Source organism: Agromyces excoecariae (genome assembly GCF_051715505.1).
Taxonomy (GTDB): domain Bacteria; phylum Actinomycetota; class Actinomycetes; order Actinomycetales; family Microbacteriaceae; genus Agromyces.
This window is the reverse complement of the sequence record NZ_JBPSLA010000019.1, coordinates 1-57,286: the sequence shown is the minus strand read 5'-3', so window position 1 is coordinate 57,286 and position 57,286 is coordinate 1. Positions and strand designations below refer to the sequence as shown.

Genomic DNA, 57,286 nt, shown 5'->3' with positions numbered 1-57,286 from the left:
CGCGCGTCGAGGAGTTCGGCCTGAAGAAGATGTGGCGCTCGCCCAACGGCACCATCCGCAACATCCTCGGCGGCGTCATCTTCCGCGAGCCGATCATCATCTCGAACATCCCGCGGCTCGTCCCCGGTTGGAACAAGCCGATCATCGTCGGCCGCCACGCGTTCGGCGACCAGTACCGTGCCACCGACTTCAAGTTCGAGGGCCCCGGCACGCTCACGATGACCTTCACCCCGCAGGACGGCTCCGAGCCGCAGCAGTTCGAGGTCTTCCAGGCGCCGGGCTCGGGCATCGCGATGGGCATGTACAACCTCGACGCGTCGATCCGCGACTTCGCGCGCGCCTCGCTGAACTACGGCCTCGACCGCAACTACCCGGTCTACCTCTCCACGAAGAACACGATCCTGAAGGCCTACGACGGCCGCTTCAAGGACATCTTCCAGGAGGTCTTCGACACCGAGTTCAAGGAGAAGTTCGACGCCGCCGGCATCACCTACGAGCACCGCCTCATCGACGACATGGTCGCGGCCTCGCTCAAGTGGGAGGGCGGCTACGTCTGGGCCTGCAAGAACTACGACGGCGACGTGCAGTCCGACACCGTCGCGCAGGGATTCGGCTCGCTCGGCCTCATGACCTCCGTGCTCACCACGCCCGACGGCAGCATCGTCGAGGCCGAGGCGGCGCACGGCACGGTCACGCGCCACTACCGCCAGCACCAGCAGGGCAAGCCCACCTCGACCAACCCGATCGCCTCGATCTTCGCCTGGACGCGCGGCCTCGCGCACCGCGGAAAGCTCGACGGCAACCAGGAGCTGATCGACTTCTCGCACACCCTCGAGGACGTCATCATCAAGACGGTCGAGTCCGGCGCCATGACGAAGGACCTCGCGCTCCTGGTCGGCCCCGAGCAGGAGTTCCAGACGACCGAGCAGTTCCTCGACACGATCGACGCGAACCTCAAGGCGCGCCTGGCCGCCTGAGCCTCGCGCTCGCACCTCGAAGGGCCGGATGCCTCGGGCATCCGGCCCTTCGCCGTGTCCGGGACCCCTCGTTCGCCCTCGCGCGCATCCGAGTGCCGTTCCTGCGGTGGAGTACGGGATCGACCGGCACTCCACCGCGCGAACGGACCTTCGTCGCGGTCGGGTCGAGGGAGTGGGCGAGGATGGGGGAATGGCCCGCGGCATCCGTCTCATCCGGCGTTATCCGGTCGTCTCGCTCACGCTCGCGATCGGACTCGTCGGCATCGTGCTGGCGCTCTCCGGGCAGGGCTGGCTCGTCGCGTGGATCTTCAGCGGGTACGCGCTCGCGATCGCCGCGTGGCAGGCGGTCGGCATGGTGCGCGACATCCTGCGCGGCCACTGGGGGCTCGACATCCTGGCGGTCACCGCCATCGTCGCGACGGTCGTCGTGGGGGAATACGTCGCCGCTCTCATCGTCGTCCTCATGCTCACCGGCGGGGAGGCGCTCGAGGACTACGCGAACCGTCGCGCCAAGCGCGAGCTCGACGCACTGCTGACGCGTGCGCCGCAGCGCGCGCACCGGGTCGTCGACGACCACTTCGTGGACGTGCCCGTCGACGAAGTACGGCCAGGAGACGTCCTGCTCGTGCGCCCGAGCGAGATCGTGCCCGTCGACGGCACGCTGCGCTCCGACGAGGCGTCGGTCGACGAGTCGTCGATCACGGGTGAGAGCATCCCCGTCGAGAAGCACGCCGGCGACGAACTGCTCTCCGGGTCGGTGAACGGCCCGGCCGCCATCGAGATCGTCGCGACCGCCCGCGCCGCCGACAGCCAGTACCAGCAGATCGTGGCGCTCGTCGCCGAGGCCGCGGCCAGCAAGGCGCCCGTCGTGCGATTGGCCGACCGGTACGCCGTGCCGTTCACGGCGTTCTCGCTGCTGCTCGCCGGCGCCGCGTGGTGGATCTCGGGCGACCCGGTGCGGTTCGCCGAGGTGCTCGTGCTGGCGACGCCCTGCCCGCTGCTCATCGCGGCGCCCGTCGCCTTCATCGGCGGCATGAGCCGGGCCGCGCGCAACGGCGTGATCGTGAAGGGCGGCGGCGTCCTCGAGCAGCTCTCCCGCGCCCGTACGGCGGTCTTCGACAAGACCGGGACGCTGACGCACGGCTCGCCCGAGCTGGTCGCCGTCAGGCCCGAGCCGCCGTACGGCGAGGACGAGCTGCTGGGGCTCGTGGCATCCGCCGAGCAGTACTCCTCGCACGTGCTCGCGGCATCGATGATCGACGCCGCGACCGGGCGCGGCATCCCGCTCGCGGAGGCGGCGGCCGCGCGCGAGGCGGCGACGAACGGCGTGGTCGCCCGCATCGACGGGCACGAGGTCGTCGTCGGCAAGTTCGCGTTCGTCGCCGAGCACGCCCCGTCTTCGCGGCGCACCGACATCGCCCCCGGCGAGCTGGCGATCTACGTGGCGGTCGATGGCAGGTACGCGGGGGCGCTGCTCGCCCGCGACCGCCTGCGGGGCAACGCGGCCGCCACGCTCGAACGACTGGACGAGCTCGGCGTGCACCACACCATGATGCTCACGGGCGACGCGCAGGCGACCGCCGACCACATCGCCGCCGAGCTCGGCATCGAGCGCGTGCGGGCCGAGTGCCTGCCCGCCGACAAGGTCCACGAGGTGGCCGGGATCGCCGAGCGGCCGGTGATCATGGTCGGCGACGGCGTCAACGACGCGCCCGTGCTCGCGGCCGCCGACGTCGGCATCGCGATGGGGGCGCGCGGCGCGACGGCGGCGAGCGAGTCCGCGGGCGCCGTGATCCTCGTCGACGACGTCTCCCGCACTGCGAAGGCCGTCGAGATCGGCCGCGACACCGTGCGCATCGCCCTGCAGTCCATCTGGCTCGGCATCATCGTGAGCGTCGCGCTCATGCTGGTGGCCGCGTTCGGGCTCATCCCGGCGACCGCCGGCGCGCTGCTGCAGGAGCTCGTGGACCTCGCGACGATCCTGGCCGCCCTGCGGGCCATCGGCGGCCGGCGCGACGCCCGGGCTGCGGTGGACACCGGCCGTGCCGACGTCGGGTCCGGGTCGGCGCGGCCGGACGCCGCGCGGCGCTGACGGCCGGCGAGGCGGCCGCCCGCCCGCGCGGCGGGACCTCGACGGCCCGGCGTCAGCCCGCGAGCCCCGACGTGTGCGCCACGACCACGGCCTGCACGCGGTCGCGCACCCCGAGCTTCAGGAGCACGCGCGCGACGTGCGTCTTCACCGTCGTCTCCGCGAGGAAGAGCTCGGCGCCGATCTCCGCGTTCGAGAGCCCGCGCGCCATGGCGCGGAGCACCTCGCGCTCGCGCGGTGTCATCTCGGCGGCTCCGGCCGGGGCCGCCTCCGCCGTCGGGCGCTCGACGTAGCTCTGCACGAGCCGGGCCACGACGCTCGGCCCGAAGGTCGACTCGCCGGCCGCGCAGGCCTTCACCGCGGCGATCAGTTCGCGCGGCGGCGTGGTCTTGATGAGGAACCCCGACGCGCCGGCCCGCAGGGCACCCGCGACGTAGTCGTCGAGGTCGAACATGGTGAGCACCATGACCCGGGCGGACGGGGCCGCGGCGAGGACGGGCCCGATCGCCGTGATGCCGTCGCCTCCGGGCATCTCGACGTCCATGAGCACGAGGTCGGGTTGCAGGCGGGCCGCCTCGCCCACGGCCGACGGCCCGTCGTCGCAGACGGCGACCACCTCGAGGTCGGGGTCGCTCTCCAGGATCGAGACGAGCCCGCTCCTGAGCAGCTCGTGGTCGTCGACGAGGATCAGGCGGGTCACCCGCGCGCTCCGTCCACGTGCACGAGCGGCAGCCGCGCCATCACCCGGAATCCCCGGTCGGCTCGCGGACCGGCGGCGAACTCGCCGCCGACGTCGGCCACGCGCTCGGCGAGCCCGGTGAGCCCGTACCCGCCGCGCGATCGCGGTGCGGCCCGCGCGCCGTCGTCGACCACCGAGACCTCCACCGCGTCGCCCACCACGGCCAGGCGGAGCGCGATGCGGGACCCCGGTGCGTGCCGCGCCGCGTTCGCGACGCCCTCCTGCGCGATCCGATAGGCGGTCTCGGCGAGGTCGCGGGGGAGGTCGGGCGGCGGGTCCTGGAGCATCGCGTCGACGTGCACGCCGGCGCGGCGCATCCGCTCGACCAGCGACGGCAGGTCGGCCGGGCCGCGGTCGGCCGAGCCGCCGAGCGTCGCGCCCGCCAGCCGCGGCATGAGGTCGTCGAGCTCATCGACGGCCTGGTCGGCGGCCGCGACGACCACGTCGATCGCCCGGATGGCCGCGTCTCGGTCGGAGGCCCACCGGAGCTCCGCCGCGCCGGCCTGCATGATGATGACCCCGATCGAGGCGGAGACCGCGTCGTGGAGCTCACGCGCGGTCGCGATCCGGTCGCGCTGCACGGCAGCGCCGGCCTCGCGATCGAGGATCGCCTCGTGCCGGGCGGCGCGGGCGGCGCTCCGCCGACGGCGGGCATCGAGCACCCGGCTCGCGGACCCCGTGAGCGCGGCCGCGGCGAGCATGACGACGAGGATGCCGACGTTCTCGGGCGACCACACCATCTGCGACCAGACGCCGACGGCGGCCAGGGCGACCGGACCGAGGACCGCGAGCGGCCCACGTCGCGGGCGCGCGACGGCCGCCCACATCGGGAGACCGAACGCGAGCACGGTCCACGTCCCGAACCGGACCGGCGTCCCGAGGGCGGCGCCGACCGCCACCGCGGCCGCCTGGACGGCGAGCGCGGCCCCGGGGTCCACCCGCCAGGCCAGGGTCGCTGCAGCGGCGGCGACGCCCAGGAGGACGGCGAGGACGGACGGGCCGCGGAGGTCGAGTGCCGGACCGGCCAGCGATTCGAGCAGGCACACCGCGACCGCGAGAGCGGCGAGGACGAGGTCGAGCGCTCCCGGGCGCGGGCGCGGCGGTGCGATGGGTTCCGCCTCCGCGGGCACGGGGCCGCCGTCGCCGCCGGGCGCCCGCAGCAGCTCGAGCAGGCGTCGGAGCTCGGCCGTCGCGGCGCGGCCGTCGTGCTGGATCGCGCGGAGGAGGTCGGGCACGTCGGCAGGGGAGGCGGGGGTCGTCGCGCCGGCGGTCGCGGGGTCGCCCGGGGCGGCCGCGGCGAGGTCGTGCCCGGAGTTCGCGCGGTCGTCGTCCTCCGAGTCCGCGGCCGCGGGGCGGAGGGTCGACGGAAGGGCGGCGGCGTGCGCCCGGATGCCGAGTACGGCGCGACGCACGACCGCTTCGATGTCCGCGGACATCCTGGCCCGTTCCTCGTCGACCGCGGCCCGGGCGGCCTCCTCCGGCGAGCGCCCGATGGTCGCCGACGCGAGCGAGGCGGCGCGGTGCGCGGACCGCCACGCGAGGACCGCCGCGCGCACCCCGAGGCCGAGGAAGGCGAAGAGGATCGACACGAACACGACGTCGAGCGGCGGCAGCGCGCCGCCGTTCAGGGCGGCGACGGCGGCGACCGCCGCGGTGATCGCGACGAACGCCACGACGGCGAACGACCGGATGCGCGGGCCCATGCGACGAACGCTAGTGCGCCGCCGAGGCCGTGCGCATCCTCCGTGGGGACGACCCCGATGACGTGCCCGCGGAGGAGGGCGATCGGTCCCGACCGAGGACGGCCGCGGTCCCCCTCGGCGGATGCGGCCGCGCACGTGCGACGGGAGCCTGCTCCCGGTGGTCGTCGACCACCGCATCCCGTCGAACCGGAGGTACCAGCCATGTCCCGCATCCGCCTCGCCGCACTCATCTGCGCGATCGCCACGTCCGCGATCGCCCTCTCCGACGCGCTCACGCGCATCCTCACCGGTTCCGACTCGGTCTTCGCCGACGGGAGCCCGCTGCCGTTCGTCTCCGCGGTGGGGGGCGCCGTCCACGTCGCCTGCTATGCGCTGATCGTGGTCGTGCTGTTCACGGTCGCGGCGCCGGTGTTCCGGGGACGCCCGTGGCGTTCGGTCGTGCGCTGGGCCCTCGCGGCCGTGTACGGCACCATGGCGATCGGGCTGACGGTGCACCTCTTCGGCATCGAGCCCGAGGGCGTGCTCGGCATCGCCGTCAACGTCGGGTTCTTCGGAATGCTGCTCCTGCCCGCGGTGCTCGGCATCACGCTGCTCGTGCAGAGCGACCGCTCGCCGTCGGCCTGGCTCCTGATGCTGACGCTGCCCGCCACGGCGCTCCTCTTCGTCCTGCCCGGGTCCGCGGCGCACCCGGGGTATGCGGAGACGCTCGCGAACCTGGGCCTCGTCCTGCTCGGCGTCGGCGTCGCGGCCACGCGTCCGGCAGCGGACCGGGTGCGTCCCGTCGGGTCGGTCGCGGCCTGAGGCAGCGGATCCGACCACGGAGCGCGACCCCGGTGCCGGAACGGCGCTCACCGCCCGTTCCGGCACCGGCCGGCGTCGCGGTCGTGCCGTGCGTGCATGGATCGACAGGTCACGGGTTTGTAAAGAACATGAACGAATTTGGCCCGAGGGGTTGCGCGGGGGTTTGTTCGTAAGGTGTACTAACAAACGTGACGGCAACGGAAGCAGCACCCGGGCAGGCGCCCGCAGGCATCACACTCGGCGGCGCGCGCACGGCAGGGCCGGCGACGGCGGCCGGCCAGCTCTTCGCGGGCCGCGCCCTCCGCACCTCCGGCAAGGTGCTCCCCGAGCACGCCCGCAGCCACAACCGCTCGCTGGTCCTGCAGACGCTCTACTCGTCGGGCGCGCAGAGCCGGGCGGATGTCTCGCGCGAGACCGGGCTCACGCGCGTCACCGTCTCCGACCTGGTCGCCGAGCTCATCGGCGAGGGCCTCGTCGTCGAGCTCGGCCACCGCGAGGACGCGCGTCCCGGCAAGCCGGCGACGCTCATCGACATCGACCGCGCCGGCCACCACGTGGTCGCCCTCGACCTCTCCGAGCACACCCGCTTCCGCGGAGCGGTGCTCGACCTCGACGGCACGATCGTCGCCAGGGCCGAGGTGGCGCTCGACGGTGCGACCGGCGAGCGTGCGGTCGAACTCGTGACCGAGCTCCTCGACGGGCTCCTCGCGCTCACGACGGCGCCGGTGCTCGGCATCGGCGTCGGATCGCCGGGTGTCGTCGAGCCCAACGGCGTCGTCCACTCCGCCCCCAACCTCGGCTGGACCGACCTCCCGCTCCAGGAGCGGCTCCGGGCCGCGTTCCACCTGCCCGTCCACGTCGCCAACGACGCCAACGTCGCCGTGCTCGCCGAGCACGCGGGCGCCCCGGGCGACCTCCTGCTGGTCAAGGTCGGCCACGGCGTCGGCGCCGGCCTCGTCGTCGGCGGGCGCCCCGTGCTCGGCGCCGGCAGCGCCGCGGGCGAGATCGGCCACGTCGTCGTCGGCACCGACGGCGGCCCGCGCTGCGCGTGCGGCAAGCACGGCTGCCTCGAGGCCTGGCTCGCCGTGCCCAGGCTCACCGCCGAGCTCGAACGGCTCGGCGACGCGGATGCCGCGGCATCCGCTCGCGAAGAGACCCTGCGGGAAGCGGGCCGACGCCTCGGCATCGTGCTCGCCCCCGTCGTCGGTGCGCTGAACCTCTCCGAGGTCGTGCTCAGCGGACCGACGGAACTGCTTGACGGCCCGCTGCTCGAGGCGGCCGCCGAGACGGTCCGGAACCGGACGATGACGGAGCACCACCGGGAACTGAGGCTCCGGATGACCGCGCACGGGCAGGACATCGTCCTGCGCGGGGCGGCCGTCATGGTCCTCTCCGGCCAACTCGGGGTCTCCTAGGCCCCAACCCCCTGCACCACGGGTGGCAGCAGCCCCGCTCCCACCTTCCCCCTACGAAAGGAAACCACGCAATGAGGAACCTCGGCATCGTGGCGCTCGGCGCCGCGGCTGCGCTGACCCTCGCCGGGTGCGCCACCACCGGAGGCGACGCGGCCTCCGAGGAGGGCGCGGAGATCCGCGTCTGGCTCGTCGGCACCGACACCCCCGACGCGGCGCGCGAGCTGCTCGTCGACACCTTCGAGGAGGAGCACCCCGGCTCCACGCTGGTCATCGAGGAGCAGTCGTGGGACGGCCTCGTCGACCGCCTGACCACGAGCCTGTCCGGCTCGGACAGCCCCGACATCGTCGAGGTCGGCAACACCCAGGCGTCGGCGTTCACCTCCGCGGGCGCGTTCATGGACCTCACCGACCACTACGACGAGCTCGGCGGCGACGACCTGCTGCCCGGCTTCGTCGAGGCGGGTTCCTACGACGAGAAGTTCTACGCGGCCCCGCTGTACTCGGGCGCTCGCCTCGTCTTCTACAAGAAGGACGCCCTCGCGGCCGCCGGCCTCGAAGCCCCGACCACGCTCGACCAGTACGTCGACCAGGGCATCCAGCTGGCGACCGACAACCCGGGGAAGTCGGGCATCTGGTGGCCCGGCCAGGACTGGTACAACGCCCTGCCCTACATCTGGGAGAACGGCGGCGAGATCGCGGTTCCGGACGGCGACCAGTGGGACGCGCAGCTCTCGAGCGACGAGTCGATCGCGGGCCTCGAGCAGGTGCAGAAGGTCATGACCGAAGCGTCGCTCGCGCCCAAGGACGGCAACGAGACCAACCCGCAGGTCGGATTCTGCGACGGCACCACGCTGCAGCTCTCGGCCCCGAGCTGGGTCAAGTGGTCGATCCTCGCCCCGGAGGACGCGGAGACCCCCGGCTGCCCCGACCAGGAGGAGAACCTCGGCGTCTACGCGCTCCCGGGCGCCGACGGCGACGCCGCACAGGTCTTCGCGGGCGGCTCGAACATCGGCATCTCGGCCAAGACCCAGCACCCCGAGCTCGCGCTCGACGCGCTGAAGATCATCCTCTCGGACGAGTTCCAGACGATCTACGGCGAGAACGGCCTGGTCCCGGCGAAGCTCTCGCTCGCCGACACGCTCGGCACCGACGAGGTCGCGCAGGCGATCGCCGCCGCGGCCGGCAACGCCAAGCTCACCCCGGCCTCGCCGAAGTGGGCCGACGTCGAGGCCGCGGGCATCCTGCAGGACCTCTTCGTCAACATCGCGCAGGGCGGCGACGTCGCCCAGCTCGCCGAGGAGGCGGACCAGCAGATCGAGGACATCCTCAACGGCTAGTCCTTGCCACGCGGTGCGGCCGCGCGCACACTCGACGTGCGGCCGCACCGACTCCACCGGGCCCCGGGCCGGCAGTGCCCCACACACGCTGCCGGCCCGGAACCATGAGCGGGCACCGCCCGCGGCATCCCACCTCGCCGTCTGACGCAGGAGCCCCACATGACCACCACCGACACCGGCCTCCCCCCGGCCGTGAGCGCGGTCGACGGCGAGCGCATCGTCACGCCGCAGCCCGTCGAGCCGCCGAAGCGACGTCGCTTCAGCCGCCGTGCCGGGGGCCTCACGCCCTACGCCCTCCTCGTCCCCGCCTCGCTCGTGCTCGCCGCGATCGTCGGCTGGCCCCTGATCCAGCTCCTGGTCACCTCGATGCAGGAGTTCGGCCGCGCGCAGGTGTTCGGCGCTCCGCCGACCTGGGTGTGGTTCGAGAACTACGTCTCCGTGCTCACCGACGTCACCTTCTACGAGGTGCTCGGTCGCAGCCTCGTGTTCGCCGCGGTGTGCGTGGTGACCACGATGATCCTCGGCACGCTCATGGCCCTCCTGCTCCAACGCCTGCCGAAGGGCTTCCGCCTGCTGCTCTCGCTCGGCATGCTGCTCGCGTGGGCGATGCCGCCCCTCTCCGCGACCATCGTCTGGGGCTGGATGTTCGACACCGACTACGGCGTCGTCAACTCGGTCCTCGTGAACGGGTTCGGCCTCGAGCAGTTCCGGCAGCACTCGTGGCTCATCGATCCGCTGAGCTTCTTCCTCGTCGCGGGCATCATCATCGTCTGGGGCGCCGTGCCGTTCGTCGCGTTCACGATCTACGCCGGCCTCACCCAGGTGCCCGACGAGGTGCTCGAGGCGGCACAGCTCGACGGCGCCGGGGCGTTCGATCGCTTCCGGCTGATCACCTTCCCGTACCTCAAGCCGATCTTCCTCATCACGACGATCCTGCAGATCATCTGGGACCTCAAGGTGTTCACGCAGATCTTCGCGCTGCAGGACATCGGCGGCATCCGCGCCCTCACCAACACGCTCGGCGTGTACATCTACCAGGTCTCGATCGCGGGCGGCGACTTCGGCACGGGCGGTGCGATCGCGGTGATCACCGCGATCATCCTCATGGTCGTCTCGCTCTACTACGTCCGCCAGACCATCAAGGAGGAGGAGCTGTGAGCGCCACCACCGCCATCGTGACGGGCTCGAGCACGCGCCCGGCTCCCGGCCGCGGGCGCGGCCGAAACCGCCTCTCGACCGCGCTCTGGAGCGCGCTGTCGGTCGTGCTCTTCGCCCTGTTCGCCTTCCCCGTCTACTGGATGGTGAACACCTCGTTCCAGCCGAACAACGAGATCCGCGGCTCCGAGATCCACTTCTGGCCCGACAACTTCACGCTGCGCAACTACGCCACCGTGCTCTTCGACCCGGGTCGCACGCCGTTCGCGCCGGCGGCGGTGAACTCGCTCGTCGTGACGCTCACGACGGTGCTCGTGGCGCTCGTCTTCGCGTTCCTCGCGGCGGTCGCGGTCACGCGGTTCCGGTTCCGGAGCCGTCGCGGGTTCATCGTGATGATCCTCGTGATCCAGATGATCCCCGGCGAGGCGATGATCGTCTCGATCTTCCGCGTGATCGACGGATGGCACCTGCTGAACACCCTCATCGGCCTCACGATCGTCTACGTCGCCACGGTGCTGCCGTTCACGATCTGGACCCTCCGCGGGTTCGTCAACGGGGTCCCGGCCGACCTCGAGGAGGCGGCGATGATCGACGGATGCTCCCGGGCCGGCGCCTTCTGGCGGGTCACCTTCCCGCTGCTCGCCCCCGGGCTCGTCGCCACCGGCGTCTTCGGCTTCATCCAGGCGTGGAACGAGTTCGTGATCGCGCTCGTGCTGAACGCCCGGCCCGAGATGATGACGCTGCCCGTGTGGCTGCGCACGTTCCTCGTGGCCAACGGCACGACCAACTGGGCCGCCATCATGGCAGGCTCGACCCTGATGGCGATCCCGGTCATCGTCTTCTTCCTGATCGTCCAGGGCCGGATGACGAGCGGACTCGTGAGCGGAGCGGTCAAGGGATGAGCGAGACGATCCGGAGCGGCGCGGGCCAGGACCTGCGCCGCGACATCCTCACGACCCTGCTGCCCGGCTTCGCCGGCCCCGAGGCGCCCGAGTGGTTGCTCGACCTCCTCGGCGAGGGCCTCGGCGGCGTGTGCGTCTTCGCTTCGAACGTGGTCTCGCCCGTCCAGCTGGCGAGCCTGACCGCCGAGCTCCGCGACGCGAACCCCCTCGCGGTCGTCGCCATCGACGAGGAGGGCGGCGACGTCACGCGCCTGTTCTCCGACCGCGGCGCGCCGTACCCCGGCAACGCCGTGCTCGGCCGCATCGACGACCTCGCGCTCACGCGCGCCGTCGGGCGCGCGGTGGGCGAGGCCCTGGTCGCGGTCGGCTGCACCATGACGTTCGCGCCCGACGCCGACATCAACTCGAACGCCGCGAACCCGGTCATCGGCGTGCGCAGCTTCGGTGCCGAGCCCGGCCTCGTGGCCCGGCACACTGCGGCGTGGGTCGAGGGCGTGCAGTCCGCGGGAATCGACGCGAGCGCGAAGCACTTCCCCGGCCACGGCGACACCGCGACGGACTCGCACCTCGCCCTGCCGGTCGTCGACCTGCCCCTCGAGGCGCTGGACGAGCGCGAGCTCGCGCCGTTCCGCGCCGCGATCGCGGCCGGGACCCGGTCGATCATGACCTCCCACATCCTGCTCCCGCAGCTCGACCCGGAGCACCCCGCCACCCTGTCTTCCCGCATCCTGCACGGCCTGCTCCGCGGGGAGCTGGGGTTCGAGGGCGTCATCGTCTCCGATGCGCTCGACATGGCCGGGGCGAGCGCCGGGCGCGGCATCCCCGAGGCTGCCGTGCTCGCGCTCGCCGCCGGCTGCGACCTGCTCTGCATCGGCACCGACAACACGGGCGAGCAGATGGAGGAGATCGCCCTGGCGATCGCCGACGCCGTCGCGTCGGGCCGGCTCGCCGCCGAGCGCGTCGCGGACGCCGCGGCCCGGGTGCGGGCCCTCGCCGCCGTGCACCGCCAGGCCCCCGAGCCCGACGCACCCGCCGTCCCGGCGGGGATGCTGCCGCTCGACCTGCCCGCCGGCCTCGCCGACCGCGTCGCCGCGTCGTTCCACGTCGCGCCCGGTGCGCTCGACCGGCTGTGCGCGACCGGTTCGGTCGGCACGATCGTGCGGGTCGAGACGGTCGCGAACATCGCCGTCGGCGGCGTGCCGTGGGGGCCGTTCGCGCTCGCCGCGGTGCCCGACGCCGATCATCCGGCTCCGGCCTGGCTGACGGATGCCGCGGAGGTCGTGCTCGACGCCGCGAACCCGCTGCCGGAGCCGGCCGCGCTCGCGGGTCCGGTCGTCGTCATCGGAAAGGACCTGCACCGGCACGCGTTCGCGGTCGACGCGATCGATCGTCTGCGCGCGTCGCGCGCCGACGTGGTGACGGTCGACATGGGCTGGCCGAGCGAGGACCTCGCGACCGCCGACCTCGCGACCTTCGGCGCCTCGCGCGGCGTCGCCGCGACGTTCGCGGAGCTCGTGCAGGACGCGCTGACCGCCGCGGCGGAGGTGTCGTGAGGCTCGGGATCGACATCGGCGGCACCAAGACCGCGGCCGTCGCGATCGGCGAGGACGGCGAGCTCAGCGACCAGGTCCGCATGCCGACGGGCTTCGGCGCCGAGGAGGTCGTCGCGACGGCGCTGCGCACCGTGGAGCGGATGTCCGAGCTCGCCGGCGTCGACGCGCGCGCGTTCCACTCGATCGGCATCGGCATCCCCGGTTCGGTCGACTCCGGGACCGGACGCGTGACGCATGCGGTCAACCTCGGCCTCGAGGGCCTCGACCTCGGCCCGCGCCTCGCAGATCGGCTCGGCATCGACGTGCGGGTCGAGAACGACGTGAAGGCGGCCGCGCTCGGCGCGCACCACCTGCTCGGCGTGGCCGACGGCATCCGTGCGCATTCGATGGCCTACCTGAACCTCGGCACCGGACTCGCCGCCGGCATCGTGCTCGACGGGCACCTGCTGCGCGGCGGTCGCGGCGTCGCGGGCGAGATCGGCCACATCCCGGTGGACCCGGCGGGCGACCGCTGCGCCTGCGGACAGCGCGGGTGCCTCGAGACGCTCGCGTCGGGATCGGCGCTCGCGACGCTGTGGCCGAGCGCCCATCGGTATCCGGCGATCGACCTGTTCGACCGGGCGGATGCCGGTGAGCACGACGCCGTCGCGGTGCGCGAGCGCTTCCTCGTCGGCGTGGCCTCGGCGGTGCGCCTCCTCGCGCTCACGACCGACGTCGACGACATCGTCATCGGCGGCGGGCTCGCCGCGCTCGGCGACCGACTGCTCGCGGGCACGCGCCGCGTGCTCGGCGGCTGGGCCGAGGATTCCGCATTCCTCGCCTCGCTCGACCTGCCCCGCAGGGTCCAGGTGATCCCGCGCGGCTTCCCGGCGGCGGCCGTCGGTGCCGCCCTGATCGGAGAGGAACTGGAGGCGCCGGCATGGCAGAGGTCGTGATCGTCCGCGACGAGGAGGCGGCCGGCGAGCTCGCGGCATCCGCCGTCGTCGACCTCCTGCGTGCGCGCGCCGACGCCGTGCTCGGCCTCGCGACGGGGTCCACCCCGCTCAGCACCTACCGTGCGCTCGCGCGTCGCATCGCGGCCGAGGGCATCGCGACGGCCGGCGTGCGTGGCTTCGCGCTCGACGAGTACGTCGGACTGCCGCCGGGGCATCCCGAGGGGTACCGCCAGGTCATCGCGCGGGAGGTGGTCGATCCGCTCGGCCTGACGCCCGAGCTCATCCGCGTGCCGAACGGCGATCCGGCGAGCATCCGGACCGCCGCCGAGGACTACGAAGCGGCGATCGACGCCGCGGGCGGGGTCGACCTGCAGATCCTCGGCATCGGGCGCACCGGGCACATCGGATTCAACGAGCCGGGGTCGTCCCTCGCATCGCGCACGCGCGTGAAGACGCTGACCGAGCAGACGCGCATCGACAACGCGCGCTTCTTCGATTCGATCGACGACGTGCCGATGCACTGCATCACCCAGGGCATCGGCACGATCCTCCGTGCCCGGCACCTCGTGCTCCTCGCCTTCGGCGAGGCGAAGGCCGACGCCGTCGCGGCAGCGGTCGAGGGGCCCGTGTCCGCGAGCCAGCCGGGCTCGGCGATCCAGTTGCACCCGCATGCGACGGTCATCGTGGACGAGGCGGCCGCGTCGCGGCTCGCATACGCCGCCTACTACCGTCACGCCTGGGCGAACAAGCCCGACTGGCAGGGCATCTGAGCCGACCGGAGTCGCCGCGCCGGCGACCGGCGCGGTGGATCAGTGCATGGCGGATCAGTGCACGGCGGATCAGTGCACGGCGGCTCAGTGCACGAGCGCCTCGCCGAGCGCGGCGAGGTAGGCCTCCTCGTCGAAGTCGTCGAGCAGGGCCCGCTGGAGGATGAACCCGGGAGCGGCCGACAGGATCACCGGCGTGACGCGCTCGGCCCAAGCGCCCGGATCGCCCTCGACGCGGTCGGGGTTCGCCCGCGCCCACTCGGCGAGCTGGGCGCCGATCGCGCCGCGCAGGCGCAGGAACACGACCTGCACGAGGTCGCGGATCTCGCGGTCGACGATCGCCTCGGACCACAGCTGGGGGAGGACCTCGCTGAACGGCTCGCTGCGGATGCCGCCGACGAGCGTCGCGATGATCTCGCCGGGGGCGAGCGGACCGCCGTCGCGTCGGCGTTCGGCGAGCTCGACGCGGCGAGACTCGAGCAGCCGTGCCGCCGCGGCGGCGAAGAGCTCCTGCTTGCCGTCGGGGAAGTTGCCGTAGATCGCGCCCGCCGAGAGGCCGGACGCCTCGACGAGGTCGGCGATCGACGTCTTCGCGTAGCCGCGCTCGGCGAAGCAGCGGAGGGCGACGGCGAGGATCTCCTCGCGTCGCGCGGCCCGGTACTCATCGCTCACCTTCGGCATCGGCTTCCTCCCGTCGCTTGACGATCCTACGTCTCGGGTCCATTATAAAGAACGAGCATTCGTTTTTTATGAAGGAGCCGCTCATGTCCTCCCACTCCACGCATCGGACGCCGATCGGCCGGGCCGTCGGCATCGGCGCCGTCCTGTCCCTCGTCGTCGGCGTCATCCTGCTCGCCTTCGCCTGGCCGTCGGTCACGGCCGAACCGAAGGACCTTCCCGTCGGCATCGTCGGGCCCGACGCGTCCGTCACACAGGTCGAGGAGCGCGTCGCCGACGAGGCCGAGGGCGCCGTGGCGCTCGAGCGGTACGACGACCGAGACGCGGCCGTCGCCGCGATCGAGCAGCGCGAGGTCTACGGCGCGATCGTCCTCGGCGACCAGCCGACCGACGCGCCCGAGGTGCTCACCGCGACCGCCGCGAGCCCCGTGGTCGCGCAACTCCTGAACGGTCTCGCGACCCAGCTGCAGGCCGGCATCGACGCCCAGGTGCAGGCGGCGCTGCCCGCGCAGCTCCAGCAGGTCGTCCAGGCCGCCGTTCAAGCGGCGATGCAGGCGGCCGCGACCGGCCAGCCGGTCGACGGATCGGCCGCAACGTCGCTTCCGGAGCTCCCGCAGGTCACGGTGACGGTCACTGACATCGTGCCGCTCGCCGACTCCGACCCGCGCGGCACCGGTCTCGCCGCAGCGATGTTCCCGCTCGTGATCGGCGGCATGCTCGGCGGCATCGCGATCTCGCTCACCGTGATCGGCGCGATGCGGCGCGTCGTCGCGGTCGTCGCGTACTCGGTCGCCGGCGGGCTCGTGCTCACCGGCATCCTGCAGGGCTGGTTCGGCGCCCTCCAGGGCGAATACTGGCTGAACGCCTCGGCCATCGCGCTCGCCATGGCGGCGATCGCGGCCCCGATCACCGGGCTCGTGGCACTCATCGGCCGTGCGGGCATCGCCGTCGGCGCAGTGCTCTTCGTGCTCGTCGGCAACCCGCTCTCGGCCGCCGCCGTCCCGGTCGAGTTTCTGCTCGCACCGTGGGGCGCGATCGGTCAGTGGATGCCGCCGGGGGCCGCCGGCACGCTGCTGCGCGACCTCAGCTACTTCCCCGACGCGCCGACGGCCTTCCCGTGGCTCGTGCTCGCGACGTGGGCCGCGGTGGGCATCCTCCTCTCGCTCATCGGCCACTTCCGCACCGCCGGCGGCGCCGAGCCCGACGACGAGGCGGCGCACGCCGACGAGGAGCTCGCCGAGGACCGGGCACGCACTGCGGCGACGGACGACGCCTCGAGCGAGACCGAGACCGGCGTGCCCGCCGGCCGCGACGCGACACCCGTGGGCTGAGGCTCGAGGCGCCTCAGGTCGGCCTGACGCCGTGGCATCCCCCTTCGTGGATGCCGCGGCGTCGGCGCTCGGCGGGCGCGGTTAGGCTTGAACCTCGTGAACGATGCCACCCCCGAGCCGACCCCGAAGGTCGGCGCCAACGACCTGCTGCGCTTCCTGCTCGAGATCTTCGCGATCGTGACGCTCGGCATCTTCGGGTTCGCCGCGTTCCCGCTGCCCTGGCCCGGCGTGCTCCTCGGCATCGGACTGCCGCTTCTCGCGATCCTGCTCTGGGGGCTCTTCCGCTCGCCGAAGGCGGTCTTCCAGGTCGACCCGTTCGTCAAGGCGCTCGTCGAGATCGCCGTGTTCTCGACGGCCGCGATCGCGTGGTGGATCATGGGCCAGCCCGTCGTGGCCGTCGTGTTCGCCGTCGTCGCCGCGGTCAGCGGCGTCATCAACGGCCGCCGCGAGCTCCGCGACTGACGCCTCGGCGGCCGGGCGGCGCGAGGCGGCGGCGCGTCTCGAGGACCCCGCCCGGCCCGCGCTCAGCGGAAGATGACCGTGCGCTGCCCGTCGAGCAGCACCCGGCGCTCGGCGAACCACTTCACCGCCTGCGAGAGCGTGCGGCTCTCCTCGTCCTGGCCGATCGCCACGAGCTCCGCGACCGAGCGCGAGTGCTCCACGCGCACGACGTTCTGCTCGATGATCGGGCCCTCGTCGAGGTCGCTCGTCACGAAGTGCGCCGTGGCGCCGATGAGCTTCACGCCGCGGGCGTGCGCCTGACGGTACGGGTTCGCGCCCTTGAAGCCCGGCAGGAACGAGTGGTGGATGTTGATGCATCGCCCGGCGAGCGCGTCGCAGAGCTCGGGGGAGAGGATCTGCATGTAGCGCGCGAGCACGACGAGCTCGATGTCGTGCTCGTCGACCGCCTCGAGTATGCGGCGCTCGAACTCCGCCTTGGCCTCGGGCGAGGTCACGGGCGCGGACTCGAACGGCACGCCGTAGAAGTCGACGAGATCCCGGAGCGTGCCGTGGTTGGAGAGGACGAGCGGGATCTCGACCGGCAGCTGCCCGCCGCGCTGCCGGAAGAGCAGGTCGTTGACGCAGTGGCCCGCGGTCGAGGCGAGCACGAGCGTGCGGAGCGGGCGACCGACCTCGTCGAGGTGCAGGTCCATGTTCCAGCGTTCGATCACGGGTGCGAGCGCGGCCTCGAACTCGGTGCGGTCGGCGGGCGACTCGACCTGCACGCGCATGAAGAAGCGCCCGGTGTCGTGGCTCGCGAACTGCTGGCTCTCGGTGATGTTGCCGCGCGCCGCGACGATCGCACCGCTCACCGCATGCACGATCCCGGGCCCGTCGGTGCAGCTCAGCGTGACGACCCAATGGGACAGGTGCGGGCTGTGCGGCTCGGCCTCCGTGCTCATCGGGACAGCGTACCGCCCGGCGAATACGCAGGTGCGCCCCGCTACACTGGGTGGCGGTCGTGCGGACACCGTCGGCCCCGGGCGCGCACGTGAGCGCGTAGTCGACCCGCAGCAGGCTATGCCGCTCTCGCGGGGAACGCCGTCGGATGACTTCCTCATGCCGATCACCTCTTCGTCGCGCGCCGTCGCGACCGCCATGCCCTGGCGCGCGCTCGTCGCACTCGCCGCGGCCGTCTTCCTGTCCATCACCATCGAGATGCTGCCCACCGGGTTGCTCCCCGAGATGAGCGCCGAGCTGGGCGTCGGTGCGCCCCTCGTGGGCCTGCTCGTCTCGGTCTTCGCCTTCACGGTCGTCGTGACCTCGACTCCGCTCACCGCACTGCTGAAGCGGGTACCCCGGCGCACGCTCATCACGATCGTGCTCGTCGTGCTCGGCCTCTCGACCGCGGCCTCCGCGCTCGTACCCGACTACGGCCAGCTGGTCGCCGTCCGCGTCGTCGGCGGCGTCGCGCACGGCCTGTTCTGGGCGCTCGTCGGCGCCTACCCCGCTCGACTCGTCGCGGAGCAGCATCTCGGGCGAGCCGTCTCCGTCGTGCTCGGCGGCGGCACCCTCGCGCTCATCGCGGGCGTGCCGCTCGCGACCGCGCTCGGCCAGGCGGTGGGTTGGCGCTGGGCGTTCGGCGTGGTCGCCGTGCTCACGCTCGCGGGCGCCGTCGTCGTGCGCGCGGTGCTGCCGGGGGATGCCCCGACCCGGCGATCGGCGACGGGCGAGGCAGGTTCCGCCGACGCGGCGGCGAGCCGGACCGTCACGGGCGCGATCGAGGCCGTGAGCTCAACCAACGGTCGGCGCGGCATGCGGGGCGTCGTCGCCGTCGGCGTCGTCACCGCGATCGTCATGATCGGCCAGTACGCCGCCCTCACCTACGTCGCCCCGCTGCTCACCGACGTCGTCGGCGCCTCGTCGGCGGCCGTCGCGCCGCTGCTGTTCGCGTCGGGTCTCGCCGGCGCGGTCGGCCTCCTCGTCGCCGGCAGTCCGATCGCGCGCGACAGCGTCCGCGCGCTCGTCGGGGCCATGCTGCTGCTGGCCGTGGCACTGCTCGTGATCGCCGCCGAGCCCGGGCTGTGGCCCGCGATCGTCGCCTACACCGTGTGGGGCTTCGCCTTCGGCGCGATCCCTCCGCTGCTGCAGACCCGGCTGCTGCAGGCCGCGCCGGCCGATCGGCGGGACGCCGCGAGCGCGCTCTACACGACCGCGTTCAACGTCGGCATCGGCGGTGGCGCGCTCGTCGGCGCGGTGCTGTTCGATGCGGTGGGCATCGGCGCGGTGCCGGTGGCCTACGCGGTGCTGCTCGTCGTCGCCATGCTCGTCGTGGTGCGCTCCACGCGTGCGGAGCGCGCTCGCGCGCGCGTCGTCGAGGCGTAGCTCCACCCGAACGGTCACCGCGCCTCGACCGGCGTCGGGCGGGGCGGGGCTCAGGCGTACTGCGCGCTCGCGGTCCACTTGTGGTTGGCCGGCGCGAGGAGCTCCAGGACCGCGCCTCCGGCGTCGTCGAGCACGACGGTCGCGAACGGCAGTCCGTCCGCGAGCAGCTCGACCTCGGCCCCCGGCTCGCCCGTGAGCGCCAGCGTCAGGCTCGAGCCGTGCGCGGCGACGACGAGGTCGAGTCCTGCGCGGGCCTGCGGTTCGGGCTCGGGCTCGGGCTCGACGACCGGCTGGGGTTCGACGACGGCGGAGGGTGCCGGTGCGGCCGCGGGCGCGGCCGGGGGCGCGGCCTCGACGGGCGGCTCGGCGGGCTCGATCGCCGCCGGTTCGTCGGCCGGAGGCGCCGGCGGGGGCTCCGGCACCGCGACGGCGGGCCCGGGATCGGCCGGCGCCTCGGCGGCGACCGCCGTCGATCCGCGGTCGGTGGAGGCGTCCGTCGGCGCGGCCTGCGGCAGCACGAGCAGGGTGACCGCCGTGGCGGCGACGAGCATCGCGCCGCCGACCCCGGCGCCGACGGAGACCGCCGCACCCGTCCCAGAGGCCCCGGCGGCTCCGGCCGCGCCGGTGCCGGACCCCGCCGTCGCGGTGCCGGTGGTGCCGACCGCACCCGCCGCGGTGCCGGCGGCGCCCGCCGCCGAGGTCGCGACCGGTGCGGCCGTACCGAGCCATGCCGAGTACGCCGTGGCCGCGGCCGACCCGGCGGCGAGGGGAAGCAGCACGAACGCGAGCCGCATGCCGACCTCGCGGGCCTCGGCGGCCACGACCGGGCAGGTCGCGCAGCCGTCGAGATGCGCCTCGACCTTCACCGTGTCGCGTCGACGCAGTCGCCCGCGCATGTACGCACCGAGCCGGTCGACCGTCCAGCCGCACTCGGGTTCGAGGTGGGCGTCGGCGAGGTGCGCGCGGATCCACTGCTGCCGGAGGCCCTCGCGCGCGCGATACGCGAGCGCGGCGGTCGCGTTCGCGCTCATCCCGAGCAGGGGCGCGATCTGCTGCGGCGACATCCGCTCGACCTCGGAGTACCAGAGCACCTCCTGCCAGCGCTCCGGCAGCGCGCGGAACGCCTTCGCGGTCGTGGATCGATCGAGCGCCTCGATCGCGGCGACATCGCCGGTCGTCGGATCCTCCACCGACTCGAGGTCGTCGAGGGCCGCCTCGCGGTTGGCTCGGCCCCAACTCGCGGCGGTGTTCCGGATCGTGGCGAACAGGTACGGACGGAAGGCCCCGTGCGGGCCCTTGCCCGACCGGATCGCGTCGAAGGTCCGGGTGAACGCCTCGGCAACGAGGTCGTCGGCGTCGAGCGACGTGTGCGACCGCGCGAGGGTGCGAGCGGATGCCTCGTGGCGCCGCCAGAGCTCGGCATACGCGTCGCGATCTCCCCGGCGGGTCGCCGCGATCAGGTCGGCGTCGGCGGGCGCGGAGCGGGGTGGGGTCACCTACCTCGTCCTCCTCGTTCGGGCGCGCTCGCGCGGGGCGCACGCGATGCCCTCGGGTGCCGGCGATCCGCGCCGGACGGGTTGCTCTGCGCTTCCGCTCATTCAAGCGGATGGGCGCCGGATCGACGAAACGCGGGATCCGAGGCTCGGCTTCTGCGCGCGGATCGTGCGAAGTCGCGTCATGATCCGGCGGAGCCGACGTCTCTCAAGGTGAGTGGCCGCGCACCGGGGAAGGGCCGGGTGGCCGCTCGGGTCCGAGTGGACCGTGCGGGGGCGCGCGGAACGGCGAGGCGGGACGGAGCGAGGGGCGAAGGGGAACAGGCCCCCCGCTCCGCCCGGGCGAAGCCGCCGGGGCCGGGCGGCCGCAGGTCGCGTCGTGCGTCAGGCGAGGCGGGCGCCCGCGCCCCAGACCGCTGCGACCGCGAGGTCGTCTGTGAGCAGCACCGCGTCGGCGGCGAAGCCGACGTCGAGCCGGCCGAGGTCGCCCGCCCGCCCGATCGCGGAGGCCGGCGTGACGGTGAGCGCCCCGACCGCCTCGTGCAGCGGAATGCCCGAATCGACCACGGCCCGGCGGAGTGCCTCGTCCGGGGTGAGGGTCGATCCGGCGATCGCGCCGGTGTCGACGAGCCGGGCCACGCCGTCGCGCACGTCGACCGAGAGCGATCCGAGCACGTACCCGCCGTCGGCCGCCCCGGTCGCGGCCATCGCGTCGGTCACGAGGGCGACCCGCCCCGGCGCCCCCGCGAAGGCCAGGCGCACGACGTCGGGGTGCACGTGCACCCCGTCGCCGATCACCTCGAGCGTCACGTGGTCGGCGTGCATGGCCGCGACCACGGGGCCGGGCGCGCGATGGTGGATGCCGCGCATGCCGTTGAACGCGTGCGTCAGGATCGATGCGCCGGCGTCGAAGGCGCGGAGCGCGGTCTCGAAGTCGGCGCCCGTGTGGCCGACGGCGACGGCGACGTCCGCCTCGACGAGGCGCGCGATCGCCGCCGCCGCGCCCGCGTGCTCGGGCGCGATCGTGATCTGCCGGAGCGTGCCGTCGGCCGCCTCGAGCAGCCGGTCGAGTGCGTCGTCATCGGCCGTGCGGAGCATCGACGGGTCGTGCGCGCCGCGGAACTCGTGGTCGAGGAAGGGGCCCTCGAGGTGGGCGCCGAGCACGAGGGGATCGGATGCCGCGACTGCGGCGATCGCGCGGAGCCGATCGGCGAGCACGTCGACGGGGGCCGTCACGAGCGAGCAGACGCTCCGGGTCGTGCCGTGCGCGCGGTGCACGGCGAGCCCGGCACGGATGGCGTCGACGCCGTCGTCGAAGGCCGCGCCGCCCGCGCCGTGGCAGTGGATGTCGACGAATCCGGGCGTGAGCCAGCGGCCCGCGGCATCCGTCACCTCGGCCTCGCCGGCCCGCACCGCCGGCGCATCGCGCCAGGTCTCGCCGATGCCGCGGCCCGCGATCCGGTCGCCCTCGAAGCGCACCCACGCGTCCGGGACGGTGTCGCCGCCCGACACGATGCGGGCGGAGTGGACGACGGTCGTCGGCGCGGTGGTCACCGGGCCACGATATCGCCGCGGACGGCCCGGCCGACCGGTCGCGCGACCGGCCGCGTCATCCGCGGCGTGGGCTCGCGGCTTCCGTTGCTATGCTTGGCGGCGTCGCGACTGGCGTTGAGATGGGTGACCATCGGGGAGCGACTGGCACGGACCGACCGCACGCCTGGGCCGGTACGCGAGGCCTCGGGGCGCGAGTCGCGCACGAGGCGATTTCCGCAGGTCCGCATGTCATCCCGAAGGAGCCATCCATTGGCTGAGTCACTCACCACCGACGCCCCCGCCGCTGCAGTCGCGGGCGCCGAGTCCGTCTTCAACCAGCCCCTCGCGCAGGTCGACCCCGAGATCGCGGAGGTGCTCGAACTCGAGCTGAACCGCCAGCGCACCACGCTCGAGATGATCGCGAGCGAGAACTTCGTGCCCGTCTCGGTGCTGCAGTCGCAGGGCTCGGTGCTCACCAACAAGTACGCCGAGGGCTACCCGGGCCGCCGCTACTACGGCGGCTGCGAGTTCGTCGACGTCGCCGAGAACCTCGCGATCGCGCGCGCGAAGAGCCTCTTCGGCGCCGAGTACGCCAACGTGCAGCCCCACTCGGGCGCGACCGCGAACGCCGCCGTCCTGTCCGCCATCGCGACGCCCGGCGACACGATCCTCGGCCTCGAGCTCGCGCACGGCGGCCACCTCACCCACGGCATGAAGCTGAACTTCTCGGGCAAGCTCTACAACGCCGTCGCGTACGGCGTCGACCCCGAGAGCTTCCAGGTCGACATGGACGTGGTGCGCGACAAGGCGCTCGAGCACAAGCCCCAGGTCATCATCGCCGGCTGGTCGGCCTACCCGCGCCAGCTCGACTTCGCCGCGTTCCGCGAGATCGCCGACGAGGTCGGCGCGAAGCTCTGGGTCGACATGGCGCACTTCGCCGGGCTCGTGGCCGCGGGCCTGCACCCGAACCCCGTGCCGCACGCGGATGTCGTCTCCTCGACCGTGCACAAGACGATCGGCGGCCCGCGCTCTGGCTTCATCCTGTCGCGCGACATGGAACTGGCGAAGAAGCTCAACTCCAACGTCTTCCCCGGCCAGCAGGGCGGCCCGCTCATGCACGTGATCGCCGCGAAGGCGACCGCGTTCAAGATCGCGGCGTCCGAGGAGTTCCGCGACCGGCAGGAGCGCACGCTGAGCGGTGCGCGCATCCTGGCCTCGCGCCTCGTGGCGGACGACTCGCGCGCCGCGGGCGTCGACGTGCTCACCGGCGGCACCGACGTGCACCTCGTGCTCGCCGACCTCCGCACCTCCGAGCTCGACGGCCAGCAGGCCGAGGACCGCCTGCACGAGGTCGGCATCACCGTGAACCGCAACGCGGTGCCGTTCGACCCGCGCCCGCCGATGGTCACCTCGGGCCTGCGCATCGGCACGCCGGCGCTCGCGACCCGCGGCTTCGGTGACGCCGAGTTCACGGAGGTCGCCGACGTCATCGCGCTCGCCCTGCAGGCGAACCCGGATGTCGCGGCGCTCCGTTCGCGCGTCGAGGCGCTGACCGCGGCGTTCCCGCTCTACCCGGGTCTGCAGCAGTAGCCCTCGGCCGACGCCCCGGGGCGGGCGGCCGCTCGCCCCGGGGCCCGGCCCGATCCACCGCATCCCGCCGGCGACCGTCGATCGGTTCGCCTGCACAGCGGAGGAACTCCGGTGCAACACGCCGCACACCGGCATCCGCCCACCGGCGTGTCGCACCGAAGTTCCTCCCGTACCAGCTCGGAAAGGCTCCCGAAATGACCGCCATCACCCTCGACGGCGTCGCGACCGCGTCGGCCGTGAAGTCGGAGCTCGCCTCGCGCATCACCGACCTGCGCTCGAACGGCATCGTGCCGGGCCTCGGCACCCTGCTCGTCGGCGACGACCCCGCCTCGCGGTCGTACGTCGCCGGCAAGCACCGCGACTGCGCCGAGGTCGGCATCGAGTCGATCCGCGTCGACCTGCCGGCGTCGGCGACCTCCGCCGACGTGCGCGCCGCGATCCGCGACCTCAACTCGGCGCGCGAGGTCACCGGGTACATCGTGCAGCTGCCCCTGCCGACGGGCCACGACGAGAACGCCATGCTCGAGCTCATCGACCCCGACAAGGACGCCGACGGGCTGCACCCCACGAACCTCGGCCGCCTCGTGCTCGGCATCGAGGGCGACCTGCACTCGCCGCTGCCGTGCACGCCGGCGGGCATCGTCGAGCTGCTCCAGCGCTACCAGGTCCCGATCCGCGGTCGGCACGTGACCGTCATCGGCCGCGGGCTCACCGTCGGTCGCCCGCTCGGCCTGCTCTTCACGCGCAAGGGCCTCGATGCCACGGTCACCCTCACGCACTCCCGCACCCAGGACCTCGCCGGTGAGGTCGCCCGCGCCGACATCGTGGTCGCGGCCGTCGGCGTGCCGCACATGGTCAAGCCCGAGTGGGTGCAGCCGGGCGCCGCGGTGCTCGACGTCGGCATCACGCGCGTCGCCGACGAGGAGACGGGCAAGGGCAGGCTGACCGGCGACGTCGACCCGGCGGTCGCCGAGGTCGCCGGCCACCTCTCGCCGAACCCCGGGGGCGTCGGCCCGATGACCCGGGCGATGCTGCTCGCGAACGTCGTGAAGGCCGCGGAGATCAAGCTGCACGGCCGCTGAGGCGGGCAGCGCCTGCCGCAGCATCTGTCAGCCTGAACGTCGTCGGTCGTTCACCGCGCGTGCACCCCGCGTACGCGTCGCCCGCTTAGCTTCGCGGCATGAGCCGCAGCGACTCCATCGAGGCCACCGCCGCCGGCGCGGCCGATTCGGGATCCGCCCGGGACGGCGAGGGCGCGTCGGGGGACCGCGCCGCCCGCACCGGGCAGGGCCCTGCCGCGACCGGCGGCGGTTCGCCGGCCGCCGCCGTGCGCGCCGTCGCGATCATCCCGGCCAGGGGCGGGTCGCAGGGCCTGCCCGGCAAGAACGTGGCACGCGTCGGGGGAGTGCCGCTCGTGGCCAGGGCCGTGCACGCCGCCCTCGCCGCGGAGCGCATCGGGCGCGTCGTCGTGACCACCGACGACGAGGAGATCGCGGATGCCGCGCGCGGCGCCGGCGCCGAGGTCGTCGCCCGCCCGGCCGAACTCGCGAACGCCACGGCGTCGAGCGAGTCGGCGCTGCTGCACGCGATCGATGCGCTCGTGCGCGAGCCGGGCTCGGCCGACGAGCCCCCGGAGCACGAGGTCACCGTGTTCATCCAGGCCACCTCCCCGTTCATCGACCCCGCCGACCTCGACGCGGCCGTCGCGCGGGTCGCGTCGGGCGAACGCGACGTGGTCTTCGCCGCCACCCCGACCCACGGATTCCTGTGGCGAGAGCGGGCCGACGATGCCGACGGTGCGAGCGCGGTCGGTGTGAACCACGACCCGACGAACCGGCCGCGACGGCAGGACCGGGAGCAGGAGTTCCTCGAGACCGGTGCGTTCTACGTGTTCCGAACCGACGGCTTCCTCCTCGCCGGGCACCGCTTCTTCGGACGGATCGGCATCCAGCGCGTCCACCCCGACACCGCGATCGAGATCGACGACGCCGCCGACCTCGCCCGCGCCCGCGTGCTCGCACCGCGCATCGACCGTCGGCTCGCGGGCGGCATCGCCGCCTCGCTCGCCCGCCGCGAGGGTGCGGCGTGGGTCGCCGACCCGCGCCATCCGTTCATCGACGTCGACGCCGTCGTGACCGACTTCGACGGCGTGCACACCGACGACACCGCCGCGGTCGACGAGCTCGGGCGCGAGTCGGTGCGCGTCAGTCGGGCCGACGGGCACGGTGTGGCCCGCCTGCGCGACGCCGGCATCCCCGTGCTGATCCTGTCCGCCGAGGCGAACCCGGTCGTCACCCGGCGCGCGGAGAAGCTCGGGGTCGACGTCATCCAGGGGCTGACCGACAAGGGCACCGCGCTCCGCGAGTGGGCGGCGGCCCGCGGCATCCGCCTCGACCGCATCGCCTACCTCGGCAACGACCGGGGCGACATCCCCGCGCTCGACCTCGCGGGCTGGCCGCTCGCCGTCCCGGACGCGGCACCGGACGCGCTCGAGCGCTCCCGTCACGTGCTCGAGCAGCACGGCGGCCACGGCGCGGTGCGCGAACTCGCCGAGCTCGTGCTCGCCGCGCGCGAGGCCAAGCTCGGCTCCGGCGCCTCCGACCTCGTGCGCGAGTCGCACGAGCTCGAGCCCGCGCACCCCAGTCGCGAACAGCGCGAGGCCATCGCCACGGCGTCCTCCGCGTCCTGACCACCCACGAAAGCGAGCCACCATGTCCGTGCGCATCGGCCACGCCGCCATCGGCGAGTACGACCCCGTCTACGTCATCGCCGAGATCGGCCTCAACCACAACGGCGACGTCGAGATCGCCAAGCGGCTCATCGAGGTCGCCGCGCACGCCGGTGCGCAGGCCGTGAAGTTCCAGAAGCGCACGCCCGACCTCTCGACGCCCGAGCACATGAAGCCGATGCCGCGCGAGACGCCGTGGGGCACCATGACCTACCTCGAGTACCGTCACCGCGTCGAGTTCGGGCGCGACGAGTACGCCGAGGTCGCCCGCCACGCCGCCCTGCACGGCCTCGACTGGTTCGCGTCGCCGTGGGACGCGCCGGCCGTCGCCGACCTCGAGTCCTACGGCGTCGTCGCCCACAAGATCGCGTCGGCCTCGGTCACCGACCTCGAGCTCCTCGAGGCGGTCCGCGACACGGGCAAGCCCGTGATCCTCTCGACCGGCATGTCGACGCTCGACGAGATCGATCGCGCGGTCGCGGTGCTCGGCACCGAGCGCCTCGTGATGATGCACGCCACGTCGAGCTACCCGATGCCGTCTGAGGAGGCGAACCTCCTGATGATCCCGTCGCTGAAGCGTCGTTACCCCGGCGTCCCGGTCGGCTACTCGGGCCACGAGCGCGGCCTGCAGATCTCGATCGCCGCGGTCGCGCTCGGCGCGGTCGCCGTCGAGCGCCACATCACGCTCGACCGCACCATGTGGGGCTCCGATCATTCGGCCTCGCTCGAGCCGCAGGGGCTGGAGCACCTCGTGCGCGACATCCGCATCATCGGCGAGGCGCTCGGCGACGGCGTGAAGCGCGTCTACCCGGGCGAGGAGGCCCCGAAGGCCAAGCTCCGCCGGGTGCTCGCGTGACGGAGGGCCGCCCCGCCGGCGTCGCGAGCGCCCCGGCGACGGATGCCGCGGGGCGGCGCCTGCTCGTCGTCGGCGACGCCGACTCCTACGTGAAGTGGGGCGCGGCGCTCGCCTCGACGCTGCCCGGGGAGTGGACGTCGCGACTCGTCGTCGTCGCCTCGCCCGTGCAGCCGAGCCCACGCCAGCTCGAGCACGCCCTCGACGGGACGCGCTTCGCACCGGCCGACGTGCGCATCGTGCCGCTCGACGGGCGCGACGGTTCGCCAGGCCTCGACGACGAACTCGACGACTTCGACCCGCACGCGGTGCTGCTCGCGCTGCGCGGGCCGTTCGTGCGCGTCGTCGCCCCGCGGATCCTCCGGCGCCGGAACCGCCCGGCGCTCGTGAGCGGCTTCCCCGGCCTCACCATCCCGGCCGTGCCGAAGGCCGTCGTCTACCGCGAGCAGACCGACCTGATCGTGCTGCACAGCCGGCGCGAGGTGCGCGAGTTCCGCGAGAACGCCGCCGAACTCGGCGTCGACCGCATGTTCGGGCTCGCGACGCTGCCCTTCCTCTCGGCGGCCGGGGCGGATGCCGTCGGACCGGGCGGCACGGACGTGATCTTCGCCGCGCAGGCCAAGGTGCCGTCCGAGCGGGCGGACCGCGTGCACGTGCTCGTCGCGCTCGCCGAACTCGCCCGGCGGCAGCCCGATCGGCGCGTCGTCGTGAAGGTCCGCGCTCGAGCGGGCGAGGCGCAGACCCACGCCGAGGCGCACGACTACGCCGACCTCCTGCGCGAGCTCCCCGACACCGGGTCGCGCGTCGGCGACGCGGACGCCGTCCCGCCGAACCTCGTCGTCGAGGACGGTCCCATGGCCGCCCACCTCGAGCGAGCCGGCTCGCTCGTGACGGTCAGCTCCACGGCCGCGCTCGAGTCGGTCGCGCTCGGCATCCCGACGCTGCTCATCGACGACTTCGGCGTCTCGCCCGCGATGATCAACACCGTGTTCGAAGGCGCCGGGCTGTTCGGCTCGACGACGGACCTCGCGGCCGGGCGCTTCCGCCGCGCCGACGGGGCGTGGCTCGCGGACAACTACTTCCACGGGCGCGACGCCGACGACTGGGCGTCACGACTGGCCGCGCTCGTCGAAGCGCGCGAGATCGTGCCGCTCGCGCCGCTCGTGCGCACGCGCAACCTCTCGGGCGGGGCGCTGCGGTCGGCGTTCGAACGGCGACGCATGCTGGGCGGGCACGACCGCAGCCTGTCGGGCGCGCTCGCCTGGGGCGTCGGCGTCCCGGCGCGGGGCGTCGTCCGCCGGGTGCGGCGCGCGCGGCGCCGGATCGCGCGGCTGTGGTCTGGCGCGGGCCGGCCCGCCTCGGGTGCCGGCGCGGCGATCAGCGAATCGGGCGCCGCGGAGGCCGCCGCCCGCTCAGTCGACGGGAGCGGTGTGCAGCGCGACGTGCGCCAGGTAGGCCTCGGCGTTGCGCCGGATGCCCGCCTGCTCGTCGGCGGTGAGCTCGCGGCGGACCTTGCCGGGCACGCCCGCGACGAGCGAGCCGGGCGGCACGACGGTGCCCTCGAGCACCACGGCGCCGGCCGCGACGAGTGACCCGCGGCCGATCACGGCGCCGTTGAGGATCGTCGCACCCATGCCGATGAGGCAGTCGTCCTCGACCGTGCAGCCGTGCAGCACCGCACGGTGGCCGACCGAGACCCCCTCGCCGATCACGACGGGGTAGCCGGAGTCGACGTGGCAGACCACGCCGTCCTGCAGGTTGGAGCGCTCGCCGAGGCTGATCGGCTCGGCCTCCGCACGCAGCACCGCGTTGTACCAGACGCTCGATCGCGCGGCGAGTCGCACCTGCCCGACGATGACGGCGCCGAGGGCCACGAAGGCGCTCGGCTCGAGCTCGGGGGCCGGGACGTCGGCGATGGTCAGGATGCGGGCTGAGGGATCGGCGCTCATGCCGCCAGCCTATTCCCGGGCCGCGATCGAGCGGATGCCGTCCGCACCGTCGCGGGGCAGGAGCGGTGCAGTCGGCATCCTCTCGATACCGGGCTAGTCCTCAGGAGGGCCGGAGCGCCGCCCGACGGCGAGACGGATGCCGCGCACCGCGCCGCCGACGGCGAAGACGGCGACGCCCGCCGCGATCGACGCCGCCGGGAGCGTGACGACGAGCGCGACGCATCCGATCGCGCCGAACCACGAGAGCCACCGCGGCACGAGCCGCTCGCCGGCCGGCTGGGTGATCGCGGACGCGTTGGCGACGAGGTAGTAGACCAGCACGCCGAACGACGAGAACCCGATCGCTCCGCGGAGATCGGCCACGAGCAGCAGCACGATCACGGCGACGCCCGTCGCGATCTCGGCGACGTGCGGCACGCCGAACCGCGGATGCACCGATGCGAGCGGGCGGGGGAGCTCGCCGTCGCGCGCCATCGCGAGGCTCGTGCGCCCGACTCCCGCGACGAGCGCGAGCAGCGAACCGAGCGCGGCCACCCCGGCCGCGGCGCGCACCACGGGCTCGGCCCAGATCCATCCGGCGACCGCCACGACGTCGACGAGCGGGGCCGCGGATGCCGCGAGCGCGTCGGGCCCGAGCGCCCCGACCGCGGCCGTGCCGACGAGCGCGTACACGACGACGACGACCGCGAAGGCGATGCCGATCGCGCGGGGGATCGTCCGTCGGGGTTCGCGCACCTCCTCGCCGAGCGTCGCGATGCGCGCGTACCCGGCGAACGCGAAGAAGACCAGGGCTGCGGCCTGCAGCACCCCGTAGACGCCGAGCGCGCCGGGCGCGGCATCCGTCGACGGCAGGGCGGCCACCGATGCGGTCGCGCCGACGCCCCAGCCGACGCCCGCGACCGCAGCGAAGCCCGCGGCGACGACCACGACGAGTACCGCGAGCACGGCCGAGACGATCACCGAGGCGACCCGCGCGGTGCGCGTGACGCCGAGCACGTTGACGCCGACGAGCACCACGACCGCGACGATCGCGACGGGCTTCTGCCACGCGGGCGGCACGAGGTACGCCGCGGCGGTGAGCGCCATCGCGGCGCAGCTCGCGGTCTTGCCGATGACGAACCCCCACCCGGCGAGGAAGCCCGGCCAGGCGCCGAGCCGCTCCCGGCCGTACCGGTACGCGCCGCCCGACTCCGGGTGGCGGACCGCGAGCTGCGCCGTCGAGCCGGCGTTCGCGAACGCGACGGACGCCGCGATGGCGAGCCCGGCGAGCAGCAGGCCGCCCGCGGCCTGCGCCGCCGGCCCCCACACCGCGAAGACGCCCGCGCCGATCATCGCCGCGAGCCCGATGGCGACCGCGCCACGGAGCCCGAGACGTCGCGCGAGCCGATCGGGGGGCGGGCCGGAGCTGGTCACGCTCGAACCCTACGGCAGCGCGGCGAGCGCACGGGGCACCCGCCGGTCGTCGCTCGGGCGGGCGGCATCCGAGGCACCTGCTCCCGACGACGGATGCCGCGGCATCCGCTCGTAGGATCGAGGGCATGACCGCCGAGCCGACCGCCCCCTCGCACGCCGCCGTCGACCGCGTCGCCGCCGCGCTCGCCGCAGACGGGATCGAGCCGCGCATCGTGTGGTTCGACGACGCCGTGACCACCGCGAAGCTCGCCGCCGAGGCGCTCGGCATCGAGGTGGGCCAGATCGCGAACTCGCTGGTCTTCACACTCGACGACGAGCCGATCCTCGTGCTCACCTCGGGCGCGCACCGCGTGGACACCGAGTGGCTCGGCGCCGAGCTCGGCGGCACGATCGGGCGCGCGTCGAAGGAGGTCGTGAAGGCCGCGACCGGCCAGGTCATCGGCGGGGTCGCACCGGTGGGCCACCCTGAGCCGGTGCGCACCTTCGTCGACGTCGACCTCGCCGCCTACGACGAGGTCTGGGCCGCCGCGGGGCATGCGAAGACGGTGTTCCCGACGACCTTCGACGAGCTCGTGCGCATCACCGGCGGCACGCCGACGGCGGTCGAGCCGAACTGAGGTCGCGCGCCGCAGTCCCGGCCCGGACGCGGCGCGGTCGGCCACGACGGAGGCGGCTCAGGCGTCGCGCCGCGCGCCCTGTGCAGCGTGCACGGTGAACACGCCGGGCTCGCGGTAGCCGTGCTCGGCGAACGCCTCGACGACCTTGCGGGCGATGACGGGCACGAGGTCGTCGATCACGAGCGCGATCGCCGCGCCGCCGAACCCGCCGCCGGTCATGCGCGCGCCGATGGCCCCGTTCGCCTGGGCGGTCTCGACCGCGAGGTCGAGCTCGGGAACCGAGATCTCGAAGTCGTCGCGCATCGACGCGTGCGACGCGTCGAGCAGCGGGCCGATCGCGCCCGGCCCGTGCTCGCGAAGGGTGCGGACGGTGTCGAGGACGCGTTGGTCCTCGGTCACGACGTGCCGCACCCGACGGAAGGTCTCGTCGTCGAGCAGGTCGCGCGCACGGTCGAGGTCGTCGACGCCCACCTCGCGCAGCGACTCGGCCCCGAGGGCCGCAGCGCCCGCCTCGCACGAGGCGCGCCGAGCGGCGTAGCCGCCGGTCGCGTGGGCGTGGCTCACGCGAGTGTCGATGACGAGGAGGGACAGCCCGGCCTCGGCGAAGCCGAGCGGGATCACGTCGGCGTCGAGGCTTCGGCAGTCGAGGAACACGCCGGAATCGGCTTCGCCGAGGAGCGACGCGGACTGGTCCATGATGCCGGTCGGGGCGCCGACCACGCGGTTCTCGGCGAGGCGGCCGACCTTCGCGAGCGTCGGGCGGTCGAGGCCGAGGCCCCAGTGCTCGTCGAGGGCGAGCGCGACGGCGCATTCGATCGCGGCCGACGACGAGAGGCCCGCCCCGACCGGCACGTCGGAGTCGATGTGGAGGTCGACGCCGCGGACGTGCGCCAGGTCGGCCCCGGATTCGCCGAGCGCCCACACGACGCCGAGCGGGTACGCGGCCCAGCCGCTCACGGCGTCGGGCGTGAGCTGGTCGAGGTGCACCTCGACGGTCTCGGGCGAGAAGGTCGACGAGACCCGGACGACGCGGTCGTCGCGGTCGCCGAGCGCCACGGTCGTTCGACGGTCGATCGCGAACGGGAACACGAAGCCGTCGTTGTAGTCGGTGTGCTCGCCGATGAGGTTCACGCGGCCGGGAGCCGACCACACGCCCGCTGGGCGGCGGCCGTACTGCTCGGCGAAGCGATGCTGGGCGGAGGCCACGGCGTCGGTCACAGGTCAACTCCTTCGATGGCGGTGCGAAGTGCGGCGGCCTGCGTCTCGGGCGGCACGTCGCCGATCCAGGCGCCCATGGCGGCCTCGGAGCCGGCGAGGTACTTGAGCCGGTCGGCGGCTCGACGCGGGCTCGTCAGCTGCATCGTGAGGCGCACGTCGTCGCGGTGCTCGTGCACGGGCGCCTGGTGCCACGCGGCGATGTACGGCGTGGGCGTGTCGTAGAGCCGATCGACTCCGCGGAGGAGGCGCAGGTACACGCGTGCGAGCTCGTCGCGCTCCTCGGCCGTGGTCTCGGCGAGGTCGGGCACGTGACGGTTGGGGACGAGGTGGACCTCGATCGGCCAGCGCGCGGCGAAGGGCACGTACGCGGTCCAGTGCTCGCCGGCGAGGAGCACGCGCTCACCGGAGCGCTCCCGCTCGAGCACGTCGGCCTGCAGCGACGGCCCGTAGGCGTCGATCGCGCCGAGCAGGCGCTCGGTGCGCGGCGTCACGTACGGGTAGGCGTAGATCTGGCCGTGCGGGTGGGGGAGCGTGACGCCGATCTCGCGCCCGCGGTTCTCGAACGGGAACACCTGCTGCACGCCGGGGAGTGCCGAGAGCGCGGCGGTCCGGTGCGCCCAGGCCTCGATGACGGTCCGGGCGCGCGAGACGGACTGGGTCCCGAACGAGCCCTCGTGCTCGGGGCTGAAGCAGACGACCTCGCAACGGCCGTGCGAGGGCAGGCGGCGCCCGATGCCAACGGCGCGCACGTCGGCGAGGGCGGATGCCGCGGCATCCGCCCCGCCTGTGGACACGGGCCAGTCGGCGAGGTCGGGTCCGAACGACGGCGAGCGGTTCTCGAACACGGCGACGTCGTACGTGCTGGGGATCTCCGACGGATTGGTCGCGGTCTGCGGCGCCAGCGGATCGGCGTCGGCCGGGGGCAGGAACACGCGGTTCTGCCGTGCGGCCGCGATCGAGATCCATTCGCCCGTGAGCGGGTCCTGCCGCATCTCGGCGACCGCGGGCCTCGGGTCGAGCGCACGGGCGTCGATTGCGCGCTCAGGCGGGAGCGTCGTGTCGGCGTCGTCGAAGTAGATGAGCTCGCGGCCGTCGGCGAGGCTCGAGCGGCGCACGGCGATGCGCGGGTCGAGGAGGCCGGGTTCGGTCTGGTGCACGGCGCCACGGTACGCGACTTTCGTTTGAGAAACAAGTGGGTTTCGTATTGCAAAGTACGGATGCCTCGGCGCACACTGGTCGTCATGCAGCCAGATGCCGCGCACCGCCGCAGGCTCACCGCCGACCTCGTGAGCGAGCGCGGGTTCGTCCGCGTCGTCGAGCTCAGCGAGTCGTTCGGCGTGACCCCGGTGACGGCCCGCGCCGACCTCGACGCGCTCGAGCGGGCCGGTCTGGTGCGACGCGTGCACGGCGGTGCCGTGCCGTCCGGGGCCGGTGCCGCCGAGCCGCGGCCCGAACGCGAGCCGAGCTTCGAGGAGGCGCTCGCGACGTCCGTCGTGCCCAAGCAGGTGATCGGCGAGCGCACGGCCGCGCTCGTGCGGAGCGGGCAGAGCCTCATCCTCGACGTCGGCACCACGACGCTCCAGGTGGCCCGCGCACTCCGCGCGCGCGCCGACCTCGACGACGTCACGATCTTCACCAACGGCCTCTCGATCGCGCTCGAGCTCGAACCCGAGATCCCGAGGTTCACGGTCGTCGTGACGGGCGGCACCCTCCGCCCCCGCCAGCACTCGCTCGTGCACCCGCTCGCCGGTTCCGTCCTCGACGAGGTCCACGTCGACCTCGCGGTCATCGGGTGCAACGGCGTCGACCCGAATCTGGGCGTCACGAACGCCAACCTGCCCGAGGCCTCGGTCAAGGCCCTCATGCTCCGGCGCGCGGCGCGCGCCGTGGTCGTCGCCGACGCCTCGAAGCTCGGCGAGGTCCACCTCGGCCGCATCGCGCCGGTGGACGCCTTCGACGCGCTGGTGACGGATGCCGCGGCACCGGGCATCCTCCTCGGCGAACTCGGCGACGCCGGACTCGACGTGCTCGTCGCCCACGCCGCCGACCGGCCATAGGGTGGTGTGCATGAATCTCCCCACGGGCGATCAGTTCGAGCTCGAGACGACCACCTCCACCGGCGACGTCCGTGCGACGATCACCGCCGTCGCCGCGGGCCTGCGCACGCTGACCATCAACGGGATCGACCTCGTGCCGCCCTACGGCGAGGACCAGACGCCGCCGTCCGGTTCCGGCATCGTGCTCGTGCCGTGGCCGAACCGCATCCGCGACGGCATCTGGCACCACGGTGAGACGTCGTACCAGCTCGCGATCACCGAGCCCGCGAGGCAGAACGCGATCCACGGCCTGCTGCGGTACGCCGAGTACGTCCCCGTCGAGCAGGATCGCGACTCGGTGACGCTCGCGGCGACGATCTTCCCGCAGCTCGGCTACCCGTTCCTCGTCCGCACGGCGGTGCGGTACGAGCTCGTCTCCGACGGGCTCAAGGTCACGCACTTCCTCGAGAACGTCGGCGGCGAGCCCGCCCCCGTCGCGGTCGGCACCCACCCCTTCCTCAAGATCGGCGGCGTGCCGACGGAGGACCTGGTGCTGCGGCTCGACGCCGCGAGCCACCTCGAGGTCGACGAGCGGCTGCTCCCGACCGGCGAAGTGCCCGTCGACGGCACCGAATGGGACTTCCGCGAGGGGCGCCGCGTCGGCGACGTCGACCTCGACGACGCGTTCGGCGAGGTCGCCTCGGTCGACGGCACGGTCGAGCACACGCTCGTCGCACCCGACGGCCGATCGGTGTCGGTGTGGGCCGACGACGAGTTCGCCTACGTGCAGGTGTACACGACCGAGAACTACCCCGGCGAGAGCCGCGCCATCGCGATCGAACCCATGACCGCGCCCGCCGAGGCGTTCAACTCCGGCAAGGGCCTGCGCTGGCTCGACCCCGGCGAGCAGTGGGAGCTCAGCTGGGGCATCCGCTTCGCCGGCTTCACCGCCGAGTGAGGTCGGGGCCGGCCGCCCGGCGCCGGCACGCCGCCGACCGTCGCGACCGCCGTGGCGTCAGAACGCGCAGCTGCCCGAGTCGACGCGCTCGCTGAGCGACGGCGCCTCATCGGCGAGCGGCTCGAGCGTGCCCACCGGGACGGCGAAGCCGACGTTGTCGACCGTCTGCGACTTCGCGAACACCACGCCGCCGACCTCGCCGTCGCCGGTGAGGACCGGGCCGCCCGAGTTGCCGTGGTCGACCTCGGCCGCGAGGGTCACGACGTCGCGCGACGTGGTGTCGCCGTCGATCGAGATCGTGATCGGACCGTTCGCCATGATCCGGGCGGGCCGGAGTTCGAGCGGGCCGCCGAACGGGTAGCCGGCGACGGCCACGTCGGTCTCGGGGCCCGGCGCGTCCGCGATCTCGAGCGGGGCGACGTCGAGTCCGTCGACCGCGATCACCGCGAGGTCCGCATCGGGATCGAACGCGACGACGCGACCCTGCACCGGGCTGCGACCCGGCGCCTCGACGATCGGCTCCGTCACGCCCGCGACGACGTGGGCGTTCGTCACGATGCGATTCGGCGCGACCACGAAGCCAGAGCCGGTGAGGTTGCCCCCGCACTCGAAGGCGAGCCCCGTGACCCTGACGACGGATGCCGCGGCCGCGTCCAGTTCGGGATCGTCGAGACCGCCCGACGGGAGCTCCGGTGCGACCGTCGGGCCGTCGAGCACGCCCGTGAGCCACGGGATCGCCTCGCCGAACGCCGCGGTGCGCATCTCGGCCATGAGCGTGCGGGCCGGTTGCGGGGTGACCTGGTCGATGCCGCGCACGACCCACGAGCCCGCGACCGCGGGCGAGACGACCGGCACGCCCATCGAGCCGACGCCGGATGCGACGAGCGCGATGACGAACGCGGTCACCATCGTGTTGACGATCGCGCCGAGCACGCGGTCGATCGGGCCCAGCTTGACCGCGTCGGCGCCACGGCCGAGCGCGCGGCCGATCGCACCCCCGAGCGTCGCGCCCGTCACGAGGAGCACCACCGCGACCGCGATCGCGATCGGGGCCCGCCACTCCGGCGCCGCGACGAACGACACGATCCACGGCATCGCGATGTACGCCGCGATGCCGCCGGCGATGAGGCCGAGCAGGCCGCCGACCGTGCGGAGCAGGCCGGCGCGCCATCCGTGCACGAGCGCGCCGAGGAGGACGAGCACGAGCAGGATGTCGAGGACGAGGCTCCAGGTCATGCGGGATTCGCTCCGATCTGCCGACGACCAGCCTCTCGCATCCGCCTCGGAGCGCGCTGAGGGTGCGCGAACGCCCGGCTCCGGCGCCGTCCCACTGTTCGCCCAGCCGATTCGCCTAGCGTCGTGGTCATGACGACGACATCCCTGCATGCCGCCGCCGACCCCGGGCTCACCGGGCTCGCCGCATGGGCGGTCCAGCTGATGGAGACCCTCGGCGCCCCGGGCGCCGGCCTGGCCATCGCGCTCGAGAACCTCTTCCCGCCGCTGCCGAGCGAGGTGATCCTGCCGCTCGCCGGGTTCACCGCGAGCCGCGGCTCGTTCACGCTCGTCGAGGTGCTCGCGTGGACCACGGCCGGGTCGATCGTCGGCGCCCTCGCGCTCTACCTCGTCGGCGCGGTGCTCGGCCGCGCGCGCACTCGCGCGCTCGTGAAGGCGGTGCCGCTGGTGGATGTCGCCGACGTCGACCGCACCGAGGCGTGGTTCGACCGCCACGGTCGTACGGCCGTCTTCTTCGGCCGGATGATCCCGCTCTTCCGCAGCCTCGTCTCCATCCCAGCGGGCGTGACCCGCATGCCCATCGCCTGGTTCCTCGCGCTGACGACGCTCGGCAGCATCATCTGGAACACCGTGTTCGTCATCGCCGGCTACCTCCTCGGCGAGAACTGGCATGTCGTGGAGCCGTGGGCGGACGGCTTCCAGGTGGTCGTCATCGCGGTCGGGGTGCTCGCCGTCGCGGCGTTCGTCGTCAAGCGCGTCGCGCGGATCCGCGAGCACCGTCGACGCGTCGGACGCGGTGAGGAGAGCGCCGGGGGCATTTAGCCGACGGAAGGTCCTGTCCGGAGCCGCGTGCGAGGACTAGCGTGGTGGCGTGACAGGGCGAGCCGTGCGTGGCCCGGACCGCATCGACCTGATCGGATGGCGGTGCGCCGGAGCACGGCCATGATTCCGGACACCGTCTTCGCACGGAGCGGAGACGCCGATATCGCCTACAAGGCCATCGGCGACGGGGCTCGCGACCTCGTGCTCGCCTTCCCGCTCGTGTCGAACGTCGACGCGTTCTTCGAGCTTTCGGAGAACCGCGAGTTCGTCGAACGGCTCACGTCGCTCGGCCGGGTGATCCTGTTCGACAAGCGCGGTGCCGGCATGTCCGATCGCGGCACCGGTCCGGTGAGCGTCGAGCAGCACTCGGACGACCTGCTCGCGGTGCTCGACGCCGCGGGGAGCGCCCGCGCCGTCCTGCTGGGCTGGTTCGACGGCGGCGCCACGTGCCTCGTGACGGCCGCCCGGCACCCCGGCCGGGTCGAGTCCGTGGTCGCGGCGGAGGTCCTCGCCAGCGGTCGACGCGTGCCCGGCTTCCCGTGGGGCTTCGCGCCGCCGTTCGGCGAGAAAGCCATGCGGAAGCTCGTGATGATGGGCTGGGGCCAAGCGGCGATGGCTCGCATGATGGCTCCCGATTGGGCGGGCGACGCCAGGTTGATCGACTGGCTGATCCGCTACGAGCGGGTCTCCGCACCGCCGAGCGGCGCGGCGCGCGTGCTCGAGGACGCGCTCGCGCTCGACATCCGGGGCTACCTCGCGGAGGTCGAGGTCCCGGTTCTCGTGATCCACGACCGCGCCTACCCCGGCGTGCCGATCGCACCCTTCCGCTGGCTGGCCGACACGCTGCCCGACGGACGGCTCCGGGAGATCCGGCATGCCGACGGCGCCCCGTTCATCCTCCCGTCGGACGACCTGGTCGACGAGATCGAGGAGTTCCTCGTGGGGACCCGCAGCGGCGCCCGGCGCGAGCTCGCGAGCATCGTGTTCACCGATATCGTCGGCTCGACCGAGGAACTGGCCGGATCCGGCGACCTGCGCTGGGGCAACCGGCTCTCCGGGCATCGCGAATCGGTCCGGCAGTCGCTCTCGAGGTTCGGCGGGCGCGAGGTGAACACCACGGGCGACGGGTTCGTCGCCGCGTTCGCGCTTCCGTCGTCGGCGATCCGGTTCGCGCAGGACGCGATCGCCGCCGCCGACGCCATGGGTCTCGGCCTCCGCGCCGGGGTGCACTGCGGCGAAGTGCTCGTCCGGGACGAGGACATGGTGGGCATCGCCGTCCACGTCGCCGCGCGCGTCTCCGCGCTCGCCGGGTCGGGCGAGGTGCTCGTCACCGACACCGTCCGCGTGCTCGTCGAGGGCTCGGGGCTCGCCTTCGAGACGGCCGGGGCGCACTCGCTGAAGGGCGTGCCCGGCGTCTGGGAGTTGTTCCGACTGGCGGGCTACCCTGATCGCGTGGACAGCCCCCGAGGTGGTCGTGGAGCCGGATCGTGATCCCGGCCACCCGATACGCCGTCCGCGACGGCGTCGACCTCGCCTACAAGGTCTTCGGGGAGGGCGAGCGCGACATCGTGCTCGCGTTCGCGTTCATCTCGAACGTCGACGTGTTCTGCGAGCTCCCCGAGCACCTCGAGTTCATCGAGCGGCTGCAGGCGCTCGGTGCCCGCGTGATCCTGTTCGACAAGCGCGGCACGGGACTCTCCGATCGAGGCGGGCTCGACGCGACCGTCGAGGATCGCGCCGACGACCTCGTCGCGATCCTCGATGCCGCCGGCAGCACGCGAGCGGCGATCATCGGCTGGTTCGACGGCGGGGCGACGGCGCTCGTCGCCGCTGCGCGACATCCGGAACGCATCGACGCCGTCATCGTGTACGAGGCCTTCGCCGTCGGCCACGCCGACGCCGACTTCCCGTGGACGCTGAATGCGGCATGGATCGCGAGCCTCATGGCGGGACTCGAGCCGGCCGAGTGGGGGCGGGGGCTCGTCGTGCGGCAGTTCTGGCAGGCGGAGGGTGCGGAGCGACTCGTCGCCTGGTGGGAGCGGTACGAGAGCATGTCGGCGACGCCGACCGCCGCGCGGCGGCTCGCCGAGGCCATCGTCGCCATCGACATCCGACCGTACCTCGCCGACGTGCGCGCCCCGGTGCTCGTGCTCCACGACACCGCGCTCGAGGCGATCGACGAGGCCCCCATGCGTTGGCTGGCCGACGCTCTGCCCGAGGGGCGGCTGCAACTCGTCCGCCGGTCCTCGGCACTGCCGGCGATCCTCCCGGACGGCGCCCTCGTCGACGAGATGGAGGAGTTCCTGACCGGCACCCGCAGCGGAGGCCGCCGCGACGTGCTGACGACCGTCTTCACCGACATCGTCGGGTCGACGGCCGCCCTCGCGAGGACCGGCGACGAACGCTGGCGCAGCATCCTCGCCTCGCACGACGAGGCGCTGCGACGATCCATCGCCCGGTTCTCGGGCACCGAGGCCAACACCACCGGGGACGGGATCGTCGCGACCTTCCCCCTGCCGTCGTCCGCGCTGCACTTCGCCACGCAGGCGCTCGAGTCGGCCGCAGCGCTCGGCCTCGAACTGCGTATCGGGGTGCACTCGGGCGAGCTCATCATCCGCGGCGACGACCTCGTCGGACTCGCAGTGCACGCCGCGGCGCGCATCTGCGCGGCCGCCGATCCCGGTCGCATCATGGTCAGCGACACCGTCCGCTCGCTCCTGCTCGGATTCCCGTTCGCCTTCGAGCCAGCGGGGGAGCGCGACCTGAAGGGCGTGCCCGACCGCTGGCGGCTCTGGTACTGCATCGACGGACCCGACGGGGCCGAGGCGCGTCGGAGCTGAGGGCGGCGGGCGCATGCGGCGCGGCGTCGAGGCAATCCACGCGGGGCTGCGCGACGAATCACCGTCGACCCTCCCCGCACACCGCAGGAGCACCGCATGACCCTCGCCCAGGCCCCGATCGCGGTCGTGGCGACGCGACGCATGGCGCCGGTCGTGGTGCGGCGCCGGCCGGCCCCGTCTGCCATGCTGGGACGCGTGACGGACGCCGAGCACGGGCCAGCGGCATCCGACCCGACCCTCGACGACCTGCTCGTCGCGAGCGGCACGGGCGACCGGGCGGCGTTCGGCGCGCTCTACGACCGCACCGCGGCGCGCATCCTCGGGCTGGTGCGTCGCATCGTGATCGACCCGGCCCAGGCCGAGGAGGTCGCCCAGGACGTGTTCCTCGAGGTGTGGCAGACGGCGCCGCGATTCGATGCCGCGCGGGGCTCGGCGATCTCGTGGATGTTCACGCTCGCCCACCGTCGCGCCGTCGATCGCGTGCGCTCGTCGCAGTCCGCCCGCGACCGCGACGCCCGCATCGGAGCGCGCGACCTCGACGTGCCCGTGGACAGCGTCGCCGAGGTGGTCGAGGTGCGCCTCGACCACGAGCGAGCGCACGTCGCGCTCGCCGAACTCAGCGACCCGCAGCGCGAGTGCGTGGAACTGGCGTACTACGGGGGGCTGACGCAGGCCGAGATCGCCGAACGGCTCGACGTGCCGCTCGGCACCGTGAAGACACGGATGCGCGACGGCATGATCCGGCTGCGCCGCGTGATGGGGGTGAGCACATGACCGACGCCGATTTCCCGCAGGGCGGGGGCGCGGACGAGCCCGAGGAGCTGCTCGCCGCCTACGCGCTCGACGCGGTGACAGACGATGAGCGTGCGCGAGTCGAGGCGCGACTCGCCGAATCGCCGGAGCTCCGCGCCGAGCTCGCGGCCCTTCGCGAAGCGGCCGCTGCGCTCGCCGACGCCGCCCCACCCGTCGAACCGCCGCCGGCCATGAAGGCCTCGATCCTCGACCGGCTCGACGCGGTGCCGCAGGTCCCGGCCAGGTCGGCCGACCCGGTCGCACCGGTGCCCGCACGCGCCGTCCGACCTGAACCCGCGGCCGCACCCGAACCCGCGGCCGCGTCGCTCACGCCGGCAGAGGACCGGGGCGACCTGGGGCCATCCGTCGCCGGACCCGTGGAACGCGCCGCACGACGACGCTGGTTCCAGCGCCCGGCCGCGATCGTCGCCGCCGCGGCGGCGGCCGTGCTGGTGATCGCCGGCGCCGTGGTGGGATTGAACTGGCCCGGACCCGCGGGTTGGGGTGCGCAGCGCGCCGTCGATGCGATCGCCGCCGCACCCGACGCCGAATCCGTCACCGTCGCGTCGGCCGGGGGTGGCGAGGTGACGATCGTGTGGTCCGCCGAACTCGGCCGTTCGGCCCTGAGCGCGTCCGACCTGCCCGATGTCGGCGCCGAGTCGACGTACGAGCTCTGGTACATCGACGAGGCCGGCGCGCGCGCCGCCGGGACGTTCGATCCCGACGGCGGCGCCGCCTACGTCGTGCTCGACGGGGAGTTCTCTTCGGGCGTCGTGGTCGGCATGACCGTCGAACCCGCCGGCGGGTCGGAGGCGCCGACCACCGACCCGATCGTCGTCGTCGAGACCTGACCGCGTCGACTAGGGTCTGAGGGGGCTGCGCGCCCGATATCACCACCACCCCCGACGACGAGGAGTGACGCATGCGCATCGGCATGTTCCTGAGCTACGCGGGCGGCTTCCGCGAGGCCGCCGCCGAGGTCGCCGAACTCGAACGAGCTGGCGTCGACCTCGTGGTGGTCCCCGAGGTCTACTCGTTCGATGCGGTGAGCCAGCTCGGCTTCCTCGCCGCCCGCACCTCGCGCATGACGCTCATGAGCGGCATCCTGCAGCTCTACACCCGCACGCCGTCGCTCACCGCCATGACCGCCGCCGGACTCGACTACGTCTCGGAGGGCCGGTTCGAGCTCGGCATCGGCGCCTCGGGGCCGCAGGTCATCGAGGGCTTCCACGGCGTGCCCTACGACGCGCCCCTCGGCCGCATGCGCGAGATCGTCGAGATCTGCCGCACGGTGTGGCGGCGCGAACGCGTCGTGCACGAGGGGCGGAACTACCGCATCCCGCTCCCGGCCGGCCAGGGCACAGGCCTCGGCAAGCCGCTGAAGCTCATCAACGAGCCGGTGCGCGAGCGCATCCCGATCACGATCGCCTCGCTCGGACCGAAGTCGGTCGAGCAGACCGCCGAGATCGCCGAGGGCTGGCTGCCGATGTTCTTCCACCCGGAGCGGGCCGGCGACGTCTGGGGTGCGGCGCTCGAGGCCGGGCGCGCGCGACGCGCTCCCGAGCTCGGGGCCCTCGACGTGTTCGCGAGCCCCGCACTCGCCATCACCGATCGACCCGAGCTCGTCGAGGCCGCGATCGCGGCGGTCAAGCCGAACCTCGGCCTCTACATCGGCGGCATGGGCGCTCGCGGCAAGAACTTCTACAACGACCTCATCGCGAGCTACGGCTTCGCGGCCGAGGCCGAGCGGATCCAGGACCTCTACCTCGACGGCCATCGCGAGGAGGCGATCGCCGCCGTGCCCGACGAGCTCGTGCGTGCGATCTCGCTCATCGGCACGCCGGCCGAGGTCGCCGAACGCGTCGAGGCGTTCGTGCGCGCAGGGGTCACGACCATGAACGTGACACCGCTCGGGCGCAGCGCGGAGGAGCGACTCGCGCTCATGGCTGGGCTTCGCCGCATCGTCGGCTGACCCGGGCCGCGGTCGCTGCTCGCCGCGATTCGCGCGGTCGCATGTCCAGTCCCCACTTCGAGGGTGTTCCCAGCGTCGGTCCGTCGACGTACGCTCGGTCCACCGCACGTGGCCGTGCGGAAGGGGACACCTGGGGAGGAGCCGCCGCGTCGGGGCATCGGAGCCCAGCACGTCTCCGATCCCCCACGGCGGTGCCCCGGTCCGCCGCTCGCGGCGATGCGCCGGACGCGTGGCATCATGGTGCCGACCGCGGAGCACGCGCCCCCGCGGACGGGGAGGTCGGATGACCCGGAGCGGAGCCGTCGACGCGGTCGTGGTGGGGTCGGGCCCGAACGGGCTCGCCGCCGCGGTGACGCTCGCACGAGCCGGCCTGTCCGTGCAGGTGTTCGAGGCCGCGGCCCATCCCGGCGGCGGTGCCCGGACGGCGGAGCTGACCCTCCCGGGCTTCCGTCACGACGTGTGCTCGGCCGTGCACCCGATGGCGCTGGCGTCGCCGTTCTTCCGGGCCTTCGGGCTCGACCGGCGCATCGAGCTCCGCGTGCCCGAACTCTCCTTCGGCCACCCGCTCGACGGCGCGCGCGCGGGCCTCGCCTGGCACGACCTCGAGCGCACGGTCGACGGCCTCGGTCGCGACGGCCGCGCCTACCGACGTCTCATCGCACCGCTCGTCGCGCGCGAGGAGGCCGTGACCGAATTCACGGGGTCGTCGCTCGTGCGCGTGCCGCGGCATCCGCTCGTCGCCGCCCGCTTCGGACTGCGGGCGATCGAGCAGGGCACGCCCGCATGGAGCCTCCGGTTCGGCGACGACCTCGCGCCGGCGATGCTCACGGGGGTCGCGGCGCACGCGATCCGCCCGCTTCCGAGCCTCGGAACGGCGGGCACGGCGCTCGTGCTGACGATGCACGCGCACGCGCGCGGATGGCCGATCCCGGTCGGCGGGAGCGGGGCGATCGTGGGCGCGCTCGTCGACGACCTCGTCGCGCACGGCGGCGAGCTGGTGACGGATGCCGCGATCGACGACCTCGCGGCGCTGCCGCCCGCCCGCGCCGTCCTGCTCGATGTGACCCCCCGCGCGCTCGAGCGGCTCGCCGGAGACCGGCTTCCGTGGCGGTACCGCCGCGCGCTGCGCGGATTCCGGTACGGCAACGCGGCCGCGAAGGTCGACTTCGCGCTCGCGGGGCCGGTGCCCTGGGCGAACCCCGACCTGGCGCGGGCCGGGACGCTGCACCTCGGGGGCACGCGGGCGGAGATCGCCGCCGGCGAGCGCGAGGTGGCGCGAGGGCGGCATCCGTCGTCACCGTACGTGCTGGTGTCGCAGCCGTCGACGCTCGACGACTCGCGCGCCCCCGCCGGTCGGCACGTGCTCTGGACGTACACGCACGTGCCCGCCGGGTCGACGCTCGACCCGACCGAGGCCGTCATCCGGCAGATCGAGCGCTTCGCGCCCGGCTTCCGCGACCTCGTGCTCGCGTCGTCGTCGCGATCGGCCGCGCAGATGCAGGCCGAGAACGCCAACTACATCGGCGGCGACATCGCCTCGGGTGCACCGTCGCTGACTCAGCTCGTGCGTCGCCCCGTGCTCTCGCCCGACCCGTGGCGCACGCCGCTCTCCGGCGTCTACCTCGCCTCGGCCTCCACGCCGCCCGGGCCGGGCGTGCACGGCCTCGCCGGCTGGCACGCTGCTGCGAGCGCGCTCCGACGCGAGTTCGGGCTGGGAATGCCGCGGCTCGCGCCATGATGCGTCGTGGTGCCCCCACAGGGACTCGAACCCTGGACCCACGGATTAACCTGCTGCACTGGGTTTCCCCAGCCACCGCGAACGGCTTGCAGTCTGGACTATATCTTCACCTTCGGCCGAGCCGGTCAGGTGCGCCGCGTGTAGTCTCTGAGGTTCCCTTTCGGTTACCTGCTGATCGCCCAATCCCTCGGATTGTCACTGCCCAGTCGGGCGAGTACCTCGGGCTCTCAGGGGGTTCCAGCATATAGCGGCGTACATCCACCGCATTTCTGCGATGACGCTCCTGTGTTCTGTTGAAGTCCGTTGCTCTAACCAACTGAGCTATAGGGGCAGACCCACCCTAACAGGCGCAGAACCCGCTCTCCGGGGCCACCCGTCGGTCGGGCGAGCGGTGGACCGCGCGGTGACGGAGGTGCACCGTAGCGTTGGCTCACCGCATGGAAGGACATCATGAAGTCGTGCTCGACGTGCCACCGATCGCTCCCGCTCACCGACTTCAATGTGCGAACGCGTTCCCCTGATGGTCTGCAGTCGGTCTGCCGAACGTGCAATGCCGAGCGCGCACGACGCTACTACTCCGAGAACCTCGAGAAGCACCGGCAGGCAGTGGCGGCGCAGGTGGCGAAGACCCGGGCTGCGCACCTTCGGCGCATCGGCGCGTACCTCCTCCAACATCCCTGCGTCGACTGTGGTGAGCGAGACATCCGCGTGCTCGACTTCGACCACCGAATCGGCACGGAGAAGGCAGGGGAGGTGATGAAGCTCGCCAAGGCGGCGTACTCATGGGAGCGGGTCTTCGATGAGATCGCGAAGTGCGATGTACGGTGTCGGAACTGCCACGCGATCGTCACCTACGAGCGGATGGGGTCCGACTGGCGATCAACGCTCCTCCGAGGAGCGATGCAGTCGGCCGCAAGCTGATGATAAACCGCGGCTCGGCGCGATTCCGCTCCCCGCGGAACACCCGCGCGACCCCGGGCGGTTCCCTGGCCGCCGGGGTATCGTGTCCGCGATGACCGCAGACTTCCACCGCCCCACGCGCTTCCCGCCGCGCATGTTCGAGGGGTACCTCGGCGCCGATGATCCGGCGTACGTGAGCCGGGTCGCCCACGACACCGCGGCGGCGGTCCTGTCCCGAGTGCGGGACGACCCCGATCCCGAGGTCGTCGCGCGGCTGGTGTCGTACACCGACGAGCACGGCATCGACGCGATCGCCGAGCTGTGGTCGCAGGCGTCGCCGAAGAGCCTTCCGGGGGCGCTCTGGCGCATCTACCTGCTGCGCACCATGATCCGACAGGATGCGCAGGGCGTGAGCCTCGCCTTCCAGCGCGGCACCGAGGTCTCGCACACGATCGACCAGGTCGTCGCGGGCGCGCCGACGCCCGCCGGACCCGCCGAGGTGCGTGAACTCGCCGACACGATCCTGCGCGGCGTGTTCGCGGGCGACTTCGCCGCGGCACTCGAGCGCGCGACGGCGTTCTGCCGGGTCGCGTCCGCCGGCTTCGCGAGCCTCGCCGACGATGCGGATGCCTCGGATGCCGCGCACCCCGACCGGCCGGGGATCCTCACCCAGCGCGCCCTCCGCCTCTCGTCGCTGGCCGAGGAACTCGCCGCCTGCGCCCGGCTCTGGCGGCACGACAGCCTCGACTGACGCGCGCGACCGCTGCGACCGGCCCCGGGAATAGACCCGCGACCGACCTCGTTTAGACTGTTCGTGGCCGGTCGCAGTAACCCCGGGCTCCAATATTCGCCGCTTCGAGCGGCCTCGCGCCGAGAGGCGTTCTGCGGCCGGCCATCTCCGTGTCCGAGCGCCGCCGACCGGCGATGGCGGGTCCCGACGCGCGGCTGTCCGACTCCGCTCGCCCCTCCGGCGTAGCATCGGAGCATGGCCGACACCGTCTCGTTCCTGGTCGACCCGTTGCCCGTCGATGCGTCGCCCGAGTTCCTCGAGGCGTCGTTCCGCGAGATCGAGCCGGGTTCCGGCGCACTCGCGGTCAACGACCTCGCGCCGCATCGCGGCGACGGGATCTTCGAGACCCTCGCCGTGATCGACGGCCACGTGCAGGAGATCGGGCCGCACCTCGCGCGCCTGGCGAATTCGGCGCGCCTGACCGAGCTGCCCGAGCCGAACCTCGAGCAGTGGCGCCTCGTCATCCGCCGCGCCGCCGAGCGCGTGCCCGCCGAGGGCGAGTACGCGTTGAAGATCGCGCTCAGCCGCGGCGTCGACCCCGGCACCACGCCCACGGGGTGGGTGCACGTCACCCCGGGCGCCGACTTCGCCGCGGCGCGGGAACGCGGCATCCGGGTCGTCAGCCTCGACCGGGGCGTCGCGCGCGGCGCGGGGGAGCGGGCGCCGTGGCTGCTGCTCGGCGCGAAGACCCTGAGCTACGCGGCGAACATGGCCGCGATCCGCGAGGCCAAGCGGCGCGGGGCCGACGATGCGCTGTTCGTCTCATCGGACGGATTCGTGCTCGAAGGCCCCACCTCGAGCGTGATCGCGCGGATCGGGGACGAGTTCGTCACGCCGCCGCCGGCCGCCGGCATCCTGCACGGCACGACCCAGCGCAGCATCTTCGCGCATCTCGAAGGGCAGGGGCGCAGGGTCGCGTACCGAGACCTCGAGCTCGACGAGCTGCGGCGAGCGGATGCCGCGTGGCTGGTGTCGAGCGTGCGGATGGCGGCGCCGATCGCCGAGCTCGACGGCGCCGCGCTCCCCGTCGACGTCGACGAGACCGCCGCGCTGAACGCGTACCTCCTCAGCCCCCGCGACTGAGCAGCACGCCGGCCGTACGACGATGGCCCGGGCCCCGAGCGGGGACCGGGCCATGAGGCGCCGGGCGTGGATCGAGCGAGGATCAACCGAAGCGGCCGGAGACGTAGTCCTCCGTGGCCTTCTCCGACGGGTTCGAGAAGATCGTCGTCGTCTCGTCGTACTCGATGAGCTTGCCGGGCTTGCCCGTGCCCGCGATGTTGAAGAAGGCGGTCTTGTCGGAGACCCGCGAGGCCTGCTGCATGTTGTGGGTCACGATCACGATCGTGTACTCCTGCTTGAGCTCCTCGATGAGGTCCTCGATCGCGAGCGTCGAGATCGGGTCGAGGGCCGAGCACGGCTCGTCCATCAGGATGACCTCGGGCGAGACCGCGATCGCGCGGGCGATGCAGAGGCGCTGCTGCTGGCCGCCCGACAGGCCGGAGCCCGGGCGGTCGAGGCGGTCCTTGACCTCCTCCCACAGGTTCGCGCCGCGCAGCGACTGCTCCACGAGGTCGTCGGCGTCGGACTTCGAGATCCGCTTGTTGTTCAGCTTCACGCCGGCGAGCACGTTCTCCTTGATCGACATCGTCGGGAACGGGTTCGGACGCTGGAACACCATGCCGACCTGGCGTCGCACGAGCACCGGGTCGACCTCGGGGTCGTAGAGGTTGTTGCCGTCGATCAGCACCTCGCCCTCGACGCGTGCGCCGGGGATGACCTCGTGCATGCGGTTGAGGGTGCGGAGGAAGGTCGACTTGCCGCAGCCCGACGGGCCGATGAACGCCGTGACGCTCCGGGGCTCGATCTCGAGCGAGACGCCTTCGACGGCGAGGAACTTGCTGTAGTAGACGTTCAGGTCTCGGACTTCGATGCGCTTGGACACTGTGGTTCCTATCTGGGGGTCAGCGACCGTACTTGGGGGCGAAGAACCGCGCGACGAGTCGGGCGACGAGGTTCAGCACCATGACGATGAGGATGAGCGTGAGGGCGGCCGCCCACGCGCGATCGATGTACGCCTCGGGCGGGTTCCCCTGGTTGGCGTACTGGGTGTAGACGAAGACCGGCAGGGACTGCATGCGACCCTCGAACATGTCGTAGTTCATGCTGTTCGTGAATCCGGCGGCGATGAGCAGCGGCGCGGTCTCGCCGATCACGCGGGCGATCGCGAGCATGATGCCCGTCGTGATGCCGGCGATCGAGGTGGGCAGCACGACCTTCACGATCGTCAGCCACTTCGGCACGCCGAGGGCGTAGGCGGCCTCGCGGAGCTCGACGGGGACGAGGCGCAGCATCTCCTCGCTGGATCGCACCACCACGGGGATCATCAGGACCGCGAGGGCGACGGCACCGGCGATGCCGGTCCGCGTGCCGGGGCCCCAGAAGATCGCGAAGAGCGCGTAGGCGAAGAGTCCGGCGACGATCGACGGGATGCCGGTCATGACGTCGACGAGGAACGTGATCCCGCGGGCGAGACGGCCGCGGCCGTACTCGACGAGGTAGATCGAGGTCATCAGGCCGATCGGGATCGAGATCAGCGCCGCCGTTCCGGTCATGAGCACCGTGCCGACGATCGCGTGCAGGGCACCGCCGCCCTCGCCCGTGACATTGCGCATCGAGTACGAGAAGAACTCGGCGTCGAAGCGGTTCAGACCGAAGGTCACGACCGTGATCGAGAGGGAGATCAGCGGGATCATCGCGAGCAGGAACGCCCCGGTGACCAGTGCGGTCACGAATCGGTCGGTGGCGCGCCGTGATCCCTCGACGATCCGCGAGAGCAGGGTGATCGTCGCCACGTAGACGAGTGCGGCGACGACGAACGTGCCGACCCAGTTGAACTCGGCTCCGCCGAACGCGATGACGCCGAAGAGTCCGGCCGATACGAGCAGGCTCGCGCCGAGCACCATCCACGGCGCACCGTTCGGCAGCTTGCCGGCGGTCAGCGAGTTGCTGACCGGCGCGGCGGCCGGCCCGCGGGTCTCGGGAGGGGTGATCGTCGTGGTCATCAGTTCGCTCCCGAGAACTCGGCACGGCGCGCGACGATCCAGCGGGCGATCGCGTTCACCGCGAAGGTGACGATGAAGAGGATGAGGCCCGTCGCGATGAGGACGTTGACGTTGATGCCGTACGCCTCGGGGAAGCTCAGGGCGATGTTCGCCGCGATCGTCGACGGGTTGACCGACGTCAGCAGCTGGAAGGTGACGGCCCCGGTGGCCGAGAGCACCATGGCGACCGCCATCGTCTCGCCGAGTGCCCGGCCGAGGCCCAGCACCGCGGCCGAGATGATTCCGGGACGGCCGAAGGGGAGCACCGCGGTGCGGATCATCTCCCACCTGGTGGCGCCGAGCGCGAGCGCGGCCTCCTCGTGGAGGACCGGCGTCTGGAGGAAGACCTCGCGCGAGATCGCGGTGATGATCGGGATGATCATGACGGCGAGCACGAGTCCCGCGGTGAGGATGGTGCGGCCGGTGCCGGAGACCGGGCCCGCGAAGAGGGGGAACCAGCCGAGGTTGTCCACCAGCCAGGAGTAGAGCGGCTGGACGGCCGGTGCGAGCACGCCGATGCCCCACAGGCCGAACACGACGGACGGGACGGCGGCGAGGAGATCGACGATGTAGCCGAGCACCGAGGCGAGCCGGCGCGGTGCGTAGTGGGAGATGAACAGCGCGATGCCGATCGAGATCGGCAGCGCGATGATCAGCGCGAGGGCGGCGGCCCAGATCGTCCCGAAGACGAGGGGGCCGACGTAGGCCCAGAAGTTCGTGTCGAGGATCGACGCGTCCTCGCTGTCGGCGAAGAGTGCGGGGATGCTCTGGACGATGAGGAACGTCGCGACCGCGGCGAGCGTGACGAGGATCATCGAGCCGGCGAAGACCGCCGACTTGGAGAAGACGCGGTCGCCTGGGCGCTGCTTCGCCCGGATCGGCGCGGCTGCGGTGGTCATCAGGGAGATCCTCCGGTCAATGGTGCGAGGGACATGGCCGTGCCCGGCCCCGGTTGCTGCTGAAGCTACCGGAGCCGGGCACGAACCACTTACTGGATCGAGTCGATCGCAGCGACGACCGAGTCGCGGAGCGAGTCGGAGATCGGGGCCGAGCCGGCGGCCTCGGCCGCGACGTCCTGGCCCTCGGGGCTGGCGATGTAGGACAGGTACGCCTTCACGAGCTCGACGTTCTCGGGCTCGGCGTACTCCTGGCAGGCGATGAGGTAGCTGACGAGGACGATCGGGTAGACGCCGGCCTCCTCCGAGGTGCGGTCGAGCTCGATCGCGAGGTCGTGGTCGTCACGGCCCTCGACGAACGGCGAGGCGTCGACGATGGCCGCAGCCGCCTCGGGAGAGTACTCGACGAACTCGCCGCCCACGCCGACCGCGACGGTGCCGAGGTCGCCGGCGCGCGACGCGTCGGCGTAGCCGATGGTGCCCGTGCCGTTGGTGACCGCGTCGACGACGCCCGAGGTGCCCTGGGCGCCCTCGCCGCCCTCGAACGGCCACACGCCGTCGGCCTCGTACGTCCACACGTCGGGCGCGGCGGCACCGAGGTAGTCGGTGAAGTTCTCGGTGGTGCCCGAGTCGTCGGAGCGGTGGACCGGGGTGATGGCCTGGTCGGGGAGCTCGACGCCCTCGTTGGTGGCGGCGATGGCGGGGTCGTTCCAGTTCGTGATCTGACCCGCGAAGATGCCCGCGATGGTGGCGGGGTCGAGGTTGAGGCTGTCGACGCCCTCGAGGTTGAAGATCACGGCGATCGGCGAGATGTAGAGCGGGAGCTCGACGATGGTCGTGTCGGGCGCGCACTTCTCGAAGCCGCCCGCGGCGATCTCCTCGTCGTTGAACGCGCGGTCGGAGCCCGCGTAGTCGCTGGCGCCCGAGAGGAACGTGTCGCGACCGGCGCCGGAGCCCGAGGGATCGTAGTCGATGGTCACGTCGGGGTTCGCGGTCTGGAAGCCGGCGATCCACGCCTGCTGAGCCGAGTCCTGCGACGACGCGCCCGCGCCGACGAGGTTGCCGGAGAGCGTCGACTCCGAGGCGGCGGGGTCGCCCGAGCCGTCCTCGTTCGCGGCGCAGGAGCTGAGCGCGAGGGCCGCCGTCATGGCGATGACGGCGGGCGCGGCGAAACGCTTGAGGTTCACGTGATTCCCTTCCGGGGGTTTGGATTGCAGGATGCGGGGCCGGGTGCCGACCCGCCTGCGACGCTAACCAGCGTGCGTGACGAGCGTCCCCCACGGTGGTGAACGGAAGGTGAACGGGGCCTTTCGGTGCGGGTGCCGTGGCTGGGAGTCCCCACGGAACCGCTGGGAGTTCGCGGAGCCCGCTAGACGGTCGGCGCGTGCGTCTCGATCGCGATGATGCCCGACGACGGGTTCGAGGACGAGAGGTGCACGACGCTGAACGCGCCGACTTCGAGGCTCGCGGCATCGGTCACGTAGGACCCGAGCGGGGTACCGGTGGCGAGGGCGATCTCGCGCATCATCTCGGGCATCACGGGGCCGTGCCCGCAGATCACGGCGGTCTTGCCGACCCGCACCCGCTTGCCGATCACGCGGCGCACCTCGTCGTTGCCGGCCTCCCACGCGTCCTGGCTGATGCCGTCGTCGCGCTTGACCGTGATCCCCGTCTTCGCCGCGAGCGGGGCGACGGTCGTCACGCACCGCACCGCAGGACTCGAGACGATCTTCTTCGGCTTCCACGCCATGACCGTGTCGACGAGCGCCGCGGCCTGCTGCACGCCGCGCTCGACGAGCGGGCGCGCCGTGTCCTCGCCCTTCCACGCCGATCTCGTCTGGGCCTTGCCGTGCCGGAGCACGATCAGCGCGAACGTCTCGGTGACGCCCTGGTCGACGAGTGCGGAGAAGTTGTCGAGGATCTCGCGATCGGGTCCGTAGGTGAGGTACCCGCGGGCGCGCTTGATCGTGACCCATTCGAGCGCGGCGATCTCGGAGTTCGGCCGGAACGTCGACTCCTGCACCGCCTTCTCGGTGACCTCGGCCGCCCAGTAGTGCACGATCTTCTCGCGACCGCTCGGGAGCGGGTACCGCGAGACGCCGACGGGCACTCCGAGGGCGACGGCGAGCCCGGTCTCCTCGGCGATCTCCCTGACGGCCGTCTGCGGCAGCGTCTCGCCGGGGTCGACCTTGCCCTTCGGGATCGTGACGTCGCCGTGGACCGTGCGGTGCACGACGAGCACGTGGATGCGCCCGTCGATGACGCGCCAGCAGACGGCGCCGGCCGCGTAGACGGCGGTGGCGACCTGGCTCATCGGCGCGCCGCCCGCGTCGCGCGCTGGGCCGCGCGCTTGGAGCGCTGCGCGACGCGCTGGATGCGGAGGTGCTGGAGGTCGTCGAGCGGGCGGCCGGCGTCGTCGGTCGAGTGCCTGGTCCAGGTGCCGTCGCCGTCGAGCCACCACGATGCCGTGTGCTCGTCCATCGCCTCGTCGAAGAGCTCGGCGATCGCACCCATATGGTCGGGGTCGGTCAGCCGGACGAGCGCCTCGACCCGTCGGTCGAGGTTGCGGTGCATCATGTCGGCCGAGCCGATGTAGACCACGGGATCGCCGTCGTTGCGGAACGAGAAGATGCGCGAGTGCTCGAGGTAGCGACCGAGGATGGACCGGACCCGTATGTTCTCGCTCAGGCCGGGGATGCCGGGCCGCAGGCTGCAGATGCCGCGCACCCAGACCTCCACCGGCACGCCCTCGTTCGACGCGCGGTAGAGCGCGTCGATGATGGCCTCGTCGACCATCGAGTTGACCTTGATCCGGATGCCGGCGGGCCGGCCCTCCTGCGCGTTGCGCGTCTCCTGCGCGATGAGCTTGAGGAGCCCCTTGCGCAGGTGCAGCGGCGCGACGAGGAGGCGCTTGAACTTCTTCTCGATCGCATAGCCGGAGAGCTCGTTGAAGAGCCTGGTGAGGTCCTTCCCGACCTGGTCGTCGGCGGTGAGCAGTCCGAGGTCCTCGTAGATGCGGCTCGTCTTCGGGTTGTAGTTGCCCGTGCCGATGTGGCTGTAGTGCTTCAGCCCGTCCTTCTCCTGGCGGATGACGAGTGCGAGCTTGCAGTGGGTCTTGAGCCCCACGAGGCCGTAGACGACGTGCACGCCGGCCTTCTCGAGCTTGCGCGCCCACGTGATGTTGGCGGCCTCGTCGAAGCGCGCCTTGATCTCGACGAGCGCGAGGACCTGCTTGCCGGCCTCGGCGGCGTCGATCAGCGCCTCCACGATCGGGCTGTCGCCCGACGTGCGGTAGAGGGTCTGCTTGATCGCGAGCACGTCGGGGTCGGCGGCGGCCTGCTCGAGGAACGCCTGCACGCTCGTCGCGAACGACTCGTAGGGGTGGTGCAGCAGCACGTCCTTCTCGGCGACCGCGGCGAAGATGTCGGCCTGCCGGTTCGGCTCCGACGGCTGCAGCTGCACGTTGGTGGTCGGCACGTGCGTCGGATAGTGCAGCTCCGGCCGGTCGATGCGCGCGAGGTCGAAGAGCCCGCCGAGGTCGAGCGGCGAGGGGAGGGTGTAGACCTCCTGCTCCGTGACATCCAGTTCGCGGACGAGGAGGCCGAGGGTGACGTCGTCCATGTCGTCGGAGATCTCGAGCCGGATGGGCGGGCCGAACCGTCGACGCAGCAGCTCCTTCTCGAGCGCCTTGATCAGGTTCTCGGTCTCGTCCTCCTCGATCTCCACGTCCTCGTTGCGGGTGACGCGGAACACGTGGTGGTCGAGCACCTCCATGCCGGGGAAGAGGTCGCCGAGGTGGTTCGAGATGAGCTCCTCGAGGGCGATGTAGCGCGCGTCCTCCACCGACTCGGTCGGGTCGACGCGCACGAATCGCGGCAGCATCTGCGGCACCTTGACGCGCGCGAACTCCTGCCGCCCGGTGCGGCTGTTGCGCACGCGCACGGAGAGGTTCAGCGAGAGGCCGGAGATGTACGGGAACGGGTGGGCGGGATCGACCGCCAGCGGCATGAGCACCGGGAAGATCTGCGAGCTGAAGTAGCCGTGCAGGTGCTCCCGGTGCGACTCGTCGAGTTCGCCCCACGAGACGACGCGGATGCCGGCCTCCGCGAGCGCCGGCTTCACGAGCTCCTGGTAGGCGGCGGCGTGGCGCGACTGCAGCACGTGCGCCTTCTGCGAGATGTCGGCGAGCACCTCGTGGGGAGTGCGTCCGACGTTGGTCGGGACGGCGAGACCGGTGTTGATGCGGCGCTTCAGGCCCGCGACGCGGACCATGAAGAACTCGTCGAGGTTCGAGGCGAAGATGGCGAGGAAGTTCGCGCGTTCGAGCACCGGCAGCCGGGGGTCCTCGGCGAGTTCGAGCACGCGCTGGTTGAATGCCAGCCAGCTGAGTTCGCGGTCGAGGTAGCGCTCGGCGAGGAGTTCGGGCGCGCCGTCGGTGTCGAGCGGCTCGAAGTCGTCGTCGAAGTCGCTCGCGGTGCGGTCTTCGTCGAGGGTGCTCTCCGCAGTCATCCACACATCATGCCACCGGGCCGCGACGCGGTGGTGAAGCGCAGGTCACCGGGTGGTGACGTTCGCGTCCTGCTCGTCCTCCTCGTGGACGTTGAAGCGGTAGCCGACGTTGCGCACCGTGCCGATGAGGCTGTCGAGGTCGCCGAGCTTCGCGCGGAGGCGACGGACGTGCACGTCGACCGTGCGCGTGCCGCCGAAGTAGTCGTAGCCCCAGACCTCGCTGAGCAGCTGCTCGCGCGTGAACACGCGCGACGGGTGCGCCGCGAGGAAGCGGAGCAGCTCGAACTCCTTGTACGTCAGGTCGAGCGCGCGGCCGTGGACCTTGGCCGAGTAGCTGGCCTCGTCGATCACGACGCCGGAGGTCTGGATGCGCTCGGCCGGCTGGGCCGCCTGCGCCCGCCCGAGTGCGAGCCTGATGCGCGCATCGATCTCGGCAGGACCCGCGTGCTCGAGGATCACGTCGTCGACGCCCCAGTCGGAGGTCACCGCGGTGAGCCCGCCCTCCGTCACGACGAGGATCAGGGGCACCGAGAGCCCGGTCGTGCGCAGGATCTGCGCGAGCGCCTTCGCGCCCGCGAGGTTCGTCCGGGCGTCGAGGAAGACGAGGTCGGCCTCGGGAGCGCGCACCAGTTGATCGGGTGACGCCGGAATCACGCGCACCCGATGGCTCAGGAGAGACAGGGCCGGGAGAACGTCTTCGTTTGCTGCCGGCGTCAGGATCAGCAGCTGCGCCACGCACACCCTCCAGTAGTAAGGTGCGGTCAATACTACGGGACGCCGTACGGCGGGTGGCGAGATGGGGATCGACGTGACGCAGGACGACGCAGGAGCGCCGGCGACGGGCCTTGCACGCTGGGCCGTGCCGATCGTCTGGCTCATCTCCGCGGCGGGCACGGCCGTGGTCGTCGGCCTCGCCTGGTCGGGCACCCGCGTCTGGTTCCACGACGCCGGCCCGTACGCCGCGCTCGGGGTGCTCGGGATGGTGTTCGCGGCATCCGTCATCGCGGCGCTGCTGCTGCAGCTCGCCTCGCGGAAGCCGCACGGCTACGTCGGTCGCGCCAGTGCGTCGATCGCCGGCGCGGTCGTCCCGGTGGCCGTCGGAGCGCTCGCGCTGCTGCCGGTCGTCGGCTGAGCAACGGGTAGACTCGCACCATGTCCTCGCTGCTCGCGCTCGAACTGTTCTTCATCGGCCTGCTCGGTCTCGCGAGCCTCACGATCGCCTGGATCAGCGGCGTCGTCGTCTACAAGCTCTTCAAGGGGCAGCGCTAGACCGTGATCGAACTGCCGGTCGACCTCCCCGCGGAGCTCGTTCCGCTCTCCTGGCTCATCGGGGTCTGGGAGGGATCCGGCGTGATCGACTACGCCGTCGGCGACGGCTCGGTCACTCACGAGTTCGGGCAGCGCGTCAGCTTCAGCCACGACGGGCTCCCCTACCTGAACTACAACTCCTACACCTGGCTGTTCCCGACGACGGATGACGCAGAGCCCACGCCGCTGGCCGCGGAGTCCGGCTACTGGCGGCTCGCCCGCCCGCTCGGCGAGGGCGACCAGGGGCCGGCGATGCTGCCCGCGGTCGGCGCGACGCGCTTCCCCGACGCCGAGGCCGTCGAAACCCTGCGCAACGACGCCGGCGGATTCGACCTCGAGGTCTCGATCGTGCACCCCGGGGGCGTCAGCGAGCTGTACCTCGGCCAGGTGAAGGGGCCTCGCATCGACCTCGCGACCGATGCGGTCATGCGCACCGCCGGCGCGAAGGAGTATGCGGCGGCGACGCGGCTCTACGGGCTCGTCGAGAACCACCTCCTCTGGGCGTGGGACATCGCGGCGCTCGGCCAGGACCTGCGCACGCACGCGTCGGCCCGGCTCGCGAAGGTCGACTGATGACCGGCTCGCCGTTCCTCGCCCTGCCCGGCGCGGTGGTCGCCGACCCACCCGACGCGGGGGTCGCCGCGCATTACGGCAATCCGATGGTCGAACAGCGTCGGCTCGAGGAGGGGCGGGCGATCGTCGACCTCTCGAACCGGGGCGTCATCACCGTCGCGGGCCCCGACCGGCGATCCTGGCTCAACTCGATGGCGAGCCGGGCCCTCGACC

Annotated in this window: 50 protein-coding genes, 2 pseudogenes and 1 riboswitch (1 of these 53 cut by a window edge); of the genes and pseudogenes, 34 read left to right on the top strand and 18 right to left on the bottom strand. The window is 72.8% G+C overall.

The genetic code is table 11. From position 1 onward, the window contains the following. Positions 1–977, top strand: the 3' portion of a protein-coding gene (locus ACSJD1_RS17700; RefSeq protein ID WP_438856426.1) for an NADP-dependent isocitrate dehydrogenase. The gene continues 241 nt to the left of window position 1, outside the view; 977 of the gene's 1,218 nt are visible here — the last part of the coding sequence; the start codon falls outside the window, past its left edge; its stop codon occupies positions 975–977. A 190-nt stretch (positions 978–1,167) separates the two neighbouring features. Then, positions 1,168–3,069 (top strand): heavy metal translocating P-type ATPase, encoded by a 1,902-nt coding sequence (locus ACSJD1_RS17695; protein WP_438856427.1) that lies wholly within the window; start codon positions 1,168–1,170, stop codon positions 3,067–3,069. Between the two features lie 52 nt (positions 3,070–3,121). Here ACSJD1_RS17695 and ACSJD1_RS17690 read toward each other — a convergent pair whose 3' ends face one another. Next, the gene (locus ACSJD1_RS17690) at positions 3,122–3,766 is read right to left on the bottom strand and encodes a response regulator (protein WP_438856428.1); all 645 of its coding nucleotides are present in this window, start codon (positions 3,764–3,766) and stop codon (positions 3,122–3,124) included. Further along, positions 3,763–5,508 (bottom strand): sensor histidine kinase, encoded by a 1,746-nt coding sequence (locus ACSJD1_RS17685; RefSeq protein WP_438856429.1) that lies wholly within the window; start codon positions 5,506–5,508, stop codon positions 3,763–3,765. The genes ACSJD1_RS17690 and ACSJD1_RS17685 overlap by 4 nt, the downstream gene beginning before the upstream one ends. Positions 5,509–5,709: 201 nt before the next feature. Here ACSJD1_RS17685 and ACSJD1_RS17680 point away from each other — a divergent pair, with 201 nt between their 5' ends. The 8 genes from ACSJD1_RS17680 to nagB all read left to right on the top strand — a co-directional run bounded on the left by ACSJD1_RS17680 (position 5,710) and on the right by nagB (position 14,376). Continuing rightward, complete coding sequence (locus ACSJD1_RS17680) at positions 5,710–6,309, top strand: hypothetical protein (RefSeq protein WP_438856430.1); 600 nt, start codon at positions 5,710–5,712, stop codon at positions 6,307–6,309. A 230-nt stretch (positions 6,310–6,539) separates the two neighbouring features. Beyond that, entirely contained in the window at positions 6,540–7,724 is a 1,185-nt protein-coding gene (locus ACSJD1_RS17675; RefSeq protein ID WP_438856432.1) for an ROK family transcriptional regulator, read from the top strand. A 71-nt stretch (positions 7,725–7,795) separates the two neighbouring features. After that, positions 7,796–9,061, top strand: coding sequence for an extracellular solute-binding protein (locus tag ACSJD1_RS17670; protein WP_438856431.1), 1,266 nt, complete (start codon positions 7,796–7,798; stop codon positions 9,059–9,061). 159 nt (positions 9,062–9,220) lie between these two features. Beyond that, complete coding sequence (locus ACSJD1_RS17665; protein ID WP_438856433.1) at positions 9,221–10,219, top strand: carbohydrate ABC transporter permease; 999 nt, start codon at positions 9,221–9,223, stop codon at positions 10,217–10,219. Then, on the top strand, positions 10,216–11,118 hold the full coding sequence (locus ACSJD1_RS17660; RefSeq protein ID WP_438856434.1) for a carbohydrate ABC transporter permease: 903 nt from the start codon (positions 10,216–10,218) through the stop codon (positions 11,116–11,118). The genes ACSJD1_RS17665 and ACSJD1_RS17660 overlap by 4 nt, the downstream gene beginning before the upstream one ends. Continuing rightward, the gene (locus ACSJD1_RS17655) at positions 11,115–12,671 is read left to right on the top strand and encodes a glycoside hydrolase family 3 protein (protein WP_438856435.1); all 1,557 of its coding nucleotides are present in this window, start codon (positions 11,115–11,117) and stop codon (positions 12,669–12,671) included. Before ACSJD1_RS17660 ends, ACSJD1_RS17655 begins: the two co-directional genes overlap by 4 nt. After that, a complete protein-coding gene (locus ACSJD1_RS17650; RefSeq protein WP_438856436.1) occupies positions 12,668–13,606 on the top strand; it encodes an ROK family protein in 939 nt (312 codons plus the stop codon). Before ACSJD1_RS17655 ends, ACSJD1_RS17650 begins: the two co-directional genes overlap by 4 nt. Next, positions 13,591–14,376: a glucosamine-6-phosphate deaminase gene (gene nagB / locus ACSJD1_RS17645; protein WP_438856437.1), complete on the top strand. Its 786-nt coding sequence runs from the start codon at positions 13,591–13,593 to the stop codon at positions 14,374–14,376. The genes ACSJD1_RS17650 and nagB overlap by 16 nt, the downstream gene beginning before the upstream one ends. 84 nt (positions 14,377–14,460) lie before the next feature. Here nagB and ACSJD1_RS17640 read toward each other — a convergent pair whose 3' ends face one another. Next, the gene (locus ACSJD1_RS17640; protein WP_438856438.1) at positions 14,461–15,054 is read right to left on the bottom strand and encodes a TetR/AcrR family transcriptional regulator; all 594 of its coding nucleotides are present in this window, start codon (positions 15,052–15,054) and stop codon (positions 14,461–14,463) included. An 83-nt stretch (positions 15,055–15,137) separates the two neighbouring features. Here ACSJD1_RS17640 and ACSJD1_RS17635 point away from each other — a divergent pair, with 83 nt between their 5' ends. Both ACSJD1_RS17635 and ACSJD1_RS17630 read left to right on the top strand, forming a co-directional pair. Then, positions 15,138–16,382 carry an ABC transporter permease gene (locus ACSJD1_RS17635; protein WP_438856439.1) on the top strand — a complete coding sequence of 415 codons (1,245 nt, stop codon included), beginning with the start codon at positions 15,138–15,140 and terminating at the stop codon, positions 16,380–16,382. A 96-nt stretch (positions 16,383–16,478) separates the two neighbouring features. Next, complete coding sequence (locus ACSJD1_RS17630) at positions 16,479–16,844, top strand: YrdB family protein (protein ID WP_438856440.1); 366 nt, start codon at positions 16,479–16,481, stop codon at positions 16,842–16,844. A gap of 62 nt (positions 16,845–16,906) precedes the next feature. Here the strand turns inward: ACSJD1_RS17630 and purU are convergent, their stop codons facing one another. Further along, positions 16,907–17,785 (bottom strand): formyltetrahydrofolate deformylase, encoded by an 879-nt coding sequence (gene purU, locus ACSJD1_RS17625; protein WP_438856441.1) that lies wholly within the window; start codon positions 17,783–17,785, stop codon positions 16,907–16,909. A 157-nt stretch (positions 17,786–17,942) separates the two neighbouring features. On the opposite strand from purU, the gene ACSJD1_RS17620 reads away from it, so the two are divergent. Then, on the top strand, positions 17,943–19,208 hold the full coding sequence (locus ACSJD1_RS17620; RefSeq protein ID WP_438856442.1) for an MFS transporter: 1,266 nt from the start codon (positions 17,943–17,945) through the stop codon (positions 19,206–19,208). Positions 19,209–19,258: 50 nt separating this feature from the next. Here the strand turns inward: ACSJD1_RS17620 and ACSJD1_RS17615 are convergent, their stop codons facing one another. Both ACSJD1_RS17615 and nagA read right to left on the bottom strand, forming a co-directional pair. Next, positions 19,259–20,704, bottom strand: a complete 1,446-nt coding sequence (locus tag ACSJD1_RS17615) for a sigma-70 family RNA polymerase sigma factor (RefSeq protein WP_438856443.1) — start codon at positions 20,702–20,704, stop codon at positions 19,259–19,261. A 381-nt stretch (positions 20,705–21,085) separates the two neighbouring features. Then, positions 21,086–22,255, bottom strand: a complete 1,170-nt coding sequence (gene nagA / locus ACSJD1_RS17610; protein WP_438856444.1) for an N-acetylglucosamine-6-phosphate deacetylase — start codon at positions 22,253–22,255, stop codon at positions 21,086–21,088. A 94-nt stretch (positions 22,256–22,349) separates the two neighbouring features. Continuing rightward, a riboswitch (ZMP/ZTP riboswitch) is annotated at positions 22,350–22,431 on the top strand. Between the two features lie 73 nt (positions 22,432–22,504). Here nagA and glyA point away from each other — a divergent pair. From glyA to ACSJD1_RS17585, 5 genes and pseudogenes are all read left to right on the top strand, one after another. After that, positions 22,505–23,824: a serine hydroxymethyltransferase gene (gene glyA, locus ACSJD1_RS17605; protein WP_438856445.1), complete on the top strand. Its 1,320-nt coding sequence runs from the start codon at positions 22,505–22,507 to the stop codon at positions 23,822–23,824. Positions 23,825–24,018: 194 nt separating this feature from the next. After that, a complete protein-coding gene (locus tag ACSJD1_RS17600; RefSeq protein WP_438856446.1) occupies positions 24,019–24,906 on the top strand; it encodes a bifunctional methylenetetrahydrofolate dehydrogenase/methenyltetrahydrofolate cyclohydrolase in 888 nt (295 codons plus the stop codon). 98 nt (positions 24,907–25,004) lie between these two features. Then, positions 25,005–26,513, top strand: a complete 1,509-nt coding sequence (locus ACSJD1_RS17595; RefSeq protein WP_438856447.1) for a cytidylyltransferase domain-containing protein — start codon at positions 25,005–25,007, stop codon at positions 26,511–26,513. 22 nt (positions 26,514–26,535) lie between these two features. After that, a complete protein-coding gene (locus ACSJD1_RS17590) occupies positions 26,536–27,408 on the top strand; it encodes an N-acetylneuraminate synthase family protein (RefSeq protein ID WP_438856448.1) in 873 nt (290 codons plus the stop codon). Beyond that, positions 27,405–28,520: pseudogene (locus tag ACSJD1_RS17585) on the top strand (DUF6716 putative glycosyltransferase); the annotation flags it as partial. The gene ACSJD1_RS17590 and the pseudogene ACSJD1_RS17585, both read left to right, overlap by 4 nt. A gap of 297 nt (positions 28,521–28,817) precedes the next feature. On the opposite strand, the gene ACSJD1_RS17580 reads toward ACSJD1_RS17585, so the two are convergent. Together ACSJD1_RS17580 and ACSJD1_RS17575 are read right to left on the bottom strand one after the other, a co-directional pair. Continuing rightward, positions 28,818–29,354: a gamma carbonic anhydrase family protein gene (locus ACSJD1_RS17580; protein ID WP_438856449.1), complete on the bottom strand. Its 537-nt coding sequence runs from the start codon at positions 29,352–29,354 to the stop codon at positions 28,818–28,820. Positions 29,355–29,447: 93 nt separating this feature from the next. Continuing rightward, positions 29,448–30,767, bottom strand: coding sequence for an APC family permease (locus ACSJD1_RS17575; RefSeq protein ID WP_438856450.1), 1,320 nt, complete (start codon positions 30,765–30,767; stop codon positions 29,448–29,450). 125 nt (positions 30,768–30,892) lie between these two features. On the opposite strand from ACSJD1_RS17575, the gene ACSJD1_RS17570 reads away from it, so the two are divergent. Further along, the gene (locus ACSJD1_RS17570) at positions 30,893–31,384 is read left to right on the top strand and encodes a YbaK/EbsC family protein (protein ID WP_438856451.1); all 492 of its coding nucleotides are present in this window, start codon (positions 30,893–30,895) and stop codon (positions 31,382–31,384) included. 57 nt (positions 31,385–31,441) lie between these two features. On the opposite strand, the gene galK is transcribed toward ACSJD1_RS17570, so the two are convergent. Together galK and galT are read right to left on the bottom strand one after the other, a co-directional pair. Next, the gene (gene galK, locus ACSJD1_RS17565; protein ID WP_438856452.1) at positions 31,442–32,602 is read right to left on the bottom strand and encodes a galactokinase; all 1,161 of its coding nucleotides are present in this window, start codon (positions 32,600–32,602) and stop codon (positions 31,442–31,444) included. Then, positions 32,599–33,759, bottom strand: a complete 1,161-nt coding sequence (gene galT, locus ACSJD1_RS17560) for a galactose-1-phosphate uridylyltransferase (protein WP_438856453.1) — start codon at positions 33,757–33,759, stop codon at positions 32,599–32,601. The genes galK and galT overlap by 4 nt, the downstream gene beginning before the upstream one ends. 84 nt (positions 33,760–33,843) lie before the next feature. Here galT and ACSJD1_RS17555 point away from each other — a divergent pair, with 84 nt between their 5' ends. Then, positions 33,844–34,659, top strand: a complete 816-nt coding sequence (locus tag ACSJD1_RS17555; RefSeq protein ID WP_438856454.1) for a DeoR/GlpR family DNA-binding transcription regulator — start codon at positions 33,844–33,846, stop codon at positions 34,657–34,659. 10 nt (positions 34,660–34,669) lie between these two features. Beyond that, positions 34,670–35,596, top strand: a complete 927-nt coding sequence (locus ACSJD1_RS17550; RefSeq protein ID WP_438856455.1) for an aldose 1-epimerase family protein — start codon at positions 34,670–34,672, stop codon at positions 35,594–35,596. A 57-nt stretch (positions 35,597–35,653) separates the two neighbouring features. On the opposite strand, the gene ACSJD1_RS17545 is transcribed toward ACSJD1_RS17550, so the two are convergent. Continuing rightward, positions 35,654–36,832 carry a MarP family serine protease gene (locus ACSJD1_RS17545; protein WP_438856456.1) on the bottom strand — a complete coding sequence of 393 codons (1,179 nt, stop codon included), beginning with the start codon at positions 36,830–36,832 and terminating at the stop codon, positions 35,654–35,656. Between the two features lie 129 nt (positions 36,833–36,961). Between ACSJD1_RS17545 and ACSJD1_RS17540 the strand changes: the two genes are divergently transcribed. From ACSJD1_RS17540 to ACSJD1_RS17495, 10 genes are all read left to right on the top strand, one after another. Beyond that, on the top strand, positions 36,962–37,651 hold the full coding sequence (locus tag ACSJD1_RS17540; protein WP_438856457.1) for a DedA family protein: 690 nt from the start codon (positions 36,962–36,964) through the stop codon (positions 37,649–37,651). Between the two features lie 120 nt (positions 37,652–37,771). Continuing rightward, on the top strand, positions 37,772–39,142 hold the full coding sequence (locus ACSJD1_RS17535) for an adenylate/guanylate cyclase domain-containing protein (RefSeq protein ID WP_438856458.1): 1,371 nt from the start codon (positions 37,772–37,774) through the stop codon (positions 39,140–39,142). Then, positions 39,139–40,491, top strand: coding sequence for an adenylate/guanylate cyclase domain-containing protein (locus ACSJD1_RS17530; RefSeq protein WP_438856459.1), 1,353 nt, complete (start codon positions 39,139–39,141; stop codon positions 40,489–40,491). Before ACSJD1_RS17535 ends, ACSJD1_RS17530 begins: the two co-directional genes overlap by 4 nt. Before the next feature lie 183 nt (positions 40,492–40,674). Beyond that, complete coding sequence (gene sigK, locus ACSJD1_RS17525) at positions 40,675–41,265, top strand: ECF RNA polymerase sigma factor SigK (RefSeq protein WP_438856555.1); 591 nt, start codon at positions 40,675–40,677, stop codon at positions 41,263–41,265. After that, the gene (locus ACSJD1_RS17520) at positions 41,262–42,134 is read left to right on the top strand and encodes an anti-sigma factor (protein ID WP_438856460.1); all 873 of its coding nucleotides are present in this window, start codon (positions 41,262–41,264) and stop codon (positions 42,132–42,134) included. Before sigK ends, ACSJD1_RS17520 begins: the two co-directional genes overlap by 4 nt. A gap of 71 nt (positions 42,135–42,205) precedes the next feature. Continuing rightward, a complete protein-coding gene (locus tag ACSJD1_RS17515) occupies positions 42,206–43,255 on the top strand; it encodes an LLM class F420-dependent oxidoreductase (protein ID WP_438856461.1) in 1,050 nt (349 codons plus the stop codon). A gap of 283 nt (positions 43,256–43,538) precedes the next feature. Continuing rightward, positions 43,539–44,993: a phytoene desaturase family protein gene (locus ACSJD1_RS17510; protein ID WP_438856462.1), complete on the top strand. Its 1,455-nt coding sequence runs from the start codon at positions 43,539–43,541 to the stop codon at positions 44,991–44,993. Between the two features lie 450 nt (positions 44,994–45,443). Next, positions 45,444–45,914 (top strand): hypothetical protein, encoded by a 471-nt coding sequence (locus ACSJD1_RS17505; RefSeq protein ID WP_438856463.1) that lies wholly within the window; start codon positions 45,444–45,446, stop codon positions 45,912–45,914. A gap of 91 nt (positions 45,915–46,005) precedes the next feature. Beyond that, a complete protein-coding gene (locus tag ACSJD1_RS17500) occupies positions 46,006–46,644 on the top strand; it encodes a DNA-directed RNA polymerase subunit beta (protein ID WP_438856464.1) in 639 nt (212 codons plus the stop codon). A 234-nt stretch (positions 46,645–46,878) separates the two neighbouring features. Further along, positions 46,879–47,766, top strand: coding sequence for an aminodeoxychorismate lyase (locus tag ACSJD1_RS17495; protein ID WP_438856465.1), 888 nt, complete (start codon positions 46,879–46,881; stop codon positions 47,764–47,766). 82 nt (positions 47,767–47,848) lie between these two features. On the opposite strand, the gene pstB is transcribed toward ACSJD1_RS17495, so the two are convergent. The 7 genes from pstB to ACSJD1_RS17460 all read right to left on the bottom strand — a co-directional run bounded on the left by pstB (position 47,849) and on the right by ACSJD1_RS17460 (position 55,927). Continuing rightward, positions 47,849–48,628 carry a phosphate ABC transporter ATP-binding protein PstB gene (gene pstB, locus ACSJD1_RS17490; protein ID WP_438856466.1) on the bottom strand — a complete coding sequence of 260 codons (780 nt, stop codon included), beginning with the start codon at positions 48,626–48,628 and terminating at the stop codon, positions 47,849–47,851. 19 nt (positions 48,629–48,647) lie between these two features. After that, a complete protein-coding gene (gene pstA / locus ACSJD1_RS17485; protein ID WP_438856467.1) occupies positions 48,648–49,748 on the bottom strand; it encodes a phosphate ABC transporter permease PstA in 1,101 nt (366 codons plus the stop codon). Then, the gene (gene pstC, locus ACSJD1_RS17480; protein ID WP_438856468.1) at positions 49,748–50,686 is read right to left on the bottom strand and encodes a phosphate ABC transporter permease subunit PstC; all 939 of its coding nucleotides are present in this window, start codon (positions 50,684–50,686) and stop codon (positions 49,748–49,750) included. Before pstC ends, pstA begins: the two co-directional genes overlap by 1 nt. Before the next feature lie 89 nt (positions 50,687–50,775). Then, positions 50,776–51,870, bottom strand: a complete 1,095-nt coding sequence (locus ACSJD1_RS17475; RefSeq protein WP_438856469.1) for a phosphate ABC transporter substrate-binding protein PstS — start codon at positions 51,868–51,870, stop codon at positions 50,776–50,778. Between the two features lie 182 nt (positions 51,871–52,052). Beyond that, positions 52,053–52,997, bottom strand: a complete 945-nt coding sequence (locus tag ACSJD1_RS17470; RefSeq protein WP_438856470.1) for an NUDIX hydrolase — start codon at positions 52,995–52,997, stop codon at positions 52,053–52,055. After that, entirely contained in the window at positions 52,994–55,192 is a 2,199-nt protein-coding gene (locus tag ACSJD1_RS17465) for an RNA degradosome polyphosphate kinase (RefSeq protein WP_438856471.1), read from the bottom strand. Before ACSJD1_RS17465 ends, ACSJD1_RS17470 begins: the two co-directional genes overlap by 4 nt. Before the next feature lie 45 nt (positions 55,193–55,237). Continuing rightward, on the bottom strand, positions 55,238–55,927 hold the full coding sequence (locus tag ACSJD1_RS17460) for a response regulator transcription factor (RefSeq protein ID WP_438856472.1): 690 nt from the start codon (positions 55,925–55,927) through the stop codon (positions 55,238–55,240). Between the two features lie 73 nt (positions 55,928–56,000). Here ACSJD1_RS17460 and ACSJD1_RS17455 point away from each other — a divergent pair, with 73 nt between their 5' ends. The 3 genes and pseudogenes from ACSJD1_RS17455 to ACSJD1_RS17445 all read left to right on the top strand — a co-directional run. Next, complete coding sequence (locus ACSJD1_RS17455) at positions 56,001–56,324, top strand: hypothetical protein (RefSeq protein WP_438856473.1); 324 nt, start codon at positions 56,001–56,003, stop codon at positions 56,322–56,324. A gap of 140 nt (positions 56,325–56,464) precedes the next feature. Beyond that, complete coding sequence (locus tag ACSJD1_RS17450; protein WP_438856474.1) at positions 56,465–57,073, top strand: nitrobindin family protein; 609 nt, start codon at positions 56,465–56,467, stop codon at positions 57,071–57,073. Further along, positions 57,073–57,286: pseudogene (locus ACSJD1_RS17445) on the top strand (folate-binding protein); the annotation flags it as partial. The gene ACSJD1_RS17450 and the pseudogene ACSJD1_RS17445, both read left to right, overlap by 1 nt.

Bases quoted from the DNA above. Each gene is read 5' to 3' on its own strand.
- ACSJD1_RS17695 (WP_438856427.1), top strand. From the start codon at position 1,168: ATGGCCCGCGGCATCCGTCTCATCCGGCGTTATCCGGTCGTCTCGCTC.
- ACSJD1_RS17685 (WP_438856429.1), bottom strand. From the start codon at position 5,508: ATGGGCCCGCGCATCCGGTCGTTCGCCGTCGTGGCGTTCGTCGCGATC.
- ACSJD1_RS17680 (WP_438856430.1), top strand. From the start codon at position 5,710: ATGTCCCGCATCCGCCTCGCCGCACTCATCTGCGCGATCGCCACGTCC.
- ACSJD1_RS17670 (WP_438856431.1), top strand. From the start codon at position 7,796: ATGAGGAACCTCGGCATCGTGGCGCTCGGCGCCGCGGCTGCGCTGACC.
- ACSJD1_RS17665 (WP_438856433.1), top strand. From the start codon at position 9,221: ATGACCACCACCGACACCGGCCTCCCCCCGGCCGTGAGCGCGGTCGAC.
- ACSJD1_RS17655 (WP_438856435.1), top strand. From the start codon at position 11,115: ATGAGCGAGACGATCCGGAGCGGCGCGGGCCAGGACCTGCGCCGCGAC.
- nagB (WP_438856437.1), top strand. From the start codon at position 13,591: ATGGCAGAGGTCGTGATCGTCCGCGACGAGGAGGCGGCCGGCGAGCTC.
- ACSJD1_RS17640 (WP_438856438.1), bottom strand. From the start codon at position 15,054: ATGCCGAAGGTGAGCGATGAGTACCGGGCCGCGCGACGCGAGGAGATC.
- ACSJD1_RS17635 (WP_438856439.1), top strand. From the start codon at position 15,138: ATGTCCTCCCACTCCACGCATCGGACGCCGATCGGCCGGGCCGTCGGC.
- purU (WP_438856441.1), bottom strand. From the start codon at position 17,785: ATGAGCACGGAGGCCGAGCCGCACAGCCCGCACCTGTCCCATTGGGTC.
- ACSJD1_RS17620 (WP_438856442.1), top strand. From the start codon at position 17,943: ATGCCGATCACCTCTTCGTCGCGCGCCGTCGCGACCGCCATGCCCTGG.
- ACSJD1_RS17600 (WP_438856446.1), top strand. From the start codon at position 24,019: ATGACCGCCATCACCCTCGACGGCGTCGCGACCGCGTCGGCCGTGAAG.
- ACSJD1_RS17595 (WP_438856447.1), top strand. From the start codon at position 25,005: ATGAGCCGCAGCGACTCCATCGAGGCCACCGCCGCCGGCGCGGCCGAT.
- ACSJD1_RS17590 (WP_438856448.1), top strand. From the start codon at position 26,536: ATGTCCGTGCGCATCGGCCACGCCGCCATCGGCGAGTACGACCCCGTC.
- ACSJD1_RS17580 (WP_438856449.1), bottom strand. From the start codon at position 29,354: ATGAGCGCCGATCCCTCAGCCCGCATCCTGACCATCGCCGACGTCCCG.
- ACSJD1_RS17570 (WP_438856451.1), top strand. From the start codon at position 30,893: ATGACCGCCGAGCCGACCGCCCCCTCGCACGCCGCCGTCGACCGCGTC.
- ACSJD1_RS17555 (WP_438856454.1), top strand. From the start codon at position 33,844: ATGCAGCCAGATGCCGCGCACCGCCGCAGGCTCACCGCCGACCTCGTG.
- ACSJD1_RS17550 (WP_438856455.1), top strand. From the start codon at position 34,670: ATGAATCTCCCCACGGGCGATCAGTTCGAGCTCGAGACGACCACCTCC.
- ACSJD1_RS17545 (WP_438856456.1), bottom strand. From the start codon at position 36,832: ATGACCTGGAGCCTCGTCCTCGACATCCTGCTCGTGCTCGTCCTCCTC.
- ACSJD1_RS17540 (WP_438856457.1), top strand. From the start codon at position 36,962: ATGACGACGACATCCCTGCATGCCGCCGCCGACCCCGGGCTCACCGGG.
- ACSJD1_RS17535 (WP_438856458.1), top strand. From the start codon at position 37,772: ATGATTCCGGACACCGTCTTCGCACGGAGCGGAGACGCCGATATCGCC.
- sigK (WP_438856555.1), top strand. From the start codon at position 40,675: ATGCTGGGACGCGTGACGGACGCCGAGCACGGGCCAGCGGCATCCGAC.
- ACSJD1_RS17520 (WP_438856460.1), top strand. From the start codon at position 41,262: ATGACCGACGCCGATTTCCCGCAGGGCGGGGGCGCGGACGAGCCCGAG.
- ACSJD1_RS17515 (WP_438856461.1), top strand. From the start codon at position 42,206: ATGCGCATCGGCATGTTCCTGAGCTACGCGGGCGGCTTCCGCGAGGCC.
- ACSJD1_RS17510 (WP_438856462.1), top strand. From the start codon at position 43,539: ATGACCCGGAGCGGAGCCGTCGACGCGGTCGTGGTGGGGTCGGGCCCG.
- ACSJD1_RS17505 (WP_438856463.1), top strand. From the start codon at position 45,444: ATGAAGTCGTGCTCGACGTGCCACCGATCGCTCCCGCTCACCGACTTC.
- ACSJD1_RS17500 (WP_438856464.1), top strand. From the start codon at position 46,006: ATGACCGCAGACTTCCACCGCCCCACGCGCTTCCCGCCGCGCATGTTC.
- ACSJD1_RS17495 (WP_438856465.1), top strand. From the start codon at position 46,879: ATGGCCGACACCGTCTCGTTCCTGGTCGACCCGTTGCCCGTCGATGCG.
- pstA (WP_438856467.1), bottom strand. From the start codon at position 49,748: ATGACCACGACGATCACCCCTCCCGAGACCCGCGGGCCGGCCGCCGCG.
- pstC (WP_438856468.1), bottom strand. From the start codon at position 50,686: ATGACCACCGCAGCCGCGCCGATCCGGGCGAAGCAGCGCCCAGGCGAC.
- ACSJD1_RS17470 (WP_438856470.1), bottom strand. From the start codon at position 52,997: ATGAGCCAGGTCGCCACCGCCGTCTACGCGGCCGGCGCCGTCTGCTGG.
- ACSJD1_RS17465 (WP_438856471.1), bottom strand. From the start codon at position 55,192: ATGACTGCGGAGAGCACCCTCGACGAAGACCGCACCGCGAGCGACTTC.